The 54,161-nt window shown below is 64.3% G+C and carries 55 protein-coding genes and 1 riboswitch (2 of these 56 cut by a window edge); of the genes, 20 read left to right on the top strand and 35 right to left on the bottom strand.

Annotated elements, in window-relative coordinates:
• Positions 1–991, bottom strand: partial view of a phytase gene (locus AC1DTQ_RS14165; RefSeq protein ID WP_477850401.1) — the 5' portion only. Its footprint begins 134 nt before the window's first position; the window shows 991 of its 1,125 coding nt (coding positions 1–991); its start codon is at positions 989–991; its stop codon lies beyond the left edge, outside the window.
• Between the two features lie 112 nt (positions 992–1,103).
• Positions 1,104–1,221: riboswitch (SAM riboswitch) on the top strand.
• Positions 1,222–1,302: 81 nt separating this feature from the next.
• Here AC1DTQ_RS14165 and metX point away from each other — a divergent pair.
• From metX to AC1DTQ_RS14185, 4 genes are all read left to right on the top strand, one after another.
• Complete coding sequence (metX, locus tag AC1DTQ_RS14170; protein ID WP_477850402.1) at positions 1,303–2,400, top strand: homoserine O-succinyltransferase MetX; 1,098 nt, start codon at positions 1,303–1,305, stop codon at positions 2,398–2,400.
• Positions 2,397–3,626: an O-succinylhomoserine (thiol)-lyase gene (locus AC1DTQ_RS14175; protein WP_477850404.1), complete on the top strand. Its 1,230-nt coding sequence runs from the start codon at positions 2,397–2,399 to the stop codon at positions 3,624–3,626. Before metX ends, AC1DTQ_RS14175 begins: the two co-directional genes overlap by 4 nt.
• Positions 3,623–4,699: a homoserine dehydrogenase family protein gene (locus AC1DTQ_RS14180; protein ID WP_477850405.1), complete on the top strand. Its 1,077-nt coding sequence runs from the start codon at positions 3,623–3,625 to the stop codon at positions 4,697–4,699. Before AC1DTQ_RS14175 ends, AC1DTQ_RS14180 begins: the two co-directional genes overlap by 4 nt.
• 108 nt (positions 4,700–4,807) lie before the next feature.
• A complete protein-coding gene (locus tag AC1DTQ_RS14185) occupies positions 4,808–5,521 on the top strand; it encodes a response regulator transcription factor (protein WP_477850406.1) in 714 nt (237 codons plus the stop codon).
• Here the strand turns inward: AC1DTQ_RS14185 and AC1DTQ_RS14190 are convergent.
• Positions 5,514–6,929, bottom strand: a complete 1,416-nt coding sequence (locus tag AC1DTQ_RS14190) for a sensor histidine kinase (RefSeq protein WP_477850407.1) — start codon at positions 6,927–6,929, stop codon at positions 5,514–5,516. The genes AC1DTQ_RS14185 and AC1DTQ_RS14190 overlap by 8 nt on opposite strands.
• Before the next feature lie 335 nt (positions 6,930–7,264).
• On the opposite strand from AC1DTQ_RS14190, the gene AC1DTQ_RS14195 reads away from it, so the two are divergent.
• On the top strand, positions 7,265–11,686 hold the full coding sequence (locus tag AC1DTQ_RS14195) for an ESPR-type extended signal peptide-containing protein (protein ID WP_477850408.1): 4,422 nt from the start codon (positions 7,265–7,267) through the stop codon (positions 11,684–11,686).
• Between the two features lie 83 nt (positions 11,687–11,769).
• A complete protein-coding gene (locus AC1DTQ_RS14200; protein WP_477850409.1) occupies positions 11,770–13,647 on the top strand; it encodes a S8 family peptidase in 1,878 nt (625 codons plus the stop codon).
• 90 nt (positions 13,648–13,737) lie between these two features.
• Here AC1DTQ_RS14200 and AC1DTQ_RS14205 read toward each other — a convergent pair whose 3' ends face one another.
• Both AC1DTQ_RS14205 and AC1DTQ_RS14210 read right to left on the bottom strand, forming a co-directional pair.
• A complete protein-coding gene (locus AC1DTQ_RS14205) occupies positions 13,738–16,236 on the bottom strand; it encodes an EAL domain-containing protein (RefSeq protein ID WP_477850411.1) in 2,499 nt (832 codons plus the stop codon).
• A gap of 278 nt (positions 16,237–16,514) precedes the next feature.
• Positions 16,515–17,897, bottom strand: coding sequence for an L-serine ammonia-lyase (locus tag AC1DTQ_RS14210; protein WP_477850413.1), 1,383 nt, complete (start codon positions 17,895–17,897; stop codon positions 16,515–16,517).
• Positions 17,898–17,964: 67 nt separating this feature from the next.
• On the opposite strand from AC1DTQ_RS14210, the gene AC1DTQ_RS14215 reads away from it, so the two are divergent.
• Complete coding sequence (locus tag AC1DTQ_RS14215) at positions 17,965–18,195, top strand: glutaredoxin family protein (protein ID WP_477850414.1); 231 nt, start codon at positions 17,965–17,967, stop codon at positions 18,193–18,195.
• A gap of 195 nt (positions 18,196–18,390) precedes the next feature.
• Complete coding sequence (locus AC1DTQ_RS14220) at positions 18,391–18,846, top strand: hypothetical protein (protein WP_477850415.1); 456 nt, start codon at positions 18,391–18,393, stop codon at positions 18,844–18,846.
• Here AC1DTQ_RS14220 and AC1DTQ_RS14225 read toward each other — a convergent pair.
• From AC1DTQ_RS14225 to AC1DTQ_RS14240, 4 genes are read right to left on the bottom strand one after another with little or no spacing between them, the layout of a single operon-like run.
• A complete protein-coding gene (locus AC1DTQ_RS14225) occupies positions 18,806–19,747 on the bottom strand; it encodes an alpha/beta hydrolase (protein ID WP_477850416.1) in 942 nt (313 codons plus the stop codon). The genes AC1DTQ_RS14220 and AC1DTQ_RS14225 overlap by 41 nt on opposite strands.
• A gap of 7 nt (positions 19,748–19,754) precedes the next feature.
• Positions 19,755–20,339, bottom strand: a complete 585-nt coding sequence (locus AC1DTQ_RS14230) for a YceI family protein (protein WP_477850417.1) — start codon at positions 20,337–20,339, stop codon at positions 19,755–19,757.
• Positions 20,329–20,949 carry a cytochrome b gene (locus tag AC1DTQ_RS14235; protein WP_477850418.1) on the bottom strand — a complete coding sequence of 207 codons (621 nt, stop codon included), beginning with the start codon at positions 20,947–20,949 and terminating at the stop codon, positions 20,329–20,331. The genes AC1DTQ_RS14230 and AC1DTQ_RS14235 overlap by 11 nt, the downstream gene beginning before the upstream one ends.
• Entirely contained in the window at positions 20,946–21,623 is a 678-nt protein-coding gene (locus AC1DTQ_RS14240) for a YceI family protein (RefSeq protein ID WP_477850419.1), read from the bottom strand. Before AC1DTQ_RS14240 ends, AC1DTQ_RS14235 begins: the two co-directional genes overlap by 4 nt.
• A gap of 106 nt (positions 21,624–21,729) precedes the next feature.
• Here AC1DTQ_RS14240 and AC1DTQ_RS14245 point away from each other — a divergent pair, with 106 nt between their 5' ends.
• Positions 21,730–25,260, top strand: coding sequence for a hybrid sensor histidine kinase/response regulator (locus AC1DTQ_RS14245; RefSeq protein ID WP_477850420.1), 3,531 nt, complete (start codon positions 21,730–21,732; stop codon positions 25,258–25,260).
• Between the two features lie 120 nt (positions 25,261–25,380).
• Here AC1DTQ_RS14245 and AC1DTQ_RS14250 read toward each other — a convergent pair whose 3' ends face one another.
• The 5 genes from AC1DTQ_RS14250 to AC1DTQ_RS14270 are packed head-to-tail and all read right to left on the bottom strand — an operon-like array spanning position 25,381 to position 29,059.
• Positions 25,381–26,007 carry a hypothetical protein gene (locus AC1DTQ_RS14250; protein WP_477850421.1) on the bottom strand — a complete coding sequence of 209 codons (627 nt, stop codon included), beginning with the start codon at positions 26,005–26,007 and terminating at the stop codon, positions 25,381–25,383.
• Between the two features lie 34 nt (positions 26,008–26,041).
• A complete protein-coding gene (gene hemE, locus AC1DTQ_RS14255; RefSeq protein WP_477850422.1) occupies positions 26,042–27,106 on the bottom strand; it encodes a uroporphyrinogen decarboxylase in 1,065 nt (354 codons plus the stop codon).
• Between the two features lie 44 nt (positions 27,107–27,150).
• Positions 27,151–27,405 carry a WGR domain-containing protein gene (locus AC1DTQ_RS14260; RefSeq protein WP_310089729.1) on the bottom strand — a complete coding sequence of 85 codons (255 nt, stop codon included), beginning with the start codon at positions 27,403–27,405 and terminating at the stop codon, positions 27,151–27,153.
• An 8-nt stretch (positions 27,406–27,413) separates the two neighbouring features.
• Positions 27,414–28,520: a 3-dehydroquinate synthase gene (gene aroB, locus AC1DTQ_RS14265; protein WP_477850423.1), complete on the bottom strand. Its 1,107-nt coding sequence runs from the start codon at positions 28,518–28,520 to the stop codon at positions 27,414–27,416.
• The gene (locus tag AC1DTQ_RS14270) at positions 28,517–29,059 is read right to left on the bottom strand and encodes a shikimate kinase (protein WP_477850424.1); all 543 of its coding nucleotides are present in this window, start codon (positions 29,057–29,059) and stop codon (positions 28,517–28,519) included. The genes aroB and AC1DTQ_RS14270 overlap by 4 nt, the downstream gene beginning before the upstream one ends.
• Before the next feature lie 114 nt (positions 29,060–29,173).
• Here AC1DTQ_RS14270 and AC1DTQ_RS14275 point away from each other — a divergent pair, with 114 nt between their 5' ends.
• The gene (locus tag AC1DTQ_RS14275) at positions 29,174–29,377 is read left to right on the top strand and encodes a dodecin family protein (RefSeq protein WP_310089732.1); all 204 of its coding nucleotides are present in this window, start codon (positions 29,174–29,176) and stop codon (positions 29,375–29,377) included.
• A gap of 48 nt (positions 29,378–29,425) precedes the next feature.
• Here the strand turns inward: AC1DTQ_RS14275 and AC1DTQ_RS14280 are convergent, their stop codons facing one another.
• Entirely contained in the window at positions 29,426–30,241 is an 816-nt protein-coding gene (locus AC1DTQ_RS14280) for a kinase (RefSeq protein WP_477850426.1), read from the bottom strand.
• A 62-nt stretch (positions 30,242–30,303) separates the two neighbouring features.
• On the opposite strand from AC1DTQ_RS14280, the gene pdxH reads away from it, so the two are divergent.
• Complete coding sequence (gene pdxH / locus AC1DTQ_RS14285) at positions 30,304–30,906, top strand: pyridoxamine 5'-phosphate oxidase (protein WP_477850427.1); 603 nt, start codon at positions 30,304–30,306, stop codon at positions 30,904–30,906.
• Entirely contained in the window at positions 30,872–31,762 is an 891-nt protein-coding gene (locus tag AC1DTQ_RS14290; protein ID WP_477850428.1) for a cobalamin-binding protein, read from the top strand. The genes pdxH and AC1DTQ_RS14290 overlap by 35 nt, the downstream gene beginning before the upstream one ends.
• Positions 31,763–31,772: 10 nt before the next feature.
• Here AC1DTQ_RS14290 and AC1DTQ_RS14295 read toward each other — a convergent pair whose 3' ends face one another.
• The 3 genes from AC1DTQ_RS14295 to AC1DTQ_RS14305 are packed head-to-tail and all read right to left on the bottom strand — an operon-like array spanning position 31,773 to position 33,767.
• The gene (locus AC1DTQ_RS14295; RefSeq protein ID WP_477850429.1) at positions 31,773–32,225 is read right to left on the bottom strand and encodes a DUF4426 domain-containing protein; all 453 of its coding nucleotides are present in this window, start codon (positions 32,223–32,225) and stop codon (positions 31,773–31,775) included.
• 28 nt (positions 32,226–32,253) lie between these two features.
• Positions 32,254–33,078, bottom strand: coding sequence for a pyrroline-5-carboxylate reductase (gene proC / locus AC1DTQ_RS14300; RefSeq protein ID WP_477850431.1), 825 nt, complete (start codon positions 33,076–33,078; stop codon positions 32,254–32,256).
• Between the two features lie 8 nt (positions 33,079–33,086).
• Positions 33,087–33,767, bottom strand: a complete 681-nt coding sequence (locus AC1DTQ_RS14305; RefSeq protein WP_477850432.1) for a YggS family pyridoxal phosphate-dependent enzyme — start codon at positions 33,765–33,767, stop codon at positions 33,087–33,089.
• 96 nt (positions 33,768–33,863) lie between these two features.
• Here AC1DTQ_RS14305 and AC1DTQ_RS14310 point away from each other — a divergent pair, with 96 nt between their 5' ends.
• The 3 genes from AC1DTQ_RS14310 (at position 33,864) to AC1DTQ_RS14320 (ending at position 37,013) form a co-directional block, all read left to right on the top strand.
• Positions 33,864–34,901, top strand: coding sequence for a type IV pilus twitching motility protein PilT (locus tag AC1DTQ_RS14310; protein WP_310089740.1), 1,038 nt, complete (start codon positions 33,864–33,866; stop codon positions 34,899–34,901).
• A 75-nt stretch (positions 34,902–34,976) separates the two neighbouring features.
• A complete protein-coding gene (locus AC1DTQ_RS14315) occupies positions 34,977–36,107 on the top strand; it encodes a PilT/PilU family type 4a pilus ATPase (protein ID WP_477850434.1) in 1,131 nt (376 codons plus the stop codon).
• Between the two features lie 66 nt (positions 36,108–36,173).
• Complete coding sequence (locus AC1DTQ_RS14320; RefSeq protein WP_477850435.1) at positions 36,174–37,013, top strand: NAD-dependent protein deacetylase; 840 nt, start codon at positions 36,174–36,176, stop codon at positions 37,011–37,013.
• A 168-nt stretch (positions 37,014–37,181) separates the two neighbouring features.
• On the opposite strand, the gene AC1DTQ_RS14325 is transcribed toward AC1DTQ_RS14320, so the two are convergent.
• On the bottom strand, positions 37,182–37,724 hold the full coding sequence (locus tag AC1DTQ_RS14325; RefSeq protein WP_477850436.1) for a DNA-3-methyladenine glycosylase I: 543 nt from the start codon (positions 37,722–37,724) through the stop codon (positions 37,182–37,184).
• 46 nt (positions 37,725–37,770) lie between these two features.
• On the opposite strand from AC1DTQ_RS14325, the gene AC1DTQ_RS14330 reads away from it, so the two are divergent.
• From AC1DTQ_RS14330 to AC1DTQ_RS14340, 3 genes are all read left to right on the top strand, one after another.
• Positions 37,771–38,349 carry a YqgE/AlgH family protein gene (locus AC1DTQ_RS14330; protein WP_477850437.1) on the top strand — a complete coding sequence of 193 codons (579 nt, stop codon included), beginning with the start codon at positions 37,771–37,773 and terminating at the stop codon, positions 38,347–38,349.
• Positions 38,350–38,359: 10 nt separating this feature from the next.
• The gene (gene ruvX, locus AC1DTQ_RS14335; protein ID WP_310089745.1) at positions 38,360–38,806 is read left to right on the top strand and encodes a Holliday junction resolvase RuvX; all 447 of its coding nucleotides are present in this window, start codon (positions 38,360–38,362) and stop codon (positions 38,804–38,806) included.
• A gap of 171 nt (positions 38,807–38,977) precedes the next feature.
• Positions 38,978–39,922: an aspartate carbamoyltransferase catalytic subunit gene (locus tag AC1DTQ_RS14340; protein ID WP_477850438.1), complete on the top strand. Its 945-nt coding sequence runs from the start codon at positions 38,978–38,980 to the stop codon at positions 39,920–39,922.
• Positions 39,923–40,027: 105 nt separating this feature from the next.
• On the opposite strand, the gene AC1DTQ_RS14345 is transcribed toward AC1DTQ_RS14340, so the two are convergent.
• The 17 genes from AC1DTQ_RS14345 to AC1DTQ_RS14425 form a co-directional block, all read right to left on the bottom strand.
• Positions 40,028–40,306 carry a hypothetical protein gene (locus tag AC1DTQ_RS14345; protein ID WP_477850439.1) on the bottom strand — a complete coding sequence of 93 codons (279 nt, stop codon included), beginning with the start codon at positions 40,304–40,306 and terminating at the stop codon, positions 40,028–40,030.
• 14 nt (positions 40,307–40,320) lie between these two features.
• Complete coding sequence (locus tag AC1DTQ_RS14350; protein WP_477850440.1) at positions 40,321–41,121, bottom strand: carboxylesterase family protein; 801 nt, start codon at positions 41,119–41,121, stop codon at positions 40,321–40,323.
• An 81-nt stretch (positions 41,122–41,202) separates the two neighbouring features.
• The gene (gene mgtE, locus AC1DTQ_RS14355) at positions 41,203–42,564 is read right to left on the bottom strand and encodes a magnesium transporter (RefSeq protein ID WP_310089748.1); all 1,362 of its coding nucleotides are present in this window, start codon (positions 42,562–42,564) and stop codon (positions 41,203–41,205) included.
• 106 nt (positions 42,565–42,670) lie between these two features.
• On the bottom strand, positions 42,671–44,392 hold the full coding sequence (gene ptsP / locus AC1DTQ_RS14360; RefSeq protein WP_477850441.1) for a phosphoenolpyruvate--protein phosphotransferase: 1,722 nt from the start codon (positions 44,390–44,392) through the stop codon (positions 42,671–42,673).
• 3 nt (positions 44,393–44,395) lie between these two features.
• Positions 44,396–44,665, bottom strand: coding sequence for an HPr family phosphocarrier protein (locus tag AC1DTQ_RS14365; RefSeq protein ID WP_310089750.1), 270 nt, complete (start codon positions 44,663–44,665; stop codon positions 44,396–44,398).
• Positions 44,658–45,050 (bottom strand): PTS sugar transporter subunit IIA, encoded by a 393-nt coding sequence (locus AC1DTQ_RS14370; protein ID WP_477850442.1) that lies wholly within the window; start codon positions 45,048–45,050, stop codon positions 44,658–44,660. The genes AC1DTQ_RS14365 and AC1DTQ_RS14370 overlap by 8 nt, the downstream gene beginning before the upstream one ends.
• A gap of 49 nt (positions 45,051–45,099) precedes the next feature.
• Complete coding sequence (gene rapZ, locus AC1DTQ_RS14375; protein WP_477850443.1) at positions 45,100–46,038, bottom strand: RNase adapter RapZ; 939 nt, start codon at positions 46,036–46,038, stop codon at positions 45,100–45,102.
• Positions 46,035–46,985: an HPr(Ser) kinase/phosphatase gene (gene hprK / locus AC1DTQ_RS14380; RefSeq protein WP_310089753.1), complete on the bottom strand. Its 951-nt coding sequence runs from the start codon at positions 46,983–46,985 to the stop codon at positions 46,035–46,037. The genes rapZ and hprK overlap by 4 nt, the downstream gene beginning before the upstream one ends.
• A complete protein-coding gene (locus AC1DTQ_RS14385) occupies positions 46,982–47,446 on the bottom strand; it encodes a PTS sugar transporter subunit IIA (protein ID WP_477850444.1) in 465 nt (154 codons plus the stop codon). Before AC1DTQ_RS14385 ends, hprK begins: the two co-directional genes overlap by 4 nt.
• A 17-nt stretch (positions 47,447–47,463) precedes the next feature.
• Positions 47,464–47,592, bottom strand: coding sequence for a hypothetical protein (locus tag AC1DTQ_RS14390; RefSeq protein WP_477850445.1), 129 nt, complete (start codon positions 47,590–47,592; stop codon positions 47,464–47,466).
• A gap of 4 nt (positions 47,593–47,596) precedes the next feature.
• Positions 47,597–47,914: a ribosome hibernation-promoting factor, HPF/YfiA family gene (gene hpf, locus AC1DTQ_RS14395; RefSeq protein ID WP_310089755.1), complete on the bottom strand. Its 318-nt coding sequence runs from the start codon at positions 47,912–47,914 to the stop codon at positions 47,597–47,599.
• A 169-nt stretch (positions 47,915–48,083) separates the two neighbouring features.
• The gene (locus AC1DTQ_RS14400; RefSeq protein ID WP_477850446.1) at positions 48,084–49,523 is read right to left on the bottom strand and encodes an RNA polymerase factor sigma-54; all 1,440 of its coding nucleotides are present in this window, start codon (positions 49,521–49,523) and stop codon (positions 48,084–48,086) included.
• A 50-nt stretch (positions 49,524–49,573) separates the two neighbouring features.
• Positions 49,574–50,293, bottom strand: coding sequence for an LPS export ABC transporter ATP-binding protein (gene lptB, locus AC1DTQ_RS14405; protein WP_477850447.1), 720 nt, complete (start codon positions 50,291–50,293; stop codon positions 49,574–49,576).
• The gene (gene lptA, locus AC1DTQ_RS14410; protein ID WP_477850448.1) at positions 50,293–50,814 is read right to left on the bottom strand and encodes a lipopolysaccharide transport periplasmic protein LptA; all 522 of its coding nucleotides are present in this window, start codon (positions 50,812–50,814) and stop codon (positions 50,293–50,295) included. Before lptA ends, lptB begins: the two co-directional genes overlap by 1 nt.
• On the bottom strand, positions 50,792–51,355 hold the full coding sequence (gene lptC / locus AC1DTQ_RS14415) for an LPS export ABC transporter periplasmic protein LptC (RefSeq protein ID WP_477850450.1): 564 nt from the start codon (positions 51,353–51,355) through the stop codon (positions 50,792–50,794). Before lptC ends, lptA begins: the two co-directional genes overlap by 23 nt.
• Complete coding sequence (locus tag AC1DTQ_RS14420; protein WP_477850451.1) at positions 51,352–51,897, bottom strand: KdsC family phosphatase; 546 nt, start codon at positions 51,895–51,897, stop codon at positions 51,352–51,354. The genes lptC and AC1DTQ_RS14420 overlap by 4 nt, the downstream gene beginning before the upstream one ends.
• Before the next feature lie 9 nt (positions 51,898–51,906).
• Positions 51,907–52,911 carry a KpsF/GutQ family sugar-phosphate isomerase gene (locus tag AC1DTQ_RS14425; protein WP_477850452.1) on the bottom strand — a complete coding sequence of 335 codons (1,005 nt, stop codon included), beginning with the start codon at positions 52,909–52,911 and terminating at the stop codon, positions 51,907–51,909.
• 53 nt (positions 52,912–52,964) lie between these two features.
• Here AC1DTQ_RS14425 and AC1DTQ_RS14430 point away from each other — a divergent pair, with 53 nt between their 5' ends.
• Both AC1DTQ_RS14430 and murA read left to right on the top strand, forming a co-directional pair.
• Complete coding sequence (locus AC1DTQ_RS14430) at positions 52,965–53,204, top strand: BolA family protein (RefSeq protein WP_477850621.1); 240 nt, start codon at positions 52,965–52,967, stop codon at positions 53,202–53,204.
• A 69-nt stretch (positions 53,205–53,273) separates the two neighbouring features.
• On the top strand, positions 53,274–54,161 hold the 5' portion of the coding sequence (murA, locus tag AC1DTQ_RS14435; protein WP_477850453.1) for a UDP-N-acetylglucosamine 1-carboxyvinyltransferase. Its footprint extends 384 nt past the window's final position; 888 of the gene's 1,272 nt are visible here — the first part of the coding sequence; it begins with the start codon at positions 53,274–53,276; its stop codon lies beyond the right edge, outside the window.

Consider the following 54,161-nt stretch of genomic DNA (forward strand, 5'->3'; position numbering starts at 1 on the left):
CTTGTCCATCGGTATTGGCGACGACCTGACCTGAGAATGTCTTTAAAGGTTGCAGGCTGGTGCGATCGAAGATGCGGAATACGGTCGGCCGCAATTGATCCACGGCGATCCAATAGCCCTCGCCGGAATCGCAGGCCCATAGCGCCACGCCTTCGGCATCGGCATCGAACGGCGGCAGGCTGTGGGCGCGGTACAGGCCTTCCAGCGTGTATTCGCGCAAGGTCGAACCCACCCGCCGGTCCTCATCGGCAATCAACAGGCGATCGTTGATCGAGTCGCCGGCGATCGATTCCACCATGCGCAACGCGCCGGCTTCGCTGGTATCGCCGAACGCGCCCAGGTATTTCGATTGCAGCTTGCCCTGGCCGTCCACCTGCACCTCGAAGCGCTTCACGCGCTGGTCCAGTTCGCCCATGGGCGGCAATTCGCCGGTCCTGAAATTCGCCATGAAGCTGTCGGTGACGAACAGCTCCAGGTCGTCCGGACCGTTTTCGCGTACCCACAGGCCATAAGGAACGCGCAGTACGTCCTGACCGACGAAACCCAGAGGCGTGAAATCGGGAAGCTTGAACACCTGAACCCGATGGTTGTCGCGTTCGGCCACGAACAACAGGTCGCCATACACCGCGATGCCGTTGGGACGATTGAATTGCGATACGCCTTCGCCGCGTTCGCCGACGCTGCGCAGGCGTTGACCGGTCTCGGCGTCGTAAACCACCAATCGATGGCTGGACTTGGCAGTGGCGATCAACCAAAGGTGGCCGTCCTCGGTGGGCCAGACCGCCAGCGAATCCAGTTCGTCCTCTGGGCTTTCGGTGGAGACCCAGGCCTCGGCAATCACTGCATCCACCGCGGTCGTGGGCGCTGGAACCTGGGGCGCGGAAGTGTGCGGGACCGGAGCAGTGGCGCAAGCCGCCAGCAGCGTCAGGCAGGCGCCGAGAACAAGCCGCGCCAGAGCAGATCGGGCCAGAGCAGGTCGGAAAGGAGTCATATGCTAATTATGCGTTAAGGCCGGCGTGGCTTGCGACAGGTATTGTGACCTACTCCATCGCTTTATCCGAATAAAGCGATTGACATGTCAAAAAACGGCTGGCAAGCTGGCGCCACCATCGAGACCGGCAGAGGGACAGGCCCTTTGAAGCCGGGGCAGCCAGGCGACGCGCAAGCGCCGCCCAGGTGCCAAATCCTGCGGAGACCTCTGCGTCTACCGGAAGATGGTTCGATCCTGCCTTGTGCGGGGGCGAACGCCGAGCTCCGCGAAGCTCGATGGTTGTAGTCCAAGTTCCTCCACTGGATACCGCCATGAGCTTCGTCAACGCCGCCCTTCATGCCGTTCCTTCCCTGCCGCCGTTGCCGGCCTACGAGCTGTCGACGGACCCATTGTCGACTGCTCCGTTGTCGACTGCTGCCGCGCGCGACCAGCGCGGCGAAATCAGCCTGAGTCTCGACTTGCGCCATGCCGGCATCCGTCAGGTGACTCTACGTTACGAGTTGCTCGGCGAAGCGGGATTGCCGGTCGTGTTCGTGGCGGGCGGCATTTCAGCGCATCGCCACGTGGTGGCCAGCGAAACCTTCCCCGAGAACGGCTGGGCCAATGCGCTGGCGCAAGCCGGTCGTGCACTCGACCCAGCGCGCCGCCGTCTGCTGGCCATCGACTACGTCGGCGCCGACGGCAAGCTGGACGTGCCGCTGGAAACCGCCGACCAGGCCGATGCCATCGTGCAGTTGCTGGATGCGCTGAAGATCGAACAGCTGCATGCCTTCGTCGGATATTCGTATGGCGCGCTGGTGGGCCTGCAACTCGCGGCGCGCCATCCGTCCCGTCTGCGTAAGCTGATCGCAGTGAGCGGTGCGCATCGTGCGCATCCGTATGCATCGGCTTGGCGCGCGCTGCAGCGTAAAGCCGTGGCGTTGGGCCAGCTGCAGTGCGCCGATGCGCAAGGGCTTTCGCTGGCGCGTCAGTTCGCGATGCTGAGCTACCGCACGCCGGAGGAATTCGACGAGCGTTTCGACGCCGCTCCGGAAATCATCAATGGCCGCGTGCGTTGCGCCGCCGAGGACTACCTGGACGCGGCCGGTGCGCAATACGTGGCGCGCACGCCGGTCACCGCCTACCTGCGTCTGTCCGAATCCATCGACTTACATCGTCTCGATCCTGCCCAGGTCGGCGTGCCGACTGTGGTGGTCGCCGTGGAAGGCGACCGTCTGGTGCCGCTGGCCGATTCAGTGGCGCTGGTCGAAGGCCTGAACACACAAGGTTCCAGCGCGCGCGGCCAGCTGCGCGTACTGCGTTCGCCTTACGGCCACGACGCCTTCCTGAAAGAAACCGATCGCATCGACAACATCCTGGTGGCCGCCCTGCGCGATGCCGACCGCAACGAGACTGGAGAAACCGCATGAGCCGCCCCACCGACAGTAAAGAAAGTCCCTGTAGCTCCGCCACTTCGGCCGTACGCGCCGGCATAGATCGCGACACCGCCTATGGCGCGGTCACGCCGCCCATCGTGCTGTCGTCCAACTTCAGCTTCGACGGCTTCGGCAACAAGCGCCAGTACGACTACACGCGCAGCGGCAACCCGACCCGCGATCTGCTGGGCGAAGCGCTGGCCGAACTGGAGGGCGGCGCGGGCGCGGTAATCACTTCCACCGGCATGGCCGCCATCACCCTGGTGCTGAACGCTTTGCTTGAACCGGGCGACCGCTTGGTAGTGCCGCACGATGCCTACGGCGGAAGCTGGCGCCTATTTAATGCGCTGGCGAAGAAAGGCCATTTCGAGCTGATCACCGCCGATCTGACCGATCCGCGCTCGTTCGCCGATGCACTGGCGCAGTCGCCGAAGCTGGTGCTGATTGAAACGCCTTCCAACCCGCTGCTGCGCATCACCGACCTGCGCTTCGTCATCGACGCGGCCAAGAAGGCTGGCGCGATCACCGTGGTCGACAACACCTTCCTGTCGCCGGCCCTGCAGAAGCCCATTGAGTTCGGCGCCGATGTGGTGCTGCATTCCACCACCAAATACATCAATGGCCACAGCGATGTGGTCGGGGGTGCGGTCATCGCACGCGAAGCGGAAACGCATGAAAAACTCGTGTGGTGGGCCAATGCGCTGGGCCTGACCGGTTCGCCGTTCGACAGCTTCCTGACCTTGCGCGGGTTGCGCACATTGGATGCGCGGCTGCGCGTGCACCAGGAAAACACCACCGCCATCGCCACGTTGCTGGATGAGCATCCTGTGGTTTCCAAGGTGTATTTCCCGGGTTTGGCCTCGCATCCCGGCCATGCCGTCGCCGCACGCCAGCAAAAGGGCTTCGGCGCGATGCTGAGCGTGGAGCTTCACGGCGGCGAAGCGGCGGTGCGCGCCTTCGTCGACGGGCTGCGCTATTTCACTCTGGCCGAATCGCTGGGCGGCGTGGAAAGCCTGATCGCGCATCCGGCGACGATGACCCACGCGGCGATGACCGCCGAAGCGCGGGCCAAGGCCGGTATTTCCGACGGCCTGCTGCGCCTGTCGGTAGGCATCGAGTCCACCGATGATTTGATCGCCGATCTGTCGCAGGCGCTGCTGCGCGCCGAACGCGCCATCGCCAGCCAGGCGGAGGACAAACGCATCCTCGTCGACGCATGAGCAGCGTCGTGCGTCTGGCGACGGCGTACCGTTCGGTGCCGGCGCCGAAGTTGGCCCTGCTGGGCACTGGCGTAGTAGGTACAGCTTTCGTAGCCCGTTACCAGCGACTGCAGCAGTGCGGTCATCCCCTGCCGGCGTTCGCGTGGCTCGCCAACTCGCGCGTGCTGCAGTATTGCGATGAGTTGCCTGCGCGCGCGCTGGAGGAAGCACGCGCCTCCACGCTGGAAGTCGGCGCGCTTCCGCCCTGGGCGGAAGCCGAAGCGCTGCGCCGCGGCGACGTGCTGGTCGACGCGACCGCAAGCGAAACCGTGGCCGACTGGCATGCGAGCTGGCTGGCGCGTGGCGTGCACGTGGTCACCGCCAACAAGCTCGGCTATGGCGGCGCGCTTTCACGGGCGAGCGCCATTGCGGAAGCGGCGCAGGAAGGCAATGCGCGCTACGGCGACAGCGCCACCGTCGGCGCGGGGCTGCCGCTGCTGCGCAGCCTGCGCGAACTGGTGGCCGGTGGCGATCGCATCCATCGGGTCGAAGGCGTGCTGTCGGGTTCGCTGGCTTGGCTTTTCCATCACTACGACGGCATGCGTCCGTTCTCGGGTTTCGTACGCGAAGCCCGCCAGCTCGGCTATACCGAGCCGGACCCCCGTTTGGATCTTTCGGGCGAAGACGTGCGTCGCAAACTGCTGATTCTGGCGCGCGCGGCGGGATTGCCGCTGCATGCCGAAGCGGTAGAAGTGGAATCGCTGGTGCCGCAACGGCTCGCGGCGCTTCCGTTGCAGGAAATCGACGAGGAGCTGGAACTGCTGGACGCGCCGCTGGCGGCGTGCTTCAAGGACGCCTACCGCACTGGCGCCAGGCTGCGCTTTCTCGGTCGCTTCGACCAGGACGGCGCACGCGTCGGCGTGCAGGCGTTGCCGGCCGAGCATCCACTCTGCGGCGGAGGCGGCGCCGACAACCGCGTCGCTATTTTCAGCGACCGCTATAGCGAGCAGCCGCTGGTGATCCAGGGGCCGGGCGCGGGCGCGGAAGTAACGGCGGCGGCGCTGCTGGACGATGTGCTGAACGTCGGCGCATAGGCTTGCGATATCGGTGCCGGCTGGCGATGCGGTTATCCGCTGATATCCACCGACCCGCTTCCGCTAGAATGCCGATGCAAGCCGCGGGGCGGCGATGAGTGATACGAGATGACCGCGTCTATCGATGCCGACCGCGCATTGCGTGTGGCGCTGCTGGAGGACGACCTCCTGCTGCGCGACCGTGTGCTGCTGCCAGGGCTGAGGGATTTCGGTTTCGAAGTCAGCGGCCTGGAGACGGCGGCCGAACTGCATGAACACTTGAAGACGCAGCCCACCGATATCGTGGTGCTGGACGTGGGTTTGCCGGACCAGAGCGGGTTCATGGTGGCGCGCCAGCTGCGCAGCCAGTCGCCTTCCTTAGGCATCGTTATGCTGACGGGACGGGGAGAAACTCCTGATCGCGTACGCGGCCTTAGCGAAGGCGCCGACGCTTACCTGTCCAAACCGGTCGAAATCGAGCTGCTGGCGGCCACGCTGCACAGTCTGGCGCGCCGTGTGCAAGGGAAAAACGATCCTGCCGCCGCCTCGCAGGGCTGGCGGCTGGACGGCGGCGGCTGGTGCCTGGTCGCGCCTGCCGGCGGCAACGTGGCATTGACCAAGAGCGAGCGTCGTTTGTTTCAGCGCTTGCTGGCTTCTTCGGGCGAGATCGTAACGCGCGAGGCGCTGATTGCCACGCTCACCGAAAATGTCTACGACTTCGATACCCATCGGCTGGACTCGATGATCCATCGCCTGCGGCGTAAGGTGGCCGAGGCCTGCGGCGAACGGTTGCCGCTGATCGCGATACATGGCGAAGGCTACGTGCTGAACGCACTCAGATAGCTTCGGGAGTTTCCGTCGCGGGTACGGGGGTCGCGGAGGCGCCGCCTTGCTGGGCTGCCGCCAGCGGCAAAAATATGCGAAACAGGGTGCCGCTGCCCGGCGTGCTGACTACTTCGATCGTACCGCCCGCGTTTTCCGCCAGATCGCGCACCACCGACAAACCCAAGCCGGTACCGCTGTCGGCGGGCTTGGTGGTGTAGAACGGTTCGAAAGCGCGGCGCAGGATTTCTTCGCTCATGCCGTGGCCGGTGTCGGCCAGGCCGATCTCGATGCAATGGCCGCGGTTGGCGGTTTGCGCGCGTCCGGCAGTAATGGTGAAGCGTCCGCCCCCGAGCATAGCGTCGCGCGCGTTGGCGGCGATGTTGAGCACCATCAGTTCGAATTGGCTGCGGTCCAGGCGCACCGGTAGCGGCGCCGGATCGATCCGGGTTTCCATTTGTATATCGGCGTCGAACAGCTGACGCAGCATCGGCCGCAGTTCCTTGATCGCATGACCCGCATCGAAGGACTCGACATGAGCCACATCATGGCGGCCGAAACGCAGCAGCTTGCGGCTGATCGCGGCGCCGCGACGGGCGGCGATTTCCACGCCTTCCAGCGATTCCTCCAGGCCATCGGCGCGTTCGCGGTCGCCGATGCCCGGTTCGGCCCTGTGGCGCTGCGAGGCGAAGCCCAGGATCACGCCGAGGATATTGTTGAAATCGTGGGCGATGCCGCTGGCCAGACGGCCGGTGGCTTCCATTTTCTGCGCGTGGATCAGTTGCGACTGCGCGCGTTCGCGTTCGGCCATCTCGCGCTGCAATTCGCGGCTGCGCGCGATCGATTCATCGAGGCTTTCGCGCAGCGCCTGGATCGTGCGGTCGAGGACCGCGGTGATCAACAGATGGCTGATGAGCACCGCCGGCACGTTGAGCAGAGCGCCGCGAATGGCCGCGGCGTCGCTGCCGTCGGCTCTGATGTCGGTGATGAAACCGATGCCGAATACCATCATCAGCAAACCGAACACGGCCCACAACGCGCCACGGCCCAGAACCAGACCGGCGATCACCAGCGGCAGGATGGTCGGCGCCGGATCGATCACTCCGGGCTGGACCCCGAACTGGAAGAACACGATTCCCAGCGAAATGAGTTGCGGCGCCAGGAATAGCATGATCGCGGGCCGGAACCGGCCGCGCCGGATCATGGCGATGCTGACCCAGGCCAGAGCCACGATGACCACGTCCATCAACAGGACGATCATCCTGCCTTCGGTGGGGAGCGCGCCGCGGGCCAGGATGCGCCAGACCCAGTTCAACGGTAGCAATAGGCCGTAGCAAAGCAACAGCAGTTGCATGACCGGTGCGTTGCGGCGATCCACCGGGTCGGCGATCGGCGCGCTGCGCAGCCAGTTCTGTACGAGCTTCCACATCGGCGAAAGGGGCCTTCGGGGAGGGTGCGGGACGGCCGCCCCTGACGCGCCCGACCCGGCTGCCGGAGCCGCCGATCAGGCGGTGAGAATGGCGTGAGTATCGAGTGAGAACGTGCGCGTGACAACCGAAGCGCCGGGGCCGTACTTTCGACCACGGCCCAAGGCGGTGATCTTTCGGGGCACGCCACACGAAAGCCAGACAGTTGCCCAAGGCGGGGGCGGGTCTCAAAAAAACTGCAAAACGATGCTGCGGCAACGTCCGGCTCGATCCGGGCGTTCATGGCCGACGGGCGTCCTTTGCTCCTAAAAAAACTATCTGGTGAGAGAGGGGTTGGATGAACAAGGTATTCAGTCTGGTATGGAGCCGGTCCAAGCAAGCGCTGGTGGTCGCGTCTGAGCTGGCGTCGGCGCAGGGCAGGAAAGAGAGTCGGCCGCGTTTGCGCGATGCCACCCTGGATGCGGTGCTGCTGAGCTGCGGTATCGCCATGGCGCTGCCGGCGGCTCACGCCGCGGAGCTCACCATCGAACGCGAGGGCGATGTCTGCACTGCACGCGTGGCGGGCCAGACCGAAGGCAGGCACATCGACTGCGCTTTGTTCGACCAAGCCAATGTCGGCATCAACGCGGTGGTCGGCAGCGGCTACTTCCTGGCCGACGGCGTCGGCGACGGCAGCGACGACCCCACAGTTTCCGGTGACGGTGCGCTGGCGGCCGGCCGCAATAGTTTCGCGGTGAATAACGCCACCACCGCGGTCGGCAGCGAAAGCGCCGCGGTAGGTTTGGGCGCCAGCGCGTTCGGCCAGGGCGCCATGGCGTTCGGCGACGCCAGCGTCGCGATCGGACAAAGTGCCTACGCCTCCGGCGATGGCCCGGTCATGGGTTTGGGCAACACCGCGATCGGTGCTTCGGCTTCGGCCGAAGCCGAGCAGGGCGGCACCGCGGTCGGTGCGCTCAGCCTCGCTGCCGGTACCGGTTCCACGGCCATCGGCGGTGATGCGCAGGCCTATGGCGATGGCAGCCTGGTGGCTGGTTTCGGCAGCGGCGCCAATGGCGAGGCCGGCGTAGCGCTTGGCGCCAATTCGCGGGCCCTGGGCGGCGACTTCGGCGTCGCCATCGGTGGCTCCAGCTATGCGATCGGCCAAGGTGCCACCAGTGTTGGCGGTCTGGCCTGGGCGGAAGGCGATTACGCGCTGGCATCGGGCTATTACTCCACCGCCGTGGGTGATGGCAGCATCGCGCTCGGAGGCGGTATCGGCGTGGATCTCGACGGCGACGGTTTGATCGGTCCGGGTGAGGCCACCCTTGCAGCGGGTTCTCACGCAGTCGCGCTCGGCTATCAGGCTGCGGCTCTCGGCGACGGTGCATTGGCATTAGGCGATCAGGCCCAGGCCTTGCAGCTCAACGCCACCGCCGTCGGCGCCATGAGCGTGGCGGCGGGCGAATCCAGCACCGCCACCGGCGCCAACAGTGTGGCCAACGGTGTGGAGAGCAGCGCTTACGGCGCCAACAGCTATGCCGACGCTGATTATTCGACCGCGCTGGGTAGCGGCAGTCTGGCCTTGGGCAGTGGTTCGACCGCAGTCGGCGCCGGCGCCAACGCGTTGGGCACGGAGAGCGTGGCCAGCGGCTACGGCAGCATCGCCCTCGGCGAATATTCCACTGCGCAAGGCAGCAACAGCCAAGCACTGGGCACGGCTTCGGTCGCGATGGGCGTCGACAGCTTAGCCAGTGGCTACGCTGGCATAGCGGTCGGCGCGGGTACCGAAGCGAGCGATTTCTCTACCGCCGTCGGTATGTCGAGCATCGCTTCCGGATACGCCTCCAGCGCCTATGGCGTCGAATCGTGGGCACTGGGCGATCAATCGCTGGCGATAGGTCTTCAGGCCACCGCCACCGGTGCTAGTTCTATCGCCATCGGCGTCCAGGCCAACGCATGGGCGCCTGGCGGCTATAGAAGCGTCGCCATCGGTGGCATGAGCACGGCCAATGGCCAGGACGCGGTTTCCTTAGGCACTTTGAGTCAGGCGGGAGGTTCCAGCTCGGTCGCTATCGGCGGAACGATGACTTGCATGGATTTCATGTGCATCGAACAGAACACAGGCGCCTGGGGTATCAACAGCATCGCGCTTGGCGCCGGTGCGGGCGCGCAAGGGGACCTCAGCGCCGCGCTGGGCGGTGGTGCCAGCGCATTCGGGGTGAGTTCGCTTGCGCTGGGCTCGTACTCGCAGGCGTGGACCGACGGCTCGGTCGCACTTGGCCAGAATGCGCTGGCGACTAGCGAGAACTCAGTTGCGATAGGCGCCAATTCGGTCAGCACGCGCGACAACACGGTATCGGTGGGCAGCGAGTGGTCGGGCACCACGCGCCAGATCACCAACGTCGCCGCCGGTACCGAAGACACCGATGCGGTCAACGTGGCGCAGTTGAATGCGGTGGCCGACAGCGTCGGCGACGCCAACGACTATCTCTCGGTCAACGGCTTGGACGACGGAACCGATGCGGCCATTGCCGAGGGCGAGAACGCCAGCGCGGTGGGCGCCAATGCGGTGGCCATCGGCACAGAGAGCAGCGCATTCGGTTACCAGAGCAACGCCGTCGGCGATTACTCGACCGCGATAGGCGGCGGCAGTCTGGCGTTGGGAACGGGCTCGTCGGCTGTCGGCACCGGCGCCAGCGCTATCGGCGATTACAGCAGCGCCAACGGCTATGGTGCGATCGCGGAAGGATCCAACAGCAGCGCGTTCGGCAACAACGCATGGGCGGCGGGCAACAACAGCTTCGCCGGCGGCGATAGCGCGCAAGCCAATGGCGGTGGCAGCGTGGCCTTGGGCGACAGCAGTGTCGCCAATGGTACCGGCGGCGTTTCCGTCGGTGCCGGTAGCGAGTCGAACGGCCGCTCGGCCATAGCGATCGGCGGCTTGGCGCTGGCCGATGCTCCGTTCACGACGGCGATCGGCGCCTTCGCAACAGCGAACGGCTGGCAGAGCGTCGCGATCGGCACAGGCGCCTACGCCACCGATTTCAACGCGACGGCGATCGGCTCGAACAGCATGTCAGGCATCGGCGGCGTCGCGATCGGCGCAGGAGCGGCCTCCGGGTACTGGTCCTTCGACGAGGAAAGCGGCCAGAACGTTTTTGTCGGGTCGCAAGGCACGGCTGTCGGCCAGAACGCTGCGGCAACCGGACAGTTCAGCACCGCACTAGGCGGGTTCTCGGACGGCTCATTCGCTTCGGCGGGTGCGGCAGGGATGTACAGCACGGCCCTGGGCGCAGGCGCTTATGCAGGTTCGTATTGGGACAGCACCCTGGTCGGCGACTACACCACCGCAGTCGGAGCCGAAAGCTGGGCGACTGGCGGTTCGGCCACCTCGCTGGGCTACAACAGTTTCGCCCAGGCCGACCACGCCACTGTGCTGGGTGCCAATGCCTGGACCACGGCCGACGCGAGCAACAGCGTCGCGCTGGGCGAAGGTTCGTTGGCAGATCGGGCCAACACGGTCTCGGTGGGCGCGGCCCAGGCATGGACCGATGCCGGCGGCAACGTGCATGCGGCCATCGATCGTCAGATCACCAACGTCGCCGCAGGCACCGAGGCCACCGATGCGGTGAATCTGGCGCAGTTGAACGAGGTGGCGGACAACCTGGGCGAATTTACCCAGAACGCGGTCGCCTACGACGACGATGATCACAGCACGCTGACACTGGATGGCGCGGACGGCAGCACCATTTCCAACCTCGCTGCCGGCACCCAGGCCACCGATGCGGTGAACGTGGAGCAGCTGAACTCGGTCGCCGCCGCTTTCGGCGGTGGCGCGAGCCTGGGTCCGAACGGCATGCTGATCGTGCCGACCTACACGATCCAAGGCGGTAGCTACGGCAACGTCGGCGATGCGTTCGGCGCCATCGACGGCATGCTCAGCGGATTGAACGGACGCCTGACTCAGATCGAGCAAACCATAGGCGGAGGCGGCGGCAACGGCGCGCCCACGGGTACCGGCGACGGTCTGGCGATCGGCACCGGCAGCAATGCGACCGACACCACCGACACCGCCGTGGGCAACGGTGCCAATGTCGGCGCCGACAACGGCACTGCGATAGGCAACAACAGCAGCATCGCCGCCAGCGCCACCGATTCGGTCGCGATAGGCGCCGATGCCAGCGTGACCGCAACCTCGGGCACCGCCATCGGCCAGGGCGCCACGGTGACCGGCGCAGGCTCGGTCGCTTTGGGCCAGGGTTCGGTGGCCGATCAGGCCAATACGGTCTCGGTGGGCAGCGCCGGCAATGAGCGTCGCGTCACCAACGTTGCCGCCGGCGTCGCCGTCACCGATGCGGCCAACGTGGGACAGATGCAGGCCGGCGATGCCGCAACGCTGGCTTCGGCCAACGACTACACCGACGCTACCGCGACCGAAACGCTGTCGGCCGCCAACGCCTACACCGACAGCCGCTTCCAGACTTTCGACGACGACTTCACCGCGCTGCGCAACGATGTGGACCATCGTTTCAGCCAGCAGGATCGCCGCATCGACAAGATGGGCGCGATGAGCTCGGCGATGATGAACATGTCGATCAACGCCGCCGGCAGCCGCAGCCCGCGCGGCCGCATAGCGGTCGGCGCCGGTTGGCAGAACGGCGAGAGCGCGCTGTCGGTCGGTTATTCGAAACAGATCGGCACGCGAGCTTCCTTCAGCATCGGCGGCGCTTTCAGCAGCGATGAGAAATCGGCCGGCGTCGGTTTCGGTCTCGATCTCTGATTCCCGGCTTCTTCCATCCCATGCATGGCGGGCAGTCGACGAAGACGCCCGCCCCATCACCCTGATCCTTCGGAGAAATACCCATGAAGAACAAGCGCAATCTCACCGCCAGTATTCTGGCCGTTTCGGTCATCGCCGCCGTCACCTCTTATGCGGCCAGCAACAACGGCGCCGGCGGCGTCAGTTTCGGCGCTGCCGCCAGCGGCTCGACCGGCAATCCGACGCGCGCCGCAGTCGCGCAAACCGGCAGGAAAAACCTGTTGTCCGCCGCGCCGGCGCAAACCGGCTTCGATCGATTCATCGTCAAGTACAAAGATGGCAGCGCCGCCAAGCTCAGCCGTAGCACTTTGATCGGCAACCTCACTGCCGCCGGAGTCAGGGCTGGCGTGATCACTTCCTCGGCGAGCAGGGGCGCGCCTGCGGCCATGGGCTTCAGCCATGTGCGCACGCTGGGCATCGGCGCCGACCTGGTGCGCGCTTCGCGCCGTTTGACCCCGACCGAAAGCACCGCGCTGCTGACCCAACTGCGCGCCGATCCGAACGTGGTTTACGCGCAGCCCGACTACATCAAGCAACGCCTGGACTTCATTCCCAACGACACACGTTTCGACCTGCAGTGGGATTTCACTGATCTGACGGTGGGCATCGGCGCGCCCAAGGCCTGGGACACTTCCAGCGGTACGGGCGTGGTGGTGGCGGTGCTGGACACCGGTTATGTCGATCATGCCGACCTGGACGGCAATGTCGTGTCGGGCTACGACTTCATCATCGACACTACGGTGGCTGGCGACGGCGACGGCCGTGATGCCGATGCGCACGATCCCGGCGACTGGGAAGGTGGCGGCAGCAGTTCCTGGCACGGCACGCACGTGGCCGGTACGGTCGCGGCGGTGACCAACAACGCCAAAGGCGTAGCCGGCGTAGCCTACGGCGCCAGGATGATGCCGGTACGCGTGCTCGGCCACGGCGGCGGTTACACTTCCGACATCGCCGACGCCATCACCTGGGCTTCCGGCGGCACGGTCGCCGGAGTGACCAGCCTGGATCCGGCCGATGTCGCCGACGTGATCAACATGAGCCTCGGCGGTTACGGCGCATGCAACGATGATCCGGTGACCCAAGCCGCAGTGGATGGCGCTATCAGCCGCGGCACCACGATCGTGGTGGCGGCCGGCAACGACAACGACGATGCCGCTTTCCACTCGCCGGCCAGTTGCAAGGGCGTGATAGCGGTTGGCGCCAGCGGCGTGGACGGCGGCCGTTCCTACTTCTCCAACTATGGTCCGACCGTGGCTCTGTCGGCGCCGGGCGGCAATGCCACCAGCATGTCCGATCCGGACAACCGCTGGATCTGGTCGACCGGCAACAGCGGCACCACCACGCCGGTCGCCAGCCCTGCGGGCGACGTGCTGATGGGCTACATCGGCACCTCGCAAGCCAGCCCGCACGTGGCCGGCACGGTCGCGTTGATGCAGTCCGCCCGCGTCGCCGCCGGCAAGGCGGTATTGACCCCGGCCGAGGTGAAGACCATGTTGCGCAACACCGCCAAGCCGTTCACGGTGTTGCCGCCGCTGGCCAAGCCGCAGGGTCCCGGCATCCTGGATGCGGCCGCGGCCGTCTTTGCCGCGACCCAGGACATTCCGGCCGATACCAGTACCTTGCTGACCAATCGCGTGGCGCTGGCGGGCCAGAGCGGCACGTCCGGTGAAGCGGTGGTCTACAAGATCGTGGTGCCTGCAGGCAAGACCAGCGTCAATCTGCGCACTTATGGCGGTACCGGCGATGTTTCGCTGTATGTGGCCCGCGACCGCGTCCCCACCGCATCCAGCTACGACCGCAAGTCGGTCAAGTCGGGCAACAGCGAAACCGTGGTGATCACCAGCCCGGCCGCCGGCACGTACTACATGACCGTGGTCGGCGAAACCGCGTTCGCCAACGTGTCGGTGCTGGCTTTGTACTAATAACCAGCGCAGGAACGGGAGCGATCCCGTGCCCTCTGCGAGTCGATCAGCGCCCGGGATACCCGGGCGTTTTTTTGCGGTGCGTTCTGCTTAAGCCCTAAGCCGGATTCGTATATGACGTTCGAAGTCGGCTGCCGACATTGGTCGCCCGAACAGATAGCCTTGCGCCTCGCCGCAATCGCAGGCCAGCAGCGGTGCGAGTTGGGTTTCGCGTTCTATACCTTCGGCGACCACGGTCATGCCCAGACTGTTTCCGAGCTCGGCCACCGCGCGCACGATTGCCCGGCCGGGACCGACCTGATCGATCTGGTCGATGAAGCTACGGTCGATCTTGAGTTTGCCGAGCGGGAACTGGCTCAGGTAGCTGAGGCTGGAATAGCCGGTGCCGAAGTCGTCCAGCGCGATCACCACGCCCAGATCCGACAGGGCGTGCATGGTGGCGATGCTCGATTCGGGGTCGTACATGATTTGGCGCTCGGTGATTTCAAGTTCCAGGTCGCCGGCCGGATAGTCGTGCTGATGCAGCGCCTCGGTTACCGCGTCGCGCAGGCGGGCGGCGTTGCGGAACTGGGTGCCGGAGACATTCACCGCCATGCGCAACGAGGCCAGGCCTCGCGCGCGCCATTGCGCCGATTGGCGGATGGCTTCGATCAGCACCCATTCGCCTAGCGATTCCATCAGACCGTTCTCTTCGGCGACCGGGATGAAGGTGGCGGGCGTGATCCGGCCGTGCTTGGGATGATCCCAGTAGACCAGGGCCTCGGCGCCGATGACGCGTCGGCTCTGCAGTTCGACGATAGGTTGATAGAGCACGACCAGTTGATCGCGTTCGGTGGCCTGGCGCAGTTCGTTGAGCATGATGAAGCGGCGCGTGACGGTCTCCTCCATGTCGGTCTGGAAGCGCAGGTGTAGGTTCTTGCCCGCCGCCTTGGCGTGGTAGAGCGCATTGTCGGCGCGGCGCAACAGCAAATCGTGTTTGTCGCCATGCTCGGGATAGCGCACGCTGCCGATGCTGAGAGTGACCGCCAGTTGCTCGCCCTCGACCCGCAGCGGCAGCGATATGCGTCGGATCAGTTCGTTGGCGATGCCGTCGTCCCGGAGCGTGCTGCCTGCCGGCAGCAGGACGATGAACTCATCGCCGCCGAAGCGGAACACTTCGCCATTGATGCCGACCGCATCGCGCAAGCGCTGCGCTACCTGGGTCAGGACGCGGTCGCCCGCGCCATGGCCGAGCGAATCGTTGATTTCCTTGAATCCGTCCAGGTCGGTGAACAACAGGCCGAAACCGGCATCGCCGCGGCGATTCACCAGCTCGGCGAGGCGAAGCTGGAATTGGCTGCGGTTGGGCAGTCCGGTCAGGCCGTCGAAGTAGGCGAGGCGTTTTATATGTTCCTCCGCCTGCTTGCGTTCGGTGAGGTCGATAATGGTGGCCAGTACCACCTGGCGATCATCGACCGTCAACGGGTTGAGCCGGAGTTCTACTGGAACCTCACTGCCGTCCTTGCGCAGACAGTACATGTCGCGTCCGGCGTCGATCCGGCGAAGCTGCGGGATCAGGTTGTAACTGTCGCCAAGCCCGCCATGCCCGAGGCGGAAGCGGGCCGGCACCAGGAGGTCCACGGATTTGCCGATCAACTCGGTTTGCGGGTAGCCAAGCAGGCCTTCGGCTGCGATGTTGGACAGCATGATGCGGCCGTCGCTGTCGACCATCAACATCGCGCTAGGCGTGTTCTCTACTAAAGTGCGAAAGCGCTGCTCGCTGGCGCGTAGGTCGCAGGTCAGTTCCCAAGCAAGCGCTTCCGCCTGCGCGCGCACCTCCGCGCTATGGGTGAGCTTAGCCTCGGCGTCGCGGAGGTGCTGCCGAGCCCTGCGTTGATCGCGATGCGAGCCCACGGTCATCACCGCGAGGAACAGCAGGGTGTTGCTGACGATGGCCAGACTCAGTTGCTCGCCGGGTACTGCGTTCGGACGCGTTGCGCAATAGGTTTCCGGGCCGAGCAGCATGGCTTGCATGCCGGTGTAGTGCATGCCGCAGATTCCGAGCCCCATGAGCGCCGCGGCGCCGACCTGGATGTTGAAATGGCTCTCGCCACGATCCCAGGAGAAGCGCGTCAGCAACACAAGCGCGATCAGCGAGACCACGACCGCTACGGCGACTGAAGCCGCTACCCATGCGATCGACCAAGCGGGTGGCGGGACGAAAGTGATCGCGGCCATGCCCGAGTAATGCATGACGCAGATTCCGAGCCCCATCAACAGTGCCGCGAGCAACAACTGCGGCCATTCGCGTTTGCGCGTGCCGGCGATATACAGGGCTAGGGCGGAAGACAGGATGGCCGGTAGCACCGAGGCCGCCGTCATAGGCAGGTCGTAGAGAATGGGCACCGGCAGATGGAAAGCGAGCATACCCATGAAATGCATGGACCAAATGCCCAGGCCGAGCGCCGTTCCGCCCGCCCATATCCACAGTACGGTCCGGTGCGCCGCTGCCTCGCGAACGCGCCCGGCGAGCTGGATCGCCACGAACGCTGCGAACCAGGCAATCAGGAACGACAGGATGACCGTCCATAGGTCGTATTGGCCCTGCACCGACGCTCCCCTAGAGACGTGACCCGCATTCCAGGCCGGGATGCTGGCACTGTAGTTGCATAAAATGCGGCGAAGCGTGCGCTATGACGCGTTTATGACAACGACGGTGGGCGTACACATCCAGGGGCGAAGCGCTCGCCCGAGCCTCCGTTGGGACGCTGTTGTATTTCCGCGCGGCGTAACGCCGCTTATCGTTTATGTAAGATCAGTAAGCGTTGCCGCCTAGGCATAGAATCGAGAACGATCGACTGTTCGATGCTTGCCGAGACGCGTCCGGCTCAGCACTCGATGACGTTGACCGCCAGTCCGCCGCGGCTGGTTTCCTTGTACTTGTCCTGCATGTCGCGGCCGGTGTCGCGCATGGTCTTGATGACTTTATCCAGAGAGACTTTGTGCTTGCCATCGCCGCGTGCGGCCATTCGGCTGGCGTTGATGGCCTTGACCGCGCCCATCGCATTGCGTTCGATGCAGGGAATCTGCACCAGTCCACCGATCGGATCGCAAGTCAGTCCCAGGTTGTGCTCCATGCCGATTTCGGCGGCATTCTCTATCTGGCTGGACGTACCGCCCAACGCGGCGACCAGACCGCCGGCCGCCATCGAACACGCCACTCCCACTTCGCCCTGGCAACCGACTTCGGCGCCGCTGATCGATGCGTTTTCCTTGTAGAGGATGCCGATGGCCGCGGCGGTCAATAGGAAATCGAAGACGCCTTGCTCGTTCGCGCCAGGGCAGAAGCGGTCGTAGTAATGCAGCACTGAAGGGATGATGCCGGCCGCGCCATTGGTGGGCGCAGTGACCACGCGTCCACCCGCTGCGTTCTCTTCGTTCACCGCCAACGCGTACAGGTTTACCCAGTCCAGCGTGGTCAGCGGATCGCGCATCGCCGCTTCCGGTTTGCTGGACAGTTCGTTGAACAGGGCAGGGGCGCGGCGGGTGACGTGCAAGCCGCCGGGTAAGGTGCCTTCCTGGCGGATGCCGCGGGCCACGCAGCTTTGCATCGCTGTCCAGATCTCGCGCAGACCGGCCTTGATCTCTTCCTCGCTGCGCCAGGATTTTTCGTTCTCGAACATCAGCTGGGCGATGCTGAGTCCGCTGTCGCGCGATTGCGCCAGCAGTTCGTCGCCGCTGTGGAACGGGTAAGGCAACGGGGTTTCGTCGGCGACGATCCGGTCAGAAGCTGCGTCGTCCTGGTTGACCACGAAACCGCCGCCGACCGAGTAATAGTCGCGCGTGGCGATCACTTCGTCGTTGGCGTCGAATGCGGTGAAGCGCATGCCGTTGGTGTGGAAAGGCAGCTTCTGCCGTTTGTTCATCACCAAGTCGCGCTTTTCGTCGAAGGCGACCGGATGGCGGCCCGACAGCAGCAGTTTCTTCTCGCCACGGATGCGGGCGAGCGCGGCGGGTATGACATCGGGATCGATCAGGTTAGGCATGTGGCCTTCCAGCCCCATCAGCACCGCCTTGTCGGTGCCGTGGCCGCGTCCGGTCAGCGCCAGCGAACCGAAGACCTCGGCGCGCAATCGCACGACGTCCTGCAATCGCCCCGGCTCCTCGATCCAACGCGCGACGAAGCGCGCCGCGGCGCGCATGGGGCCGACGGTGTGGGAGGAACTCGGCCCGATGCCGATCTTGAAAAGGTCGAAAGTGCTGACTGCCATGGCGCTATTCTATGCCTTCGCGATGAACCGCCCTCCTGCGGCGCAGCACTTTCCCGGAATTCACCGCTTGCCACTGATCCTCTACCAGCGCGACGACTGCCATCTCTGCGACCTAGCCCTGGAAGTACTGGCAGCGGCGCGGCTGCCCGACTTCGAAAGCGTTTTCATCGATGAGGACGACTTGTTGGAGGCCGCTTACGGAATCCGCGTGCCCGTTTTGCGCGACGAATCGACCGGGCGCGAGCTGGATTGGCCGTTCGATGCCGAAGCAGTGGTGCGCTGGCAGCGTGGCGCTTAGCTGTCGGCTAGCAAAACGACAGCACCGAGGCATAGTTGGGTGCGCCGGAATCTGGTTAGGCTCTAGCCATCCGGACGGGAAAAGGGAAGCAAAGTGAAAAGGCTAGCCCTAGGGCTCGGATTGGCGGTAATAGCGGCGCTCCCGTTGCAGGCGCAGGCGCCGCCATCTTCTCTCCCGCCCCCCGATCTGCGCTCCGTGCTGCAACGTATACATGCCGACTATGTAGACGCATTCGTGGTCAGTGAGGGGTTTGGCAAGAGTCGGCTGACGCCGATGATGCGGCTGCTCTGGAGACCTTATCCCATCGACCACGGGGAACTCAGGGTTCGCGACGTACAACTGGTGGGTATCGCCAAGCACGATCCACCAGTGGTTTATACATCGGTATTCCAGGGTTTCGAGCATGGCGAGAATGGCCCGGAACTCGCCGAGCTCCAGACACGCGGGGTGAACGCCGAAGAAGCACGAGCACTGCTTGTTCTGGCCCGAGGTGAAAAGATCGTGTTCAGCACCGAACCTGGCGGGCTGCGGTTGTTCGGCCCGATCCACGCGCGCTCCGAATGTTTGGACTGCCATCGCAACAAGCAGGCGGGCGACTTGTTGGGTGCGTTCAGTTACCGGCTTGAGCCGGCCCGCTTGCAGAAGCAGTAGCACTTGGCGCAGACGCTGCGCGGTCCGGCAGATGATGCTGGAGGAAGCCCATTACACGGGCTTCGTAGCCAGCGGGATCGAGGTGCTGAAAATCCTGGTGCGCAGCCTGCGCAAGCAGCCAGTATTCCTTGGGGTCCTTGGCGCGAGCGAATAGCGCCGCCGATTCTGCGGGTGTGGTGTGCTGGTCCCTGCCTCCGGCGATGACCATAACGGGGGCGCCGATTGCGGCGATGTGATCGATGGGCCGCAGCTTGTCCATCGAGATTCCCAAACGCGGCTTGATCTGCACCTCCAACAACCTGCTCAGCAACGGAGCGGCATATCCGAAACGCATTGCCATGCGGTTCCGCAACGCCCGCTGCGCATCCGGATATACGGCTTCCAGTACGACGGCATCGAATCCGCTTGGTGAAGGACCCAGCAGGATCGATGCGCCGCCGAGCGATACACCGATGGCGGCGATGGGCTTGCTCGGACGCCTGCTTCGGATCCACTCGCGCGCCGACTGCACGCCAGCCGATTCGCGCAGCCCCAAGGTAATCGCTTCGCCGGAGCTCTCGCCATGCGCCTGCAGATCGACCAGCAGCACCGAGTAACCATGCTTAGCCAGCAATCGCGCGCGCCCAACCATCGCGGTGCGATTTGCACGGATGCCGTGCAACAACAGCGCCGATCCCTTGTCGGTATCGCCCGAAATCCACCAGCCGTGTATCGGCCTCGGTTTGCCCGCAATCACGACAGGTACGGCATGCAAATCTGCGGGAGGCGGACCGATAACCGTGGGACGCGGAGCCACCAGTTGACCGCCCACCCAGTAGCTGAAGGCAAGTCCGGATGCTCCAAGGAGAATAAAAAACAATGCCGTCCCCTTGAGGACGGCATTGCGTTTGCTCGTGAGCATAACTCTCTTACTTGGCAGACTTGAACACGACCTTCGTACTCACCGCCACTTCGTTCGGAATGGTTTTGGTATCGGCCCAGTCGCCGGTGCCGACGCCGAAGTCCAGGCGTTTGACCGTAGCCTTTCCGCTCAGCACCGGTTGCGCACCCGGGGTCCAGGTGAAGGTCAGGGTGACCGGCTTGCTGACGCCGCGCAGGCTCAGGTTGCCGTCGGCCGCGTACTGGTTGCCGCCTAGCGAACGGAATTTCGTCGCCGTATAGCGGGCTTGCGCGAACTTGGCGACGTTGAAGAAATCGGCGCCCGACAATGTGGAATCGCGGTCGCCATTACCGGTGCTGGTGCCGGCCAGCGGGATTACCACCTCCAGCTTCGAGGTCGCCAGCTTGGCCGGATCGAAGCTCAGCGTAGTGGTGAAACTGGCGAATTTGCCGGTGAATACCTCGCCGTCGTACTTGCTGGCGAACACCAGGCTGGACCCTGGCGCCTGCACATAGTCGGCAGCGAAGGCAGGCGCGGTCGCCATAGTCGCCACCAACGCGGCAGCGGTGAGCAGGGGGGAAGCGAAGATGCGCGATTTGGAATCAGGAGACATGCGGGGGTTCCTCGGGTTTCGTGGCGATTGCGGGAGCGGGTTCGTTATCGTCGATGCGCGGTGAACGCTGGGGCAACATGCGGGTAAGCGTGGCGTCGCGCTGGAAAAAATGATGGTAGAAAGCGGCGCCCGCGTGGGCGACGACCAGCGTCACCAGCAACCAGAAACCCCATTCGTGCACGGTAAGAGAAGCGTCGCGCAGCGATTCGTTCGGCGGGCTCAGCTTGGGCATCTCGAACAGGCCGAACCAGCGGAACGGGCGCAATCCGCTGGCCGAGTCGTACAGCCAACCGGAAAGCGGCATGATCAGAATTAGCCCGTACAGCATCCAGTGGGTGACGTCGGCGATTTGTTTCTGCCATGTCGGCGTACCGGGCACCGGCTTGGGCTTGCCCGCGTATAGGCGCCACGCCAGCCGCGCGATGACCAGCACCAACACTGTGATGCCGGTGGATTTGTGCGCGGTGTAGACCCAGAAATACTTCGGTGTCTTCGGCAGCTCGACCATGGTCAGGCCGACGATGGCCATGCCCAGGATCAGCAGCACGATCAACCAGTGAAAGGCTTGGCTTACCGGGCCCCAGCGGTCGGCGGTGTTCTTCAGGGTCATGGCGTGGCTGGCTCCGCGGTTTGGGTAGGCGTGATGGGTGGCGTGGCGGGCGGCGGTACGCCGTCATGTTCGTCGTTGTCGTCATCGTCCTTGCGGGTGCGCGTGGCCTCCACCTCCAAGCGTAGCTCCACGCTGTCGCCGATCACCGACTTCCATGCATCGATACCGAAATCCGCACGGCTGAGGGTGGCGGTGGCGGAAAATCCTGCGGTGCGCCGGAACGGCGGCAGCGGATGGCGCTTGAGCGCATTGAGAGTCACCTCCAACTTCACTTCCTTGGGGACACCGTGCAGGGTCAGCGTGCCGTATACAGAGGCATGCTGCGGGTCGATGGGTTCGATTCGGGTCGAAACGAAGGTGGCGGTCGGGAATTCCTCTACGTCCAGCAGATTGCGCGCCAGTACGGCCTGGTTCCATTTCTCGTCGCCCAGGTCCAGCCGCTGCAGGGGGACGCTGACCTCGAGCCGGGCTGTATTCCAGTCCTCTGGATCGAATTGCAGATGGCCGCTGCTGCCGGACACGGTGCCGATGGCCTTGGAAAAGCCGGCGTGTTCGACTGCGATCATGACCCGGGTATGCACCGGATCCAGTTCATAAGCCGCGCTCGCCGCCCACGCCGGCAGGGCCGACAGCGATATTAAGAGGGCGACGCCAAGGCGGGGGCACGGGTTCATAGGCCCGGGATTCTAGGTGGGTGCTGCTGAAGATACGCCGCTTGCACATGCAACGGTCCGTTGCGATGCTGCCCGCACAGGGAAGCAGGCCAGGTGGGGGTAGGGAATGAAGCGGTGCCTTTGGTTGCTGGGGCTGGTCATGCTGTGCGCCGCCGCGCAGGCGACGGTACCCGAGATACCGCGTTTCCGATTGCTGGGATCTGCCGATGGGCTGCCCGCCACCACTATCCCGGCGCTGGCGCGGGACCGCGAAGGCTACCTGTGGATCGCCACGTGGGATGGGCTGGCCCGCTACGACGGGGTGGGCTTCCAGGTATGGCGGCACAACCCCGACGACTCGGCTTCATTGCCCGGCAACGTCGTGCAGGCGCTGCACATCGATAGCGAAGATCGCATCTGGGTAGCCACGGAGAATGGCGGCCTCAGCGTAATGGGAAAGGAACGTAAAGGTTTCCACCATTACCGCCTGGCCGACCATCCAGAGATGGGTAGCGACGATGTTTTCACCATTGCCAGTCAGGGGAAGGATCTGTGGTTCGGCACTTTCGGCGGCGGTCTGCATCGTCTGTCTCCGCAAGGACTGATCACCGGCTTCCGCGCCGACGAGAAATCGCCCGGCGGCCTGCCGTCGGACACGGTGCTATCGCTTTCCTTCGACCAGAAAGGGGAGCTGTGGATCGGCACCATGGGCGGGTTGGCCCGTTTCGACGGCAAGGCCGTGCACCGGGTCGCGACGCCGGCCGGCGAAGACCTGATGGTCTATTCGGTGACCCGCATCGGCGACACACAGTGGGTCGGCACCTCCGAAGGCGTTTTCCAGTGGCGCGCCGACGGCCATTGGCAGACGCCGGAGTGGTCGCCGATGTTCGCTCGGCCCAATGCGGTGATGACGATCTTGAGCGACGGCAGCGGCGAGTACTGGCTGGCCAGCCAGGGCGGTCTGTGGCGGACCGAAGGCAACGGCGCTCCGGCACCTGTGGTCCACGATGATCTGGGCGCCGGCATAGGCCGCGTAGTGCAGACCGCGTTACTGCAACCCGATGGCGGCATGTGGGTACCGGTGCCTACCAAAGGCTTGGCCTATTTGCGCTCGGATTGGCGGCGCATCGCCGCTTTCTCGCGTGCGCAAGGCCTTGCCGGCGGTGTTTATCGCGGCCTTTCCGCGGCGGGTGCCGACCATATCTGGCTGGCCAGCACTATCGGCAAAGTGGAACGTCTCAATACTCGTACCGGCGAAATCTCGCCATTGGGAATGCACGAAGAAGAGCTCAAGGATATCCGCCTGATTTCGGCGCTGGAAGACAGCAAAGGCCGCCTGTGGCTGGGCTATCGCAAGGGATTGATACGGATCGACTTGGCGACCCGCGAAATGCGCATCTGGGAGACGGAAGACCCGCACGATGCCCATCCCGACGAAAGTACGGTGGATTGGCTAGTGGAGACGCCCGATGGGTTGTGGCTGTCCACTCAGATGGGCAGCGTGCAGCATCGTGACCTGGACACCGGCAAGGTGCTCGACAACTTCGCGGTAGACGCGGATGGTTCGCCGCAATCGGACGTGGAAGCGATGGTGCGCGCGCCCGATGGCGGTTTGTGGCTGGCGGGTGCGCAAGGTCTGCGGCGTTGGCAATCCGAACAACGCAAATTCGTCGCCTTGCCCGCGTTCGGCGAACAACGCGTGTTCGGGTTCGTATTCGAGAGTGCAGATAGGCTCTGGCTGCATCGCCTGTCCGGCCTGGAGGCCTGGCATCGCGACGCTTCCGGTGGTTGGGCACTGGCAAAGCGCGTCACCAATGCGGACGACCTGCCGGCGCTGGAATCCACCGGCTTGCAGATAGACGCGAAGAAACGGCTGTGGCTGGCGACGCGGCGGGGTCTTTTCCGTTTCGATCCGCAAACCAACCAAGTGCGCAATTACGGCGTGCGCGATGGCTTGCTCAGCCAGGAATTCAACGATCGCGCCCTGCTGATGACCGGCGATGGCGTGTTGGCGGGAAGCGCGGCCGATGGTTCGGTGATGCTGCTGGACACGCGCCTGCCCGATCCGGCGCCGATCACCCCGCACCTGGTGCTGGATGCGTTGCAGGTCAGCCGCGAAGATGGAGTCGTCGTGCTGCCGGCTGCGGGCGGATTCACTTTGCAGCCGGGCGACCATGAATTGCAGATCAGCGCGCGCCTGCTTTCCTTCGACGATCCGCTGGTCAATCGCTATCGCTCGCTGCTAGAAGGCTTCGACAAGGATTGGGTGAACCAGGGCGCCAGCGGCGAACGCGCGTTTTCCACGCTGTCGCCGGGCAATTACGTGTTGCACGTGCAAGCGTTCGACGATGTGGGCAACGCCTCGGCCGAACGCATTCTGCGTTTCCAGGTGTCGCCGCCCTGGTGGCGCAGCAAATGGGGAATCGCCGCGTTCGTAGTGATCGGCCTGTTGCTGCTGGGCGTCGCCGGCGCCCTGTATCGGCGTCGCTTGCGTCGCCGTAGCGCTTGGCAGCTGGCCGAGCACAAGCGCGACGTGGCCGAACAGGCGTCGCTGGCCAAGACTCGCTTCCTGGCCACGTTGGGCCACGAAGTGCGCACGCCGATGACCGGCGTGCTGGGCATGAGCGAACTGCTGCTGGCCACGCCGTTGGATCAGAAACAGCGCGGCTATACCCACGCCATCCAAAACGCCGGCACGCATCTCTTGCGTCTGGTCAACGACGCGCTGGATATCGCGCGTATCGAGGCCGGCAAGCTGGAATTGCAACAGCAGGCTTTCGGCGTGCGCGCGTTGGTGGACGAAGTGGTGGGATTGACCGCGCCCATGGCCGAGCAACGCGGCCTCAGCTTTTCCGACGAAGTAGCGGCGAGCGTGCCGGCGGCGCTGCAGGGCGATCCGGTGCGGGTGCGGCAGATCCTGCTCAACCTGCTGGGCAATGCGATCAAATTCACCGAGAAAGGAGGCGTGACCTTGCGTGTCTCGCCCTCTTTGCCGCAGGGAATACGGTTGGCGATCGGCGACACCGGTCCTGGTATCAGCGAGGAACAACAGACCCGCTTGTTCCAGCGTTTCGAGCAGGCCGAGGGCGCGCGCACCGCCGCGCGTTACGGCGGCAGTGGCCTGGGTCTGGCGATTTGCCAGGAGCTGGCGGTGGCCATGGGCGGGCGGATCAGCGTGGAAAGCACGCCGGGGCAGGGCACTTGTTTCACCGTGGAGTTGCCGCTTGCCACCGCCGCGGACCTGCCTTGGCAGCGCCCCGCCGATCCCTCGGCGCCGTCGCCTTCGCTGCGCGTCCTGCTGGTCGAGGACGATGCCACCGTGGCCGAAGTGATCACCGGTTTGCTGCGCGCGCGCGGTCACCAGGTCAGTCACGCAGCACATGGTCTGGCGGCGCTGACGCGAACCGCGACGCAGGCGTTCGACATCGCGCTGCTGGACCTGGATCTGCCGGGTCTGGATGGGTTGGCCCTTGCCCGTCAATTGCGCGCCCAGTCGTTCAAGGCGCCGTTGATCGCGGTGACCGCGCGCGCCGACGCGGAAGCCGAACCGCTGGCGCAAGCGGCGGGTTTCGATGGTTTCCTGCGCAAGCCGGTCACCGGCGATCTGCTGGCGGTAGCCATCGAACAAGCTGTGGCGAGAAGCGAGGCCGCTCCGTAGTGAACCTGGCTTTGTTCGATTTCGACGGCACCATCACCACTCCGGAAATGTTTCCCGATTTCATGCGCTTTCCCGTGGCCCCGCGGCGCTTGGCCGCTGGAAGTGACCTGATCTCTACGCCTAGTCCGACCAGGCTTCCGCGTATACGGTGCGTTGCGGATCGTCCTGCTCCGGGTGGACCCAGATGCCGCCGACCTCGCTGGTCTCCAGATACAAGCCTTCTTCGCTTTCGGTCATGGCGCAGTTGTTCTCCACCAGTGCGGCGGGGTTGTCCTGTTGCGCGCTGCAACGCGCTTCGATGAACTGCTTCAACGCGTCGCGTGCTTCTTGGTAGGGCCGCTGCAGGATGTACTGGTGGTCGCTCCACAAGTCCGAATCCATCAACCGCACCTCGGCCAGCGGCTGACCGGCGAATTGCGCCATGCCGGTTTTGAGAAAACCGGTGATGGTGGTGGCCAGCATGTCGAAACCGGCGTCTTCTTCCTTAAGATCCTCGCATTCCAGATGGACGCGATCGATGCTGCGTTTCCATAGCGGATCGAGTTCGTCGATGCGTTTCGCGCGAATCTGATCGCAGGCCATCGGCAGCTGATTGCCGGCTTCGTCGAAGCTCGGCTGGTGCACGGTCAGCTCGGGGAAATCGCCGCCCGACAACTGCAGTACCGGTGCGGGTGTTGCCGCCCACGAAGACCACGCCAGGGTCGATAGACCCAGCAACATGACGAAGGCGAAGCGGCGGCATTCCATGCGGGCTCCAGGACCGTGCAGGACCAGGAAAAACTCAGGCGGGGTTGCGCGCGGACAGCGTGTGCACGGCATCCACCAGTACGCCCACATGCTCGGGATCCATGTCCGGCGACATGCCGTGGCCGAGGTTGAAGACGTGGCCCGAGCCCTGACCATAGCTGTTCAGCACGTTGCCCACCTGGGTGCGGATCGCTTCGGGCGAACCGTACAGCACCGCCGGATCCAGGTTGCCCTGCAGGGCAACCTTGCCGCCGGTACGGCGGCGCGCTTCGGACAATTCCACCAGCCAGTCCACGCCCACCGCATCGGTGCCGCTTTCGGCCAGCGCTTCCAGGTGCGCGGCGTTGCCCTTGCCGAACAGGATCAGCGGGGTGAATTCCTCGTTCTTGCCGCGGTCCAATTCGCGCGCGATGCGGGTCAGGTAAGGCAGGGAGAATTCGCGGTACATGGCTGGACTGAGCACGCCGCCCCAGGTATCGAAGACCTGCAGGGCTTGCGCGCCCGCCGCGCGCTGCGCGGAGAGGTAGGCGATCACCGCGTCGGTGTTGACCGATAGCAGTCCGTGCAAGGTGGCGGGATCGTTCAGCGCCATCGCCTTGATCCGCGCGAAGTCCTTGCTGCCGCCGCCTTCGACCATATAGCAGGCCAGCGTCCACGGGCTGCCGGAAAAACCGATCAGCGGCACCTTGCCGTCCAGTTCGTCGCGAATCACGCGCACCGCGTCCATCACGTAGCGCAGTTCGGTTTCCATGTCCGGCATGCCGAGCTTGGCCAAGTCGGCGGCGCTACGCACGGTGTTGCGGAATTTCGGGCCTTCGCCGTCGACGAAATAGAGCTCCAGGCCCATCGCATCGGGAATGGTGAGGATGTCGGAGAACAGGATCGCCGCATCCAAGTCGAAACGCGCCAGCGGCTGCAGGGTGACCTCGCAGGCGATCTCCGGATTCTTGGCCATGGCCAGGAAGCTCCCGGCCTTGGCGCGGGTGGCGCGGTATTCGGGTAGATAGCGTCCAGCCTGGCGCATCAGCCAGACGGGAGTGCAGTCCACGGGTTGGCGCTTGAGCGCACGCAGCAGGCGGTCGTTCTTCAGAGCAGTCATGGTAAATCCGGGGGAGAAAAAGTGGAGTCAGGTCGCAAGCACGTTCATTTGGGCGCGTCGGCGCCGCGCACGAAAGTGACCTGGAAGCCGCGTTTGACGTGGCCGTCGCGCGCCTTCTCGAAGGCCGCGGTGGCCTCCTCCTGCAACAGGTACTGCTCGCGCTTGAGTTGGGCACGGCCGCCGAGCTGCCCGGTCTCGCGCAGCAGCTCCCAACCGCCGAACAGATCCGGCTGCAAGGTCAACTGCACGTAGCGGGGCGATTCACCCGCGGTCGGGCGTTGCTGAAGGAAGAGGCGCATGCCTCATTTTAGCCGGAGAGCACCGCCAGCACGCGGCTTTCATCCACATCCGGCACCACTTCGGCCCGTCCGATCCCGCGCCACAGCACCAGCCGCAGGCGGCCGGCCAGGTTTTTCTTGTCCAGGCGCATGCGCGCCAGCAGTGCTTCGGGCGCAAGGCCCGCCGGTATGGAGGTGGGCAAGCCGTAGGCCCGCAGCAAAGCGGTCAACCGCTCGGTGTCGGCGCTTTCCGCCAGCCCCAGCATTGCGGACAGGCGCGCGGCCAGCACCATGCCGACAGCGACCGCTTCGCCGTGATTGAGGTTGTCGTTGTGCGGACTGCCGTAGCCCTGCTCGGTCTCGATGGCATGGCCGAAGGTGTGGCCGAGGTTGAGCAGGGCGCGCTCGCCGCGCTCCAGCGGATCGCGCTCCACGATCTCGGCCTTGTGCTCGCAGCTGCGCGCGATGGCCATGGCCAGAGCGGCATCGTCACCGGCCAGCAATGCCTCGCGCTCGGCTTCCAGCCATTCCAGAAACAACGGATCACGGATCGCCCCGTATTTGATGACCTCGGCCAGTCCCGCACGCAGTTCACGCGGCGGCAGGGTGCGAAGAGTGGAAGTGTCGGCGAATACCGCACGCGGCGGATGGAAGGCGCCGACCAGGTTCTTGCCCTGTGCGATGTCGACCGCGGTCTTGCCGCCGACCGAGGAATCCACCATGGACAACAGCGTGGTCGGCAACTGCACGCAATCCACGCCGCGCATCCAGCAAGCCGCTGCGAAACCGGCAAGATCGCCCACCACGCCGCCGCCCAGGGCGAAAATGCAGGCGTCGCGGGTTGCTCCCAGGGTGGCCAGGGCCTCGATCGCCGCGCCGAAATTCGCCAGCGTCTTCGAAGCTTCGCCCGCCGGCAGCACGAAAGTGCCCACCAGCAGGTCGGGACGCGCTTCGTGCAGGGCTTCGCGTACCGTGGCGACATACAGCGGCGCCACTGTGGAATCGCTCACCAGCAGCACGTGTCGGCCGCGGACGTGGCCCGCAAGCAAAGCTCCGTCCGCCAGCGCGCCGGGACCGATCACGATCCGGTAGGGAGAGTCGCCGCCTACTTCGACGATGCGCGAAACCTCATTCATGCCGCACGCTCGCTTCGTTGCCATTGGCTCGCAAGTAGCTGCGCCAGGGTGGAGGTCGCTCCACCCGGCGACAGACCATCGGTATCCAGCATCAGATCGGCCACTTCCACATAAAAAGGCTCGCGAACAGCGGTCAGATCGCGCAATACCTGCTCGCGGTCGCCACGCTGCAACAAGGGTCGGGCGCGGTCGCGCCCTAGGCGCTTGAGTTGCGCTTCCACACCCACGCGCAGGTAGACCACGAATCCGCGCCGTTGCATCAACGACCGGTTGTCGCAGTCCAAGACCGCGCCGCCGCCGGTGGAGATCATTTTTCCGTCCTCGGCCAGCAGATGCGCCAAGGCGGCCTTTTCGCGCTCGCGGAAACCCGCTTCGCCCAAATGCTCAAAGATGGTGTTGATGGTGGCGCCGCAACGCTCGACCACCACTTGGTCCACGTCGGCGAACTCCAGGCCGAAGCGCTCGGCAAGGCGCCGGCCGATGGAGGTCTTGCCGGCACCCATCGGGCCGACCAGGATCAGATTGGGGGCGGGATTCATGGTGAACAGATGCTATCACCGGCCCGCACCGCTCGGCATTTCTTGCGCAACGTTAACGGTCATGGCGCTACTTTCGTGGGCCCGGCGTAACCCGCCCATATCAAGGAGCAAGCCATGTCGATCGCCAAGATCATCGAAGTCAACGCCTCATCCAAGACCAGCGTCGAAGATGCGGTGAAAAGCGGTCTGAAGAAGACAGCCGAAACGGTGAAAGGAATCAAGGGCGCCTGGGTCAACGAGATCAAGGTGGTCACCGACGACGGCGGCAACATCACCGAATGGCGGGTCAACCTGCGTATCAGCTTCGTAGTCGAGTAAAGATAGAGCGGGCAGTGCCCGCCCCCTGGATCTAGTACGGGGCAGGCTCTACGAAGGCCGCCGTTGCTCATCGAGGGCAACGGTTTTGTCCGCGATGGTGGGCAAGGTGCGCAAGGCCTGCCGGCTAACGCGTTCGAACAGCCGTACGAAACGCTCTACTTGCGGCCGGCTCATCGCTGCGCGTTCCGGATCGCTGGCCTGCAGCGACTGCTCCTGCTGCCAGCGCCACCCGGGAACGACATCGAAGTCCGGCCCCTGCAGGAACCACAACGCGTCGATGGTTTGCCACAGACGGGGATAGTCGTCGGCCAGCGCCGCGTTGCACCACCTGCGCCAGCTTCCACCGGGATCTTCATCCCGCTCCAGCGCATTGATCGGCTGCAACAGCTCATCCGGGTTCTGCGGCGGTGTTTTCAGGAACCAGCCTTCCAGCAGAACGAAATCGCAGCGCCGCTCCATGCTGGGCCAACGCGCCGCAGGCTCGCGGTCATCGGCAAGTTTGTCGAAACGCGGCAATCGCGTCGGTCGGCCTTCGCGCAAGCTCCCGATGGTTTCCAGCGCCAGACCGAGGTCGTGGGTGCCGGGCGGTCCGCGCGTGGCGAGTAGCGGATGCACCTCGCGGGCCAGTTGCAGGCGCTGGTCTTTGCGGAGATAGAAATCGTCGATGGAGAGCACCGCAACGAGATGTCCTCGCGTGCCGGCGAGGGCCGCAATTTGGGCCGCAAGCGTCGATTTCCCGCTTCCCTGCAAACCCGCGATGGCGAATACCGGCGTGGGTTGAGCAAGCGAAAGCGCGGCGTCCAGCGCTGCGGAAACCAACGGCTCCTCGAATCCTGCAGGGCGTGCGTGCGTGTCGACAGTCATGGAGCGACAATAGCGCAAGGCCGGGCCTGGCTGCCGACTCCCGCATTCTGAGAAAAAAACCGATGATCGACCTGTACGAAGAAGCGCTTTCCACTTTCTCCGGACTGTTCGCGGAGGCCAAAGCCAGCAGTGGAGAGATCGAGCCCAATGCCATGGCCGTGGCGACCGCGACCGCCGATGGCCGGCCGTCGGCGCGGACCGTGCTGCTCAAATCCTTCGATGAGCGCGGCTTCGTGTTCTATACCCATCTGCACAGCCACAAAGGCCGAGAACTGGAAACCAATCCGCGCGCCGCCCTGCTGTTCCTATGGCGCAGGCTGCGGGCGGCGGGCATTCAGGTGCGAATCGAGGGCTTGGTGCAGGTGGTGGACGATGTGGAGGCCGACGTGTATTTCGCTTCGCGCCCGCGCCCCAGCCAGATTGGCGCGTGGGCTTCCGCTCAGTCGGAAACCCTAGGCTCGCGCGACGACTTCGACGACCGTATTGCCCAGGTGGAAGCGGAATTCGAGGGGCGCGAGATTCCGCGGCCGGAAGGCTGGAGTGGGTTCCGGGTGATTCCGGAGGCGTTCGAGTTCTGGTACGGCGCCGAGTTCCGCCTGCACGAACGCTGGCGTTACGAATGCGATGCCGATGGCCAATGGTCTAAGCGGATGCTGTATCCGTGATGATGACGGTCTGCAATCGCAGGGCCGACCAGAGGAATGGCCTACGTTGGGGCATCCGGTGACGGGTCCGCAGCGCATCGTCTGCCTCACTGAAGAGCCCACCGAAACGCTGTATGCGCTGGGAGAGCAGCACCGCATCGTCGGTATCAGCGGCTTCACCGTGCGTCCTGCCATCGCACGCAAAGAAAAGCCGAAAGTCAGCGCGTTCACCAGCGCCAAGATTGGCGAGATTCTCCAACTCAAGCCCGATTTCGTGGTCGGCTTCTCCGATATCCAATCCGAGATCGCGGCCGAATTGATCAAGCACGGAGTGGAAGTCTGGATCTCCAACCACCGCAGCGTGGACGGCATCCTGGATTACATCCGCCGGCTCGGCGCGTTGGTCGGAGCGAGCGGTAAGGCCGACGCTTATGCAGACGAACTACAGCGCGGACTGGATGAAATCGAACGGGAATCAGCGGCATTGCCGCGGCGTCCCAAAGTCTACTTCGAAGAATGGGATGAGCCGCCGATCACCGGCATACGCTGGGTGGCGGAACTGATACGGATTGCCGGCGGCGACGATGTGTTCCCGGAACTGTCCGTCGAATCGTTGGCCAAGCACCGCATCCTGGCCGATGCCGGAGTGGTGGTGCAGCGTGCGCCCGACATCATCCTGGGTTCATGGTGCGGAAAGAAATTCCGGCCGGAGAAAGTCGCCGTACGTCCGGGTTGGCAGGCGATACCCGCAGTCCGCGATGGCGAACTTCACGAAATCAAGTCGCCGTTGATCTTGCAGCCCGGGCCCGCGGCATTGACCGATGGCGTGCGCGAGATGGCGCGCATCATCCAGGCCTGGTCGGGGCGAAACAGATGAGCGCGCCTTCCTAGAAGTTGCGCTGGAACTTGAACGTTTCGTTGCGAGAACCCGACTTCAGCGTCACTTCGAAGCGATAGCTTTCGCGGTTGCTGATGGCGAAAGTGCCGATATGGTCGGTGTAGTCGCCGGTCTTCGCCGCATGGAAAACGATGTTCTGCCGCATGCCTTGCAGGTCGTAGGCGATGGCGGACACTTCCCCCTCGGCCGCTTGTTCCTCGCCGTCGGCGACGCGGCGCAGCGCCACCACAATCAGCCCGGTACCGGCATCCTTGCTGACGCTGTACTCGCGCGCCACCGCATCGTTAAGGCTCAAGGTGGGCAACGCGTTGTAGTGCACGCGCAGGTCGCCGAAGTCGGCGGAAGAAACGGCAGGTGGAACGAATTCGGCGGCGCGCGGCTTTTCTCCCGCTGAACACGCGGCGATGAGCAGGATCAACAACAACAGCGCAAAATGTTTCATGGGAGGGTCTCGAGAGTCTTGATGTCGTTCAGTCGTTCGCCGCCGACAATGCCTTGCCGCGCTTGCTGGCCGCATGGATCGCCTTGCCGACCAGTTTCGCGAAGCCGCCTTCCTGGAACGTTTCGATCGCTGCCTGGGTAGTGCCGTTCGGCGAAGTCACCCGCTTACGCAGTTCGGCGGGCGCTTCGTCCGATTCGGTCAGCATGCGAGCCGCGCCCAGGATGGTCTGCAACACCAGGGTGCGCGCGGCATGGTCGGATAGGCCCTCTGTCTTCGCCGCCTCCTCCATGGCTTCGGCCAGCAGAAAGACATACGCAGGACCGCTGCCCGAAACCGCAGTCACCGCGTCCATCTTCGCCTCTTCGTCGATCCATACCGTACGGCCGGCGCTTGAAAGCAGTTCCTCCGCTCGTTCTCGCCCGGCCACATCGACTTGCGCGGTGGCGAACAGCCCGGTCACGCCCGCGCCTAGCAGGGCGGGGGTGTTGGGCATGGCGCGAATGATGGCGATATCGCCGCCCAGCCAGCGTTGCATTTGCACGGCGGTGATGCCTGCGGCGATGGAAACCACCAGCGGCCTGCCGGATCGCGCGCTGGCCGCCAGTCCTTCGCAGACGATCCGCATCACCTGCGGCTTCACCGCCAGCACCCACAGGCTTGCGTCAGCAGCGGCTTCCAGCGCCGTGGCGAATACGGGCACGCCGAAATCCCTCGCCAGCGATTCCCGAACCGCCTCGACCGGTTCCGCAACCCGGATGCTTGCGGCGCTTACGCCGCGCGCGAGCAAGCCGCCGATCAGGCTGCGCGCCATGTTGCCGCCGCCGATAAAGGCGATTGATTCCTGATGTCGCATGCGTTTCCTCAAGGGTTCGCGGCGCGCGGGCCGAACAGGGCGGTGCCGATACGCACCATCGTCGCACCTTCGGCGATGGCCAGCGGGAAATCGTCGCTCATTCCCATCGACAACGTATCGACCGAGGCATAGCGAGTGGCCAGCTTGTCGAACAAGGTCGCCATGTCGCGGTAGGCGGGGCGGCGCGATTCGATGTCCGGATGCGGCGTCGGAATCGCCATCAGTCCGCGCAGCACCAGGCGCGGTTCCTGCACGATGGCTGCGGCCAGTTCCGGCACCCGTTCCGGAGCGCATCCGTGCTTGCTGGCCTCGTCGTCGATATTGACCTGCACCAGCACATTCAGCGGCGGGCGATGCGGCGGACGGAAACGGGCGAGCGCGGCGACCAGTTTCAGCCGGTCCACGGTCTGCACCCAGTCGAAGATGTCCGCGGCCACATCCGCCTTGTTGGATTGCAGGTGACCGATCAGATGCCATTCCAGTCCTGCGTCCGCCAGCGCGCGGATCTTGGCCTGCGCTTCCTGAACGTAATTTTCGCCAAAAGCGCGCTGTCCGGCGGCGGCTAGAGTCGCGACCGCCGTCGCAGTTTGGGTCTTGGAAACCGCCAGTAACCGGGGCAATGGCCGATGGCTCGCGATAGCTGCGTTTTCAAGGCTTTGTAGTGTCGCGTTGAGCCGTTGTGCGAGCATAATCCTTCAACCGTTGGATATCGCGGCAAGGGCGCTATACTGCCTCTCGGGGATGTATCGTTCCAGCTGTCGCAGCAATTTTGGGGAAAGCAGCGTATGGATATCGCCGAACTACTGGCGTTCTCGGTCAAGAACAAAGCATCTGACCTTCATCTGTCGGCCGGCCTGCCGCCGATGATCCGGGTGGATGGCGATGTGCGCCGCATCAACATTCCGGCGCTGGACCACAAGCAGGTGCACTCGCTGGTCTACGACATCATGTCGGACAAGCAGCGCCGCGACTTCGAGGAGTTCCTTGAGGTCGACTTCTCCTTCGAGATTCCCAGCCTGGCGCGCTTCCGCGTCAACGCCTTCAATCAGAACCGCGGCGCCGGTGCGGTGTTCCGTACCATTCCCTCCGAAGTGCTGACGCTCGAGGACTTGGGTTGCCCGCCGCTGTTCAAGCAGCTGATCGAGCAGCCGCAGGGTTTGATCCTGGTCACCGGTCCCACCGGCTCGGGCAAGTCGACCACGCTGGCGGCGATGATCGACCATATCAACAAGAACGAGTACGGCCACATCCTCAGCGTCGAGGACCCGATCGAGTTCGTGCACACCTCGCAGAAGTGCCTGATCAACCAGCGCGAAGTGCACCGCGATACGCATGGTTTCAACGAAGCCTTGCGCTCGGCGTTGCGCGAAGACCCCGACATCATCCTGGTCGGCGAGTTGCGCGATCTGGAGACCATCCGCTTGGCGTTGACCGCCGCGGAAACCGGACATCTCGTGTTCGCCACCCTGCACACCAGCTCGGCGGCCAAGACCATCGACCGCATCATCGACGTGTTCCCCGCCGGCGAGAAGCCGATGGTCCGCTCGATGCTTTCCGAATCTTTGCGCGCGGTGATCTCGCAGGCGCTTCTGAAGAAAGTAGGCGGCGGTCGTACCGCGGCTTGGGAAATCATGGTGGGCACGCCGGCCATCCGTAACCTCATCCGCGAGGACAAGGTGGCGCAGATGTATTCCGCCATCCAGACCGGTCAGCAGAACGGCATGATGACCCTGGACCAGCATTTGCAGGATCTGGTGAAGCGCTCGTTGATCACGCGCCACCAGGCCAAGGAATACGCCAAGGACAAGCGGTTGTTCGAATAACCAGGGCGCAGGGTAGGGGGAACAGGCACGTCGCCGCCCCTCCCTGGTCCCAGTTCCCAGTTCCCGGAGACAGCCATGAGCACCATCGATTTCACCTCGTTCCTCAAGCTGATGGCGCACCAGAAAGCGTCGGACCTGTTCATCACGTCCGGCATGCCGCCGTCGATCAAGGTCAACGGCAAGATCTCGCCGATCACGCAGACGCCATTGACCAGCCAGCAGAGCCGCGATCTGGTGCTCAACGTGATGACGCCGGCCCAGCGCGAGGAATTCGAAAAGACCCACGAGTGCAACTTCGCCATCGGCGTCGCCGGCGTGGGCCGTTTCCGCGTCAGCTGCTTCTACCAGCGCAATCAGGTAGGCATGGTCCTGCGCCGCATCGAAGCGCGCATTCCCACCGTCGAAGAGCTGAACCTGCCGCCGATCATCAAGACGCTGGCCATGACCAAGCGCGGCATCATCATCTTCGTCGGCGCCACGGGTACCGGTAAATCCACTTCGCTGGCGGCGATGATCGGCTACCGCAACCAGAATTCCACCGGTCACATCATCACCATCGAAGACCCGATCGAATTCGTGCACAAGCACGAGGGCTGCATCATCACCCAGCGCGAAGTGGGCATCGATACCGACAGCTGGGACAACGCGCTGAAGAACACCCTGCGCCAGGCCCCGGACGTGATCATGATCGGCGAAGTGCGCACCCGCGAAGGCATGGACCACGCGATCGCCTTCGCCGAAACCGGCCACTTGGTGCTGTGCACCCTGCACGCCAACAACGCCAACCAGGCCATGGACCGCGTCATCAACTTTTTCCCGGAAGACCGCCGCGGCCAGTTGCTGATGGACCTTTCGCTGAACCTCAAGGGCGTGGTCGCGCAGCAGCTGATCCCAACCCCCGACGGCAAGGCCCGTCGCGTGGCGATGGAGATCATGCTGGGCACGCCGCTGATCCAGGATTACATCCGCGAGGGCGAAATCCACAAGCTCAAGGAAGTGATGAAGGAATCGACCAATCTGGGCATGAAGACCTTCGACCAGAGCCTGTTCGAGCTCTACCAGGCCGGTGAAATCAGCTACGAAGACGCGCTGCGCTTCGCCGACTCCCAGAACGAGGTCCGCCTGCGCATCAAACTGGCTCAGGGCGGCGACGCCCGTACCTTGGCGCAGGGGCTGGATGGGGTGGAGATCGCCGAAGTACGCTGATCTTTCGCCGATAACCGCGAGACCGAGGGGGCAGGCAACTGCCCCTTTTTCGTGGACAATCGAAGCATGGGCGCGTGCTTACAGGAAATTGCCGACCCCGCCGAGCGCCTGCGCGAGTGGTTGGCCGGCTTCGACCGTGTGTTCGTGCTCACCGGCGCCGGCTGCAGCACTGGCTCGGGCATTCCCGACTACCGGGATGCGCAAGGCGGATGGAAGCGAACGCCGCCTGTGAACTATCGCGGCTTCATCGATGATCCGCTGATGAACGCGCGCTACTGGGCACGCAGTTTTATTGGCTGGCCGATCGTTGCGCGTGCTGCGCCCAATGCCGCGCACCATGCGCTGGCGCAATGGCAGGCGCGTGGCGGCGTGGCTCGGCTAGTGACCCAGAATGTGGATGGCCTGCACGAGCGCGCCGGCAGCATGGAGGTCACCGATCTGCATGGGCGCATCGACCAGGTGATCTGCCTGCAATGCAACGAGCGTTATTTGCGGGCCCACATCCAGCAACGCTTGGCCGAAAGCAACCCGCAATGGGAAGAGCTCAGTGCGCAAGCGGCGCCCGATGGCGATGCGGACTTGGAAGGATGCGATTTCTCGAGCTTCAGCGTCCCCTCTTGCGAAGCTTGTGGCGGCATGCTGAAACCGGATGTGGTGTTCTTCGGTGAAAGCGTGCCGCGTGCGCGTTATGAAGATGCGCGCGCCGCGCTGGCGCAAGCCGATGCATTGCTGGTGGTCGGCTCGTCGCTAATGGTCTATTCCGGTTTCCGCTTCGCGCGAATGGCACATGAAGACGGCCAGCCTATTGCCATCCTCAACTTGGGCCAGACCCGCGCCGACGATCTGGCCGCGCTCAAAATCGAAGCTGATTGCGCGTCGACGTTAGAATGCGCCCTGATTTCGTAGCGTAAAGCAAACGAGGAACCCTTCTCTCGCTTGCGGGAGAAGGTGGCGCGTAGCGCCGGATGAGGGCAGCTTGGGCTTGGTTGGCTTCGGCTGCGCCCTCACCCGCCTTCGGCACCCTCTCCCGCAAGCAGGAGAGGGGCTTGGATCATGGGTCATATGGGATCGGAGTTACTTGTCTTTCCGCATCCACGCCGGCTTGCGCTTAGCCGCACGCTTGAAGGTCGGGCAGCCCTCGTGGTGCGCGCCGGGCAGGTAGCCCAGGCTCATCAAGAATTCGCCGGTGATCTCGCCGCCGGTGAAGCGGAAGGTCTTCTTGAACAGTTTCACCCACTCGGCCTTCGGCAGCGGGTGGTGCGCCTCCAGCCATTGCGAGAATCCGCCATGCGACTTGCGCAGGCCGCGGATAACCTGCGCGTTATGGATGGCCGCGTCGACTTTCAGCCGGTTGCGGATGATGCCGGCGTCGGCGAGCAGACGGGCGCGGTCCTTTTCGCCGTAGCGGGCCACTTTGTCCACGTCGAAACCGCTGTAGGCGCTTTGAAAACCCTCGCGTTTCTTCAGGATGGTTTCCCAGCTGAGACCGGCCTGGTTGATCTCCAGAATTAGGCGTTCGAACAGGTTCGACTCCTCGGTTTGCGGGAACCCGTATTCCTGATCGTGGTACGGGCCATGGACCGGGTGTCCGGGCGCGAAATCGCAATAAGTGGTCATGACAACAGGTTAACCCGGAAGCGATATGAGGCTCTAGAATGGATGCATGTCCGCCAGTCCCGCCGCCAACCCCGCCAAATTCACCAACCAGCTGCTGATCGCGCTGCCGGCGCTGAACGACCCCCATTTCGCGCGCAGCGTGGCGCTGATTTGCCAGCACGACGAAGAGGGAGCGATGGGCGTGGTGGTCAACCGCGCTTCCGAGTACACCCTGGGCGACGTGCTAGCGCAGATGAACCTGGAAGTGCGCGATCCCGCACTGGGCAGCCAGATCGTCCTGAACGGCGGACCGGTGCACCCGGAGCGGGGATTCGTTCTGCACGATGGCGACCGTCAGTGGGATTCCACTTTGACGATCGGCAACGGACTGGCGCTGACCACCTCGCGCGACATCCTGGAAGCGATGGCCGAAGGCGCCGGTCCGATCCATGTTGTGGTCGCGCTGGGATGCGCCGGCTGGGGGGCTGGGCAGTTGGAGTTCGAGCTTGGCGAAAACAGCTGGCTCACGGTGCCCGCCGACAACGAATTGCTGTTCGCGCTGCCTTTGGAGCAACGCTGGCATGCGGCCGGCGGACGCATCGGCATCGATATGACCCGCGTGACCGACTACAGCGGACACGCATGAAAGGCCGAGCATGAAACTCGATGGCACAGTGCTCGGGTTCGACGTTGGCGCCAAGCGCATCGGCGTGGCGGTGGGCAGCGCTTTCGGCAACGGCGCGCGTGCGCTGGCCGTGATCGACGTGCATGGCCATGGTCCGGACTGGCAGGCAATCGACAAGTTGCGCGAGGAATGGCGTCCAGATGGGTTAGTGGTTGGCGACCCTATGACTCTGGAAGGCGGCGACCAGCCCATCCGCCAGCGCGCCCACGCTTTCGCGCGCGAACTGCAGGCGCGCTACAAGTTGCCGGTGGTGCTGGTGGACGAGCGCTCCAGCTCGGTCGAAGCCGCGCAACGTTTCGCGCTGGACCGCGCCGAAGGCCGCAAGCGCCGTCGCGATGCGGTGGCGCTGGATGCGGTGGCCGCTGCGGTGATCATCGAACGCTGGCTGGCGGCGCCGCACGATGCAACGCAGATTTAAGCTTTTCCTTCTCCCATTGGGAGAAGGTGGCGCGAAGCGACGGATGAGGGAGGGAGAATTCCAACCCACGGAAAGTCCATTACAAACCGACAATCCATTCCCTCATCCGCCCTTCGGGCACCTTCTCCCGGTGGGAGAAGGAACATACGCTTCATGACCAGGAACCCAAGCATGACCCTGCAACTCGATTCGGACGGACACCTGCGCCATCTGCTGACCCTGGAAGGACTGCCGAAGGAAACCCTGTGCCGTTTGCTCGATCGCGCTGGCCAGATCCGCGACGCCGCGCTGGGGCGCGCCCATAAACGCAATTCGTTGCTCGGCACTACTATCTGCACGCTGTTCTTCGAGCCTTCGACGCGCACGCGCAGTTCGTTCCACATCGCCGCGCAACGCCTCAGCGCCGATGTCATCAATTTCGATGCCTCCACGTCTTCCGCCCGCAAAGGCGAAACGGCCCTGGATACGCTGAAGAATCTGGAAGCGATGGGTGTGCGCGGCTTCATCGTCCGCCACCCCGAAGACGGCGCTGCCGAAGCGCTTGCAATGCAGGCAGGCGAGGGCACCACGGTGATCAATGCCGGCGACGGCCGCAGCGCTCATCCCACGCAGGGGCTGTTGGATGCCCTGACCTTGCGACAGGCGAAAGGAGCCGACTTTTCGAGGCTCAAAGTCCTGATCGTCGGCGACGTGAAGCACTCGCGGGTCGCGCGTTCCGATCTGCATGCGCTACGGACGCTGGGCACGGGAGAGATCCGCGTCTGTGGTCCCGCCTCGCTGCTGCCCGATGACGGCACCCTCGAGGGCTGCGCCACCAGCGATGACTTCGATGCCATGCTGGAAGGTGTGGACGCGGTGATGATGCTGCGCTTGCAGCGCGAGCGGATGGAGGAGGGGTTGGTTGCCTCGCTGGAGGATTACCACAGGCAATATGGCCTTACCGCGGAGCGTTTGCGCCGTGCGGCTTCCGATGCGGTGGTGTTGCATCCAGGGCCCATCAACCGCGGCATCGAGATCACTGACGAAGTCGCCGATGGTCCGCAGTCGCTGGTCCTCCGCCAGGTCAGCAACGGCGTCGCGATTCGCATGGCGGTTCTGGAATCGTTGCTGGCGTAGGAGCGACGTGAGTCGCGAATCCTCCTGCCGGGTACAAATCGATTTCGCGACTCACGTCGCTCCTACGCGTTCCTACGTTGCCCCAGCGAAACGCCAACCAAAGCGTCAGTGATCGGCCTTGCGGTGCAGCGCCAGGGCTTCTTCCACCAGCGCCAGCTGCTGTTGCGCTTCCAGATTACCGTCGGCGGCCGCCTGCCGGACCTGATCCATATCCGGGTGCGACACGATCAGCAAGGTGTTCTCGCAAGCTGGGCAGGCGTAGTCCGTCACTTCCTCGTGCAGCTCCATCTGCATTTTGCTGGAATCGCCTTCCCATCCGCATACGCAGCTGATGCGATCAGTGCGCCAGCCAGGCGTGAAATAGTTACGGATGATTTCTGCCATGGGCGCTTGCCGTCTCAGTCCCGGCGCTGGGCGAATAGCCACGTCCACATGGCATCGTGGTTATAGGTAGCGTCCCAGGAGTTGTGGCTTTCGTCCGGAAATTCGGTGTATTGCACGTCGGCGCCAACGGCCTTGAGCGCAGCAAAGGTCTTGCGGTCGTCGTTCGGCAGCACCACGTCATCCTTGGCGCCGTGAAAAATCCAGATCGGCACATGCTTCAGCTGGGACGCCAGGGCGGCATAGGGATCGGGAGCGTTGGCCACTTCGGTGACGTAAAGCGCGCGCCCGCCGCCGGGCATCAGGATCCCGCCGCAGATCGGGACCAGCGCAGCGAAGCGGTTGGGCGTCTTCAGCGCCGTTTCCCAAGTGCCATAGCCGCCCATCGACAGGCCGGTCAGATAGATGCGGCGAGGATCGCCGTTGAATTCCCTGGTCGCCGCTTCGGTCGCTGCCAGCGCCATGTCCACGTTGGCGCCCATCCATTCTCCGTTCTCTTCCACCTGCGGGAATACGACGATGGCGGGAAAATCCGCAAGATGCTTGCGCACATAGGGCCCTAGGCCAGCGACCAGCTGCAGCTCGTTGTCGGAACCGCGTTCGCCCGAACCATGTAGGAACAGGATCACCGGCAATTTTCCCTTCGACACCGAAGTAGCGGGCACGAAGACCTGGTAGCGGCGTTGCACACCCTGGAGGGTGACTTCGCGCTCCAGAAATTCGCCAGTCGTCCTGTTTGGCAAGCTGCTGCAACCCGGCAATGCGATTGAAAACATCAACATCAATCCGATCAGCGAGGCGTGACGGAAGAATGGCATGCGAAGAGCCTCCAAGTGTGCTTGTAAGGATGATAACGCGGCACCTGGCGATCCGTGGACGACGATGCGATGCGGCGGTCCTCAGCGAAGCAGAACCACCGTGGCCAGGCCCAGGAAGCTCAGGAAACCCATCACATCGGTGACCGTGGTCAGGATCACCCCGCCGGCCAGCGCTGGATCGAAGCCCATGCGCTTGAGCGTCAGCGGCACCATCACCCCGGCGGTCGCGGCGGAAAGCAAGTTGATGGTCAGTGCAGTGCCGATCACCAGGGAAAGCGGAAGGTCGTGGAACCAGAGGAACACGATGATGCCGAGTACCAGTCCCAGACTCAGCCCATTCATCAGCGCCACCCGCAACTCCTTCCACAGCAGGACGCGCACGTTGGAGGCGCCCACCTGCCCGAGCGCCAGGCCGCGCACCATCAACGCCAGCACCTGGGTGCCGGCGTTGCCGCCCATGCCGGCCACTATGGGCATCAACACGGCCAGCGCGACGATCTTCTCGATGGTGCCTTCGAAACGGCCGACCACGGAAGACGCGAGGAACGCGGTGCCGAGGTTGATGCCCAGCCAGGTCAGGCGGCGGCGGAACGCGCGCGCCACCGGGCTGAAGAGGTCCTCGTCCTCGTCCAGACCCGCGGCGCCCAAAGCCTGGTGTTCGGCCTGTTCGCGGATGATGTCGACCACGTCGTCGATGGTGATGCGGCCGAGCAGGATGTTGTTGTCGTCCACCACCGGGGCGGAGATCCAGTCGTGGTCGGTGAACTGGCGCGCGACCGCGTCGGCGGAGTCTTCCACCGCGATAGCCGGCTGCTCGTCGTCGATCAACCGGTTGATCGGGGTGCTGTCGTCGTGGGTGACCAACGAGGCCAGCGACAGGCGCCCCAGGTACTGGTGACGGCGGCTGACCACGAAAAGATGATCGGTGTGGTCGGGCAATTCGCCGCGCAGGCGCAGATATCGCAGCACCACATCCACGTTGACGTCGGCGCGCACGGTGACCACGTCGGGGTTCATCAAACGGCCGGCGGTGTCTTCCGGGTAGGACAGGACCTGCTCGAGGCGCTCGCGGTTCTCGCGGTCCATCGACTTGAGCACTTCGTCGATGACGGTATCCGGTAGGTCTTCCACCAGATCGGCTAGATCGTCGATGTCCAGATCTTCGACCGCGGCGATGATCTCGTCCGGGTCCATGTCCGCCAGCAGGCTTTCGCGCACTTCGTCGCCGACATGCACCAGCACTTCGCCGTCGTCTTCGGGATCGACCAATCCCCACACCACTTCACGCTTGCCGGGCGGCAGCGATTCCAGCAAGTTGCCGATTTCCGCCGGTGCCAGGGTGTTGATCAGGCGCCGCACAGGGCCGAGCCGGCCACTGTCCAGTGCATCGGACAGCAGGCGAAGCTGGCGCGCGGTTTTGTCGTGGCGGACGGCTTCAGCCATGCGCGACTCCCGGTAGCGGTGAAGCCACTTCCGTGAGGGAGGCGGCAGGTCAGGTGTTCATCGCGGCATTATCCCCCCACCGCCGAACAATGCCCACCCTTTGCGCCTACGACAGCGTCGCGGATTCCAGCCAGCTTTCGATGCCGGCCCGGTCGCGCGCTTGCAGTAGCTTGTCGACGCGCGCCTTGAGCGCGGACAGGTCGCTGCCGCGGATGGCCTTACGCACTTCCAGCAAGGTCGCCGGATGCAGGCTGAACTCGGTCAGGCCCAACGCCAGCAACAAGGGCGCGAGCGCAGCATCGCCAGCGATTTCGCCGCACACGGCCACGGGGGTGCCGTATTCGTTGGCGGTGTTGATGATGTGTTTCAGCAACCGCACCACACCGGGGTTCAGTGGCGAATAGAGTTCGCCCAGCGCTTCGTTGTTGCGATCCGCCGCCAGCAGGTATTGCACCAGGTCGTTGGTGCCGATGGAGAGGAAGTCCACGATGTCCACGAAAGCATGCAGCGCAATCGCCGCAGCGGGTACTTCGATCATCGCGCCCAGTGGGATATCGTCGGCGACTTCGGCCCCCTGCCTGCGCAGCTTGTCGGCAACGCGCTTCAGGCGCTTGCGCACCGCCACCATCTCTTCGCGGTTGCTGACCATGGGCACCAGTACGCGCACGGGCCCGTAGCCGGAGGCGCGCACAATGGCGCGCAACTGGGTGTCGAACAGCTCGCCCTGGGTCAGCGAAAGGCGCACGCCACGCAGGCCCAGCGCCGGATTGTCCTCGTTATCCAGCGTCAGCCCGGTGCGGTCGGCCTTGTCGGCGCCCAGGTCCAGGGTGCGGATGGTCACCGGCCGGCCGCTCATTCCCAGCACCACGTCGCGGTAGACGCGGAACTGTTCTTCCTCGTCGGGCAATTCGTTGCGTTGCAGGAACAGAAATTCGGTGCGGTACAGGCCCAGTCCGGAAGCGCCCAGGGAATGCGCCTGGGCGACGTCCTCGCCGGACTCGGCATTGGCCAGCAGAACGATATCGACGCCATCCTTCGTGCGCGTCGGCTTGGAACGCAGGCGTCCGAGTTCGCGTTGTTCCTTGGCCAGATCGCGCCGGCGCTGGCGGTAGGCGCGCAGATCGTCCGGACCGGGCTCGATCACGATCGAGCCGCTGGCGCCGTCGACGATCATCACATCGCCGTCGTTGATCTTCTGCAAGGCCTTGCTTGCGCCCACCACCAACGGCATGTGCAGGCTACGCGCCAGGATGGCGCTATGCGAAAGCGTGCTGCCAGCGGCGGTGACGATGGCGACCACACCCTGGGCCTGCAGCTGGGCCAGCTCCGAAGGCGCCACGTTATCGCTGATCAGGATGTCGCCGGCCACGCCCTTGGGCCCGCCGGTGCGCTTGTGCAGATGCGCATGGATGCGGCCGATCACATGGTCCAGATCGTCCATGCGACTCTTCAGATAGGGATCGTCCATGCCGTCGAACACTGCGGCCAGACGGTCGCGTTGCAGGCGCAAGGCGTAATCGGCGGTATAGCGACCGGCGCGGATCAACTCGTCCAAGCCGTGCAGCAGTTCCGGATCGTCCAGCAGCAGCGCATGCAGATCCAGGAATTCGCCGACTTCCTTGACCAGCGCGCCGTGAAGGCGTTCGCGCAGGGTATGCATCTCGCCGCGGGTGGAATTCACCGCCTCGTGCAGGCGCCGCAGTTCCTTTTCCACCGCGCCCGCGGCGATGCGTTGCTCGACCACTTCCAGCGCATGCGGCAACCTCACCCGGGCACGGCCTAGCGCGCTGCCGCGCGATGCGCCGTGGCCGGAGAGCTGCAGGCGCACCGGTCAGGTTTCCTCGTCGAATCGTCGCTCGAACAGCGCCGCTACGGCTTCCAGCGCCTCGGCTTCGCCCTCGCCGTCCACGCGCACCATCACCGGCGTGCCCTGGCCGGCCGCCAGCAACATCACGCCCATGATGCTTTTCGCGTTGACCTCGCGTCCCTTCGCCGACAGGGTCGCGTTGCAGCGATAGGCCGACAGCACCTGCACCAGCTTGGCGGTGGCGCGGGCATGCAGTCCCAGGCGGTTGGAAACGGTGAGTTCGCGTTCAAGCATCGTCGACTATGGCTCCATTGCGTGTGCCGGCGGCAGCTGTCGCCGGAAGTTGATCCAATCCCTGTTCCGCATAATTCATCACCCGTAGCAGCATCGGCAAGCTCAGCGCGGAAACGCGCCTGACCGGCGTCCCCAACCGGGCCAGTTCACTGGCCAGATTGCTGGGGCTGGCGCCGTAGAGATCAGTCAGCACCAATACCCCGTCGCCGCTGTCCACCCGTCTCAGCGCCGAGGAGGCTTGCGGCAGCAGAGCCAGGAAATCGGCGTCGAAAGGGACTTCGAACGCCTCCGTTTTCAGCGGCAACTGGCGCAAAAGACCTGTGGCCACTGCCAACAGCGACGCGCCGATCCCGGGGTGGGTTACAAGGAGAATGCCACAGGCCATGGGAGAACGTTAGCAGACCGGCGTGACCGGCCGAAAGGCGCGCCAAGCCTTAGTCCAGCTCCCGATGGAAAGTGGCCACTTCCTCCCAGCCCTGTTCCCGCGCGTGCGCCGCCAGCCGCTCGGCAAGGTATACGGAACGGTGCTTGCCGCCAGTGCAGCCGAAGGCGATGGTCACGTAGCTGCGCGTCTCCCCGCGCAGGCGCGGCAGCCAGGTATCGAGGAAGGCATTGACCTGGCCGACGTATTCGCTGACTTCCGGTTGCGCATCCAGGTAATCGCGCACGCCGCCCTCGCGTCCCGATAGCGGACGCAGCAGCGGATTCCAGTGCGGATTGGGCAGTACCCGCGCGTCGAACACGAAATCCGCGTCCGCCGGCACTCCGCGCTTGTAGGCGAACGACTCGAACAGCAGCGACAGCGACGAACCGTTGTTCAAGGCGAATTCGGCGATGATCCGCCGCCGTAACTGGTGCACGTTGAGCGCGGTGGTGTCGATGATCACGTCGGCTTCGCTGCGCAGCGGCGCGGTGATCTCGCGTTCGCGGGAAATGGATTCCGGCAGCGACAAGCCGAAGTGCGCCAGCGGATGCTTGCGGCGGGTGTCGGCATAGCGACGCAACAATACGTCGTCGCTGGCGTCGAAGAACAAGAGGGTGGCGCGCAAGCCCAGTTCGGTGACCGCGGCCCGCCATTGCGCCAGCTTGGACAGATCGCTATGGCGATTGCGCACGTCGATGCCCACGGCAATTTTTTGCGGCAATGCGTCGTCGCGCATCAGACTACGCACGAACGAGGGCAGCAGTTCCACCGGGAGGTTGTCGACGCAGTAGTAGTCCAGATCCTCGAAAGTCTTCAGCGCGACCGATTTGCCCGAGCCGGACAGTCCGCTGACGATCACTACGGTCGCCGCCGGACCGGCGGTTTGAGGTTCTACGGAGCCCTCATCGCGCTGGGGGTGCGATGAGGTGTCGGCGGGCTCCCCGCTCATGGTGTAGTGCGTTCCAGCAGATTGCTGTGCCGGGCGATGAACATCGCCGCCGGGTCGATGCCCTTGGTGCGCAGGATGTGCAGGCGGGTGGCCGCTTCGGTGAGCACGGCCAAGTTGCGGCCGGGCATCACCGGCAGGGTAATCAGCGGCACGTCCAGGTCCAACACATGGCGGCTGCCGCTGTCACCGGTGAGGCGCTCGTAACCGTGCGGGTTGGGTTCGGTCATGGGTCTGGTGAGATGAACGATCAGGCGCAGATACTTGTTCTTCTTCACGGCCGTGTCGCCGAACATGTCGCGCACGTTCAGCACGCCCAGACCGCGGACCTCGAGCAGGTCCTGCAGGAGCTCCGGGCAGGTACCGTCGAGCACATCGGGCGCGATCTGGGTGAATTCGGGCGCATCGTCGGCCACCAGGCGATGGCCTCGGCTGAGCAGTTCCAGCGCCAGCTCGCTTTTGCCCGATCCGGCTTCGCCGGTGATCAGCACGCCGATCGAATAGATTTCCATGAACACGCCATGCAGCGTCACCCGCGGCGCCAGCGTGCGGGCCATGTGATACGAAAGGTGGTTGAGCAGCTCGTGGCCGCGCTTGGGCGAGATCCACAAGGGCGTCTCCGATTCCTCGGCCGCTGCGCGCAGGTCTTCGGGGCAGGACTGATTCTTGCTGATCACCAATGCCAGCGGGCGGTATTGCACGATCTTCTCGATGGTTTCCCAGCGTTGCCGTGAATCCAGCGAATCCAGCCAGGCCAGCTCTTCGCTGCCCAGGATCTGCACCTTGTTGGGATAGATGGCGTTGAGGTAACCCGCCAGCGAGGGCCGGCGGGCAATGGTGTCCACCGCTTCCAGCATGCGCCGGTCGCCCTTGGCTCCGGCGAGCCAGCGCAGGGCGAGCTTGTCTTTCTGCTGATCGAACAATTCGCGGGCGGTGATGCTGGTGGTCATGCGGCGGCTTTGGGCGAGTGGGGTTGGTCCAGCAATAGCTTACGCATCGACTGCGCATCGGGTGCGTTGCGCAGCGCGGTACGGAAGCGCGGATCGGAAAAGCGTTCGGCCAGTTCCGACAGCAGCATCAGGTGCTGATGGGTGTAATGATCGGGCACGGCCATCGCAAACACCAGGTCGACGTTCTGGCCATCGTTTGCGTTGAAATCCACCGCCGGCTGCAGCCGCAGCAGGACGCCGCGCGGCGCTTCCAGCGTAGCTGAGCGGCCGTGCGGGATGGCGATGCCATGGCCGATCGCGGTGCTGCCCAGTCGTTCGCGCGCCTGCAGGCTGACGCGGAGATCGTCGGCACCGGCCTGCTGGCAGGCCAGCAGGCCGGCGGCCATTTCCAGCACCGCATCGCGGTCCGCTGCCTTCAATACGGAGGCGCGAACGTCCGCCAACTGGTCGGCAAGGGACATGTCAGGGAAGGGACATATCAGCAGAAGGAAGGCGGGAAAGAAACCGCGACATAGAGGACTGCGGTTTCTTCCCTTTTCATCCGCGCGCCATTGGTTGGCATGTTGTTATTCAGCGCGCTGTCGATCGGCGTGTTGTTAATCGACATGCTGTTAATCAGCATTCTCGCCGCGTGGCCCGCGTTCCTTGTCGATCTTCTTCTGTTTGTGCTTCAGCAGCAGCCGATCCAGCTTGTCGGCCAAAATATCGATGGCGGCGTACATGGTTTCGGCGCCGGCGTCGGCATGTAGGGTGCGGCCGGCCAGGGTGAGCGTGGCTTCGGCGAGGTAGTCGGGTTTGCGTATGCCCAGTTGGGCGCGGACTTCCAGTGGCTGGTCGAAATGGCGTTCAAGTCGCTTGAACTTGGTTTCAACGTACTCCCGCATCGCGGGGGTGACTTCGATCTGCTGGCCATGGGTCTCGATACGCATCGCTTACCTCCTTACGGTTCGATGGGCCGCGGAATCCGCGGGTGACACTGCCTTGCTTGTGACCTCGAGTGGTGGGTGAAGTTCGGCCTCCTTGAAAAATAGGGATGCGTCGGGAAGGGATTCAGCGCTTCGGGTTCATCATGAACCATGGTTCCTTATGGGAGCGTTATCAACCGATGCGCACGCGTTCATGCGACGAAAGTATTTCCATAGCTTCACGATACTTCGCCACGGTACGGCGCGCCACCGGTACACCAGAGGTCTTGAGCAGGTCGGCCAGCTTGGCGTCGGACAGCGGCTTGCGCGGGTTCTCGTTTTCGATCAGACGGCGGATCATCGACTGAATGGCGATGCTGGACGCTTCGCCACCGCCCTCGGTGCTGACGCCGGAAGCGAAGAACGCGCGCAGCGGCAAGGTTCCACGCGGAGTCCGCACATACTTGCGTGCGATGGCGCGTGAAACCGTGGATTCGTGAAGACCGACTTCGGTCGCGACTTCCCTCAGAGTCAGCGGTCGCAACGCCTGTTCGCCGAATTCCAGGAAGCCGGCTTGCTGCCGCAACAGGCAGCGGGTGACCTTGAGCAAGGTATCGCCCCGGGCTTCCAGGCTCTTCAGCAGCCAACGGGCCTCCTGCAGGTGGCTCCGCAGGTAGCCGGCGTCGTTCTCGCCGCATTTCCGGATCATCTGCTCGTAGCCGCTGTGGATGGTGATCCGGGGCAGGTTGTTGCCGGCCAATGCCGCACGCCAGACGCCGCGCTGGCGCCAGACCACGCAATCGGGGACCACGTAGGTGTCATGGGTGAGCTCGCCGATCTGAGCCCCTGGCTTGGGGTCGAGCGAACGCAGCAGCTGCACCACTTCCTCCACTTCTTCCACCGGTCGCTTGAGCTCGGCCGCCAGCCCCGCGATGCCGCTTTTCGGCAGGCGCTCCAGCGAGGTGCCGTCGACGATCTCCAAGGCCAGCGCCCTGCCGGGCGTATCGTCGCTCAACACCGCCAGTTGCAGATGCAGGCATTCGCCTAGCGTCCGTGCGGCCACGCCTACCGGGTCGAAGCGCTGCAGTTGATGCAGTACGGTAAGGATCTCATCCTCTCCGGCGGTCACTTCCGGAAGCAGCGTCTCCGCAATGCCGGACAACGGTTCGCGCAGGTAGCCATCGTCTTCCAACGCATCGATCAGCGCCGCACCGATCCTGCGGTCGCGCGGCGACAAGTGCGAGAGATGGAGTTGCCACAGAAGATGATCCTGCAGGGTGTCGATCTCGGCGACGCGCTCGGCTGCTGTGCCTTGATCGTCATCGTCGTCGAAGGAGCCGCCGCTGCCGTGGCTGACGCCGTCCATCGACCAGGGCGATTCGTCGGGCGACCATTCGTCGCTCTCGTTGTCGCTGGGGGTTTCGCGTGGATCTTCCGGAGGGGTGTCGGCGGGAGCCGCATCGTCGCTGCTCGGGGCGCTGTCGTCCCAATCCAGCAGGGGATTGGTCTCCACCGCTTCGGTGATCTCGATTTCGAGTTCGGCCGCGGACATTTGCAGCAAGCGTATGGCCTGACGCAATTGCGGCGTCATGACCAGTTGCTGACCCAGCGATGTCTGGAGGCGTGGCTTCATTTCCGCAATCCGAAATACAGTGTGCGCGGCACCGGGCCGCGCGACGCGCTTCAGAGGCGGAAAGTTTCCCCAAGGTACACGCGACGCACGTCCGGATTTGCCAGCAGCGCGTCCGGTGCCCCCTGCGCCAGTACGCTGCCTTCGTTGAGGATATACGCCCGGTCGCAGATTCCCAAGGTCTCGCGCACGTTGTGGTCGGTGATCAGTACGCCGATACCGCGATTCTTGAGGTGCTTCACGATCCGCTGGATCTCGCCGACCGAGATCGGGTCGACGCCGGCGAAGGGTTCGTCCAGCAGTATCAGCCTGGGTTTGGCGGCCAGGGCACGGGCGATCTCGCAGCGCCTGCGTTCGCCGCCGGACAGGCTGGCACCCAGTTGCTCGGACACGTGGCTGATCTGCAGTTCGTCCAGCAGCGAGGCCAGTTCCTTGTCCACGCCTGCCGAATCCAGGTCCTCCCGCAGCTCCAGAACCAGGCGAATGTTGTCCGACACGGTGAGCTTGCGGAACACTGAAGGCTCTTGCGGCAGATAGCCGACGCCCAGCTTTGCGCGCTTGTACATGGGCTCGGCGGTGATGTCGCGGCCGTCCAGCTCGATCTTGCCGGCGTCGGCGGCCACCAGGCCCACGATCATGTAGAAACAGGTGGTCTTGCCGGCGCCATTGGGCCCCAGCAGCCCGACCACCTCTCCCGCATCCAGAGTCAGGCCGAAGTCCGCGACCACCTCGCGCTGCCGGTAGTGCTTGCGCAGACCCTGAGCGGAAAGCATTACTTGGTTTCCCCGGGTTTCTTTACTGCGCCGGCCGATTTTGGCTGGATTACGGTTTTCACGCGCGTACCGTCTCCACCACTCTGCATGTTGCCGGTCTTGGTGTTGTAGACCATGCGCTGGCCGCTATTCGAACCGCGCGGGGACTTCACCGTGTAGTTCCCGATCAGCGTGATGGTTTCGGTGGACATGTCGTATTCAATGCGACTGGCCGTGGCATCCATCCACGTGCCGTCGTCCTGCTGCTGCTTCAGCTTCACCGGGGTACCGGTAAAAACCGCCTTGGACGGGTCGCCATCGCGCTGGGTGAGTTCGGCGCGCTGCGCGGCTATATCCAGCGTGCCCTGCTTGAGGGTTACGTTGCCAGTCCAGACATTTGTGCTGTTGCCGTCCATCACACCTTCCTGGTTATTGGAATCCAGATAGATGGGCTGGTTGCGATCGGACGACTTCGCCCACGCCAGTGCCGGCACCGACAGGGCGATTATGGCAATGAGGCTAGCGCGCAGACTTGGGTTCATATCGGGTCTTGACCTGGGACTTGAAGGTGTATTGCTTGGTTTTGGTGTTGGTTTCAAAACCTACACCGCTGAGTATAGAACCCGGACGGGTGATGGTGACCGCATCGTCGGTGGAAGCGAGGTTTTTGCGGGGGAATACATTCAGTCGCTGAGTATCGAAAGTTGTGGGTATGGCGCCTTCCTTAGGGCTGGTTCCCTTCACATCGCCCGACAGCCGCAACTCGTCGCCATTGGGGCTAACCCAGGCGGTTTTGGAACGCATTTCCCAATGGTGTCCATCGGTGTCGGGAAGCAGGAACAGGGGCGTGGCGATCGTGAAGGTTTGATCTCTGGGATTGCGCTGCATCTCCGGCGCACGCAGGGTGATCGACTCCTGGCCCTGGTCGTCCAGGCCGATCACCTCGAAATCCCGCATGAGGTAATCGGGGCGCTCGGAAGAAGGGGCATCCGGCTCGGCGACGTCGCGCTGCTTCCACGCCGACCAGCCGCTGGTGATCGCGGCCACCAGCAATACCAGACCCAGCACCGTGCGCCAGTTCATCGGGTCCACTCCGTCAGCAGCGCTTCGGTCCGGTCTTGCGCGTCGAGCAGCAGATCGCACAACTCGCGTGCGGCACCTTCGCCGCCGCGCGCGGAAGTGACCCAATGCACGCGTTCGGCGATCCAGCGGTGCGCGTTGCCCGGCGCCACCGCCAATCCCGCGGCGCAGAGCGGCGCCAGGTCGGGAAGGTCGTCGCCCATGAAAGCCACTTCGTCCAGGCCGATGCCCTGACGCTCGCACAGCGCTCGCACCTGGCCCAGTTTGTCCTTGGCGCCGGTGAATACCTCGATGCCGAGTTCGGCGGCACGCCTTTCGGCGGCCTTGCTGTTGCGCGCGGTGATCAAGGCCACCGCGATGCCGGCCCGCTTCAGCAGTACCAGTCCTTGTCCGTCGAGGATATGGAACGCCTTCGATTCGCCGCCTTCATCGTCGTAATAGAGACGTCCGTCGGTTAGGGTGCCATCCACATCGAAGCAGGCCAGCTTGATTTTGCGGGCACGCGCACGGAGATCGGCATCGAGAGGGGAGGCGGGGGAAATCATGCGTTTTCTTTAGACCACGCGGGCGCGCAACAGGTCGTGAATGTTGAGCGCGCCGACGGCACGGCCGGCTTGGTCCACCACGACCAGACCGCTGATCTTGTGGGTTTCCATCAGGCGCGCGGCTTCCACGGCCAGCTGGTCGGCGGCGATGGTCTTCGGACCGCGCGTCATCACATCGGCGATCATCGCGGTGCGGACGTCGAGCGCCGCATCGTCGAGGGTGCGGCGCAGGTCGCCATCGGTGAACAACCCGATCAACTTGCCTTCGTCGTCGACCACGGCGGTCATTCCCAGCCGCTTGCGGCTCATTTCCATGAGAGCTTCGCTTAGCGTGGCGTCCAGGCCCACGCGCGGCACGTCATCGCCGGCGTGCATCACGTCGGTGATGTGCAGCAACAGGCGGCGGCCCAGGCTGCCGGCGGGGTGCGAACGTGCGAAGTCGTCGGCGGTGAATCCGCGCGCTTCCAGCAGCGCTACCGCCAGCGCGTCGCCCATGGCCAAGGTAGCGGTGGTGCTGGAGGTGGGCGCCAGATCCAGCGGACAGGCTTCAGCGGGCACGCTGACATCCAGATGCACATCCGATTCGCGCGCCAGTGTGGATTGCGGCCGGCCGGTCATCGCGATGACCGCATTGCCCTGGCGCTTCAGCACCGGTAACAGGGTCAGGATTTCGTCGGATTCGCCCGAATAGGACAGAGCCAGCACCACGTCCGCGTCGGTGATCATGCCCAGGTCGCCGTGGCCGGCTTCGCCCGGATGCACATAGAAAGCAGGTGTGCCGGTGGAGGCCAGGGTGGCGGCGATCTTGCGTGCGATATGCCCGGATTTGCCCATGCCGGTGGCGACCACACGACCCTTGGAGGCGAGGACCAGCTGGCAGGCCGCGGAGAATCCTCCGTCGATCCGGGTCGCCAGATGCTCCAGCGCGCGGGCCTCGATTTCGACCACGCGACGACCGCTGGCGGCCAGGCTGGCGTCGGTCGGTTCGGCGATCTGGGGCAGCAACTCAGGCATGCGGGCGTCGGGCGGAGGTTAGAATGACCGTTCATTTTATAAGGAAAGGCACGTTGGACGCCGAAACCATCCGTAAACTGATAGAAACCGGCCTGCCGGGGGCTGAAGTACAGGTGCAGGGCGACGACGGCGTGCATTTCGAGGCCAGCGTGGTTTCGGAGGCGTTCCGCGGCAAGCTGCCACTCGCCCGTCACCGGCTGGTCTACGCCACTCTGGGCGAGCTGATGGGCGGCGCGATCCACGCCCTGGCCCTGAAGACCGTGACGCCCGAGGAAGCCGCGCGATCCCACTGAGCTATCTCCTGCTGCGCTATCCCTAGAAGGCTGCGCCTTCTCATCTCCCATTCCTGAGCCAGACGACCCATGCAGAAAATCGTAGTTACCGGCGGCAACCCGCTCAACGGCGAAGTCACCATTTCCGGCGCCAAGAACGCGGTGCTGCCGATCCTGTGCGCCACCCTGTTGGCCGATGCACCGGTGGAAATCACCAATGTGCCGCATCTGCACGATGTGGTGACCACGGTGAAGCTGCTCGGCGAACTGGGCGCGGGCATCAGCATCGATGAGGGCACTTTGTCGAAGGGCAGCGCGATCACGGTGGATCCGCGCAGCGTCAACCAGCACGTCGCGCCCTACGAGCTGGTCAAGACCATGCGCGCCTCGATCCTGGTGCTGGGACCTTTGCTGGCCAAGTACGGCGCAGCGGAAGTCTCGTTGCCGGGCGGCTGCGCGATCGGTTCGCGGCCGGTCGACCAGCACATCAAGGGTCTGCAGGCGTTGGGTGCCGACATCACGGTCGAGAACGGCTTCATCAAGGCTACGGCGAAACGGTTGAAGGGCGGGCGCTACGTGTTCGACATGGTCAGCGTCACCGGCACCGAGAACGTGCTGATGGCCGCTACCCTGGCCGACGGCACCACCGTGCTGGAGAACGCGGCCATGGAACCGGAAGTCACCGATCTGGCCGACTGTCTGATCGCATTGGGCGCGGATATCGAAGGCGCCGGTACCTCGCGCATCGTGGTGCGCGGTGTGGAACGCCTCTCCGGCGGCCGCCATGCGGTGCTGCCGGATCGCATCGAGACCGGCACCTTCCTGGTGGCCGCGGCGATGACCGGCGGCCGCATCGTCGCGCGGCGCGCCCGTGGCGATACGCTGGACGCGGTGCTGGGCAAGCTGACCGAGGCCGGCGCTTCCATCCAGACTACCGCCGACACCATCACTCTCGACATGCAGGGTAAGCGTCCCCGC

The organism is Pseudoxanthomonas sp. P4_B2 (assembly GCF_056402315.1).

What these genes read in the sequence shown, in the direction of transcription:
- metX (WP_477850402.1), top strand. Translation starts at nt 1,303, where the DNA reads ATGAGCTTCGTCAACGCCGCCCTTCATGCCGTTCCTTCCCTGCCGCCG.
- AC1DTQ_RS14175 (WP_477850404.1), top strand. Translation starts at nt 2,397, where the DNA reads ATGAGCCGCCCCACCGACAGTAAAGAAAGTCCCTGTAGCTCCGCCACT.
- AC1DTQ_RS14180 (WP_477850405.1), top strand. Translation starts at nt 3,623, where the DNA reads ATGAGCAGCGTCGTGCGTCTGGCGACGGCGTACCGTTCGGTGCCGGCG.
- AC1DTQ_RS14185 (WP_477850406.1), top strand. Translation starts at nt 4,808, where the DNA reads ATGACCGCGTCTATCGATGCCGACCGCGCATTGCGTGTGGCGCTGCTG.
- AC1DTQ_RS14190 (WP_477850407.1), bottom strand. Translation starts at nt 6,929, where the DNA reads ATGTGGAAGCTCGTACAGAACTGGCTGCGCAGCGCGCCGATCGCCGAC.
- AC1DTQ_RS14195 (WP_477850408.1), top strand. Translation starts at nt 7,265, where the DNA reads ATGAACAAGGTATTCAGTCTGGTATGGAGCCGGTCCAAGCAAGCGCTG.
- AC1DTQ_RS14200 (WP_477850409.1), top strand. Translation starts at nt 11,770, where the DNA reads ATGAAGAACAAGCGCAATCTCACCGCCAGTATTCTGGCCGTTTCGGTC.
- AC1DTQ_RS14210 (WP_477850413.1), bottom strand. Translation starts at nt 17,897, where the DNA reads ATGGCAGTCAGCACTTTCGACCTTTTCAAGATCGGCATCGGGCCGAGT.
- AC1DTQ_RS14225 (WP_477850416.1), bottom strand. Translation starts at nt 19,747, where the DNA reads ATGCTCACGAGCAAACGCAATGCCGTCCTCAAGGGGACGGCATTGTTT.
- AC1DTQ_RS14230 (WP_477850417.1), bottom strand. Translation starts at nt 20,339, where the DNA reads ATGTCTCCTGATTCCAAATCGCGCATCTTCGCTTCCCCCCTGCTCACC.
- AC1DTQ_RS14235 (WP_477850418.1), bottom strand. Translation starts at nt 20,949, where the DNA reads ATGACCCTGAAGAACACCGCCGACCGCTGGGGCCCGGTAAGCCAAGCC.
- AC1DTQ_RS14240 (WP_477850419.1), bottom strand. Translation starts at nt 21,623, where the DNA reads ATGAACCCGTGCCCCCGCCTTGGCGTCGCCCTCTTAATATCGCTGTCG.
- AC1DTQ_RS14245 (WP_477850420.1), top strand. Translation starts at nt 21,730, where the DNA reads ATGAAGCGGTGCCTTTGGTTGCTGGGGCTGGTCATGCTGTGCGCCGCC.
- AC1DTQ_RS14250 (WP_477850421.1), bottom strand. Translation starts at nt 26,007, where the DNA reads ATGGAATGCCGCCGCTTCGCCTTCGTCATGTTGCTGGGTCTATCGACC.
- hemE (WP_477850422.1), bottom strand. Translation starts at nt 27,106, where the DNA reads ATGACTGCTCTGAAGAACGACCGCCTGCTGCGTGCGCTCAAGCGCCAA.
- AC1DTQ_RS14260 (WP_310089729.1), bottom strand. Translation starts at nt 27,405, where the DNA reads ATGCGCCTCTTCCTTCAGCAACGCCCGACCGCGGGTGAATCGCCCCGC.
- aroB (WP_477850423.1), bottom strand. Translation starts at nt 28,520, where the DNA reads ATGAATGAGGTTTCGCGCATCGTCGAAGTAGGCGGCGACTCTCCCTAC.
- AC1DTQ_RS14270 (WP_477850424.1), bottom strand. Translation starts at nt 29,059, where the DNA reads ATGAATCCCGCCCCCAATCTGATCCTGGTCGGCCCGATGGGTGCCGGC.
- AC1DTQ_RS14275 (WP_310089732.1), top strand. Translation starts at nt 29,174, where the DNA reads ATGTCGATCGCCAAGATCATCGAAGTCAACGCCTCATCCAAGACCAGC.
- AC1DTQ_RS14280 (WP_477850426.1), bottom strand. Translation starts at nt 30,241, where the DNA reads ATGACTGTCGACACGCACGCACGCCCTGCAGGATTCGAGGAGCCGTTG.
- pdxH (WP_477850427.1), top strand. Translation starts at nt 30,304, where the DNA reads ATGATCGACCTGTACGAAGAAGCGCTTTCCACTTTCTCCGGACTGTTC.
- AC1DTQ_RS14290 (WP_477850428.1), top strand. Translation starts at nt 30,872, where the DNA reads ATGGCCAATGGTCTAAGCGGATGCTGTATCCGTGATGATGACGGTCTG.
- AC1DTQ_RS14295 (WP_477850429.1), bottom strand. Translation starts at nt 32,225, where the DNA reads ATGAAACATTTTGCGCTGTTGTTGTTGATCCTGCTCATCGCCGCGTGT.
- proC (WP_477850431.1), bottom strand. Translation starts at nt 33,078, where the DNA reads ATGCGACATCAGGAATCAATCGCCTTTATCGGCGGCGGCAACATGGCG.
- AC1DTQ_RS14305 (WP_477850432.1), bottom strand. Translation starts at nt 33,767, where the DNA reads ATGCTCGCACAACGGCTCAACGCGACACTACAAAGCCTTGAAAACGCA.
- AC1DTQ_RS14310 (WP_310089740.1), top strand. Translation starts at nt 33,864, where the DNA reads ATGGATATCGCCGAACTACTGGCGTTCTCGGTCAAGAACAAAGCATCT.
- AC1DTQ_RS14315 (WP_477850434.1), top strand. Translation starts at nt 34,977, where the DNA reads ATGAGCACCATCGATTTCACCTCGTTCCTCAAGCTGATGGCGCACCAG.
- AC1DTQ_RS14320 (WP_477850435.1), top strand. Translation starts at nt 36,174, where the DNA reads ATGGGCGCGTGCTTACAGGAAATTGCCGACCCCGCCGAGCGCCTGCGC.
- AC1DTQ_RS14325 (WP_477850436.1), bottom strand. Translation starts at nt 37,724, where the DNA reads ATGACCACTTATTGCGATTTCGCGCCCGGACACCCGGTCCATGGCCCG.
- AC1DTQ_RS14330 (WP_477850437.1), top strand. Translation starts at nt 37,771, where the DNA reads ATGTCCGCCAGTCCCGCCGCCAACCCCGCCAAATTCACCAACCAGCTG.
- ruvX (WP_310089745.1), top strand. Translation starts at nt 38,360, where the DNA reads ATGAAACTCGATGGCACAGTGCTCGGGTTCGACGTTGGCGCCAAGCGC.
- AC1DTQ_RS14340 (WP_477850438.1), top strand. Translation starts at nt 38,978, where the DNA reads ATGACCCTGCAACTCGATTCGGACGGACACCTGCGCCATCTGCTGACC.
- AC1DTQ_RS14345 (WP_477850439.1), bottom strand. Translation starts at nt 40,306, where the DNA reads ATGGCAGAAATCATCCGTAACTATTTCACGCCTGGCTGGCGCACTGAT.
- AC1DTQ_RS14350 (WP_477850440.1), bottom strand. Translation starts at nt 41,121, where the DNA reads ATGCCATTCTTCCGTCACGCCTCGCTGATCGGATTGATGTTGATGTTT.
- mgtE (WP_310089748.1), bottom strand. Translation starts at nt 42,564, where the DNA reads ATGGCTGAAGCCGTCCGCCACGACAAAACCGCGCGCCAGCTTCGCCTG.
- AC1DTQ_RS14365 (WP_310089750.1), bottom strand. Translation starts at nt 44,665, where the DNA reads ATGCTTGAACGCGAACTCACCGTTTCCAACCGCCTGGGACTGCATGCC.
- AC1DTQ_RS14370 (WP_477850442.1), bottom strand. Translation starts at nt 45,050, where the DNA reads ATGGCCTGTGGCATTCTCCTTGTAACCCACCCCGGGATCGGCGCGTCG.
- rapZ (WP_477850443.1), bottom strand. Translation starts at nt 46,038, where the DNA reads ATGAGCGGGGAGCCCGCCGACACCTCATCGCACCCCCAGCGCGATGAG.
- hprK (WP_310089753.1), bottom strand. Translation starts at nt 46,985, where the DNA reads ATGACCACCAGCATCACCGCCCGCGAATTGTTCGATCAGCAGAAAGAC.
- AC1DTQ_RS14385 (WP_477850444.1), bottom strand. Translation starts at nt 47,446, where the DNA reads ATGTCCCTTGCCGACCAGTTGGCGGACGTTCGCGCCTCCGTATTGAAG.
- AC1DTQ_RS14390 (WP_477850445.1), bottom strand. Translation starts at nt 47,592, where the DNA reads ATGTCGATTAACAACACGCCGATCGACAGCGCGCTGAATAACAACATG.
- hpf (WP_310089755.1), bottom strand. Translation starts at nt 47,914, where the DNA reads ATGCGTATCGAGACCCATGGCCAGCAGATCGAAGTCACCCCCGCGATG.
- AC1DTQ_RS14400 (WP_477850446.1), bottom strand. Translation starts at nt 49,523, where the DNA reads ATGAAGCCACGCCTCCAGACATCGCTGGGTCAGCAACTGGTCATGACG.
- lptB (WP_477850447.1), bottom strand. Translation starts at nt 50,293, where the DNA reads ATGCTTTCCGCTCAGGGTCTGCGCAAGCACTACCGGCAGCGCGAGGTG.
- lptA (WP_477850448.1), bottom strand. Translation starts at nt 50,814, where the DNA reads ATGAACCCAAGTCTGCGCGCTAGCCTCATTGCCATAATCGCCCTGTCG.
- lptC (WP_477850450.1), bottom strand. Translation starts at nt 51,355, where the DNA reads ATGAACTGGCGCACGGTGCTGGGTCTGGTATTGCTGGTGGCCGCGATC.
- AC1DTQ_RS14420 (WP_477850451.1), bottom strand. Translation starts at nt 51,897, where the DNA reads ATGATTTCCCCCGCCTCCCCTCTCGATGCCGATCTCCGTGCGCGTGCC.
- AC1DTQ_RS14425 (WP_477850452.1), bottom strand. Translation starts at nt 52,911, where the DNA reads ATGCCTGAGTTGCTGCCCCAGATCGCCGAACCGACCGACGCCAGCCTG.